Source organism: Pseudoxanthomonas wuyuanensis (assembly GCF_900215535.1).
Lineage (GTDB): Bacteria > Pseudomonadota > Gammaproteobacteria > Xanthomonadales > Xanthomonadaceae > Pseudoxanthomonas_A > Pseudoxanthomonas_A wuyuanensis.
Map to the genome: position 1 here is coordinate 1 of NZ_OCND01000009.1, position 57671 is coordinate 57671.

45 protein-coding genes and 3 pseudogenes (1 of these 48 running past the window's edge) are annotated in these 57671 nt (G+C 66.7%); 29 read left to right on the forward strand and 19 right to left on the reverse strand.

Translation table 11 applies throughout. The features are described from left to right. Positions 1-188 precede the first annotated feature (188 nt). Entirely contained in the window at positions 189-1829 is a 1641-nt protein-coding gene (locus tag CRO39_RS16250) for an electron transfer flavoprotein-ubiquinone oxidoreductase (RefSeq protein WP_097123130.1), read from the reverse strand. Between the two features lie 82 nt (positions 1830-1911). Between CRO39_RS16250 and CRO39_RS16255 the strand changes: the two genes are divergently transcribed. Continuing rightward, the gene (locus CRO39_RS16255) at positions 1912-2568 is read left to right on the forward strand and encodes an alpha-ketoglutarate-dependent dioxygenase AlkB family protein (RefSeq protein WP_097123131.1); all 657 of its coding nucleotides are present in this window, start codon (positions 1912-1914) and stop codon (positions 2566-2568) included. Positions 2569-2642: 74 nt separating this feature from the next. On the opposite strand, the gene CRO39_RS16260 is transcribed toward CRO39_RS16255, so the two are convergent. The 5 genes from CRO39_RS16260 to CRO39_RS16280 form a co-directional block, all read right to left on the reverse strand. Further along, on the reverse strand, positions 2643-3284 hold the full coding sequence (locus tag CRO39_RS16260; RefSeq protein ID WP_097123019.1) for an ABC-type transport auxiliary lipoprotein family protein: 642 nt from the start codon (positions 3282-3284) through the stop codon (positions 2643-2645). Beyond that, positions 3281-4207 (reverse strand): MlaD family protein, encoded by a 927-nt coding sequence (locus CRO39_RS16265; RefSeq protein WP_097123020.1) that lies wholly within the window; start codon positions 4205-4207, stop codon positions 3281-3283. Before CRO39_RS16265 ends, CRO39_RS16260 begins: the two co-directional genes overlap by 4 nt. Before the next feature lie 3 nt (positions 4208-4210). Next, positions 4211-5029: an ABC transporter ATP-binding protein gene (locus tag CRO39_RS16270; RefSeq protein ID WP_097123021.1), complete on the reverse strand. Its 819-nt coding sequence runs from the start codon at positions 5027-5029 to the stop codon at positions 4211-4213. A 164-nt stretch (positions 5030-5193) separates the two neighbouring features. Continuing rightward, positions 5194-6309, reverse strand: coding sequence for an ABC transporter permease (locus CRO39_RS16275; RefSeq protein ID WP_097123022.1), 1116 nt, complete (start codon positions 6307-6309; stop codon positions 5194-5196). Further along, positions 6306-7202: a DMT family transporter gene (locus CRO39_RS16280; protein ID WP_162125965.1), complete on the reverse strand. Its 897-nt coding sequence runs from the start codon at positions 7200-7202 to the stop codon at positions 6306-6308. Before CRO39_RS16280 ends, CRO39_RS16275 begins: the two co-directional genes overlap by 4 nt. A gap of 89 nt (positions 7203-7291) precedes the next feature. Here CRO39_RS16280 and CRO39_RS16285 point away from each other — a divergent pair, with 89 nt between their 5' ends. Continuing rightward, positions 7292-8536, forward strand: coding sequence for a threonine/serine exporter family protein (locus CRO39_RS16285; protein ID WP_097123024.1), 1245 nt, complete (start codon positions 7292-7294; stop codon positions 8534-8536). A gap of 669 nt (positions 8537-9205) precedes the next feature. On the opposite strand, the pseudogene CRO39_RS16290 reads toward CRO39_RS16285, so the two are convergent. The 4 genes and pseudogenes from CRO39_RS16290 to CRO39_RS16305 form a co-directional block, all read right to left on the reverse strand. Next, positions 9206-9574: pseudogene (locus CRO39_RS16290) on the reverse strand (H-NS histone family protein); the annotation flags it as partial. Between the two features lie 156 nt (positions 9575-9730). Then, positions 9731-11425: a proline--tRNA ligase gene (locus CRO39_RS16295; protein ID WP_097123026.1), complete on the reverse strand. Its 1695-nt coding sequence runs from the start codon at positions 11423-11425 to the stop codon at positions 9731-9733. Between the two features lie 90 nt (positions 11426-11515). Then, positions 11516-11701 (reverse strand): DUF4124 domain-containing protein, encoded by a 186-nt coding sequence (locus CRO39_RS21410; protein ID WP_097123027.1) that lies wholly within the window; start codon positions 11699-11701, stop codon positions 11516-11518. A gap of 18 nt (positions 11702-11719) precedes the next feature. Beyond that, complete coding sequence (locus CRO39_RS16305; protein WP_097123028.1) at positions 11720-12124, reverse strand: DUF4124 domain-containing protein; 405 nt, start codon at positions 12122-12124, stop codon at positions 11720-11722. A gap of 98 nt (positions 12125-12222) precedes the next feature. Between CRO39_RS16305 and pssA the strand changes: the two genes are divergently transcribed. The 3 genes from pssA to rimI are packed head-to-tail and all read left to right on the forward strand — an operon-like array spanning position 12223 to position 13912. Beyond that, positions 12223-12999, forward strand: a complete 777-nt coding sequence (gene pssA / locus CRO39_RS16310) for a CDP-diacylglycerol--serine O-phosphatidyltransferase (protein ID WP_097123029.1) — start codon at positions 12223-12225, stop codon at positions 12997-12999. Continuing rightward, complete coding sequence (locus CRO39_RS16315; protein ID WP_162125964.1) at positions 12996-13409, forward strand: alanine acetyltransferase; 414 nt, start codon at positions 12996-12998, stop codon at positions 13407-13409. Before pssA ends, CRO39_RS16315 begins: the two co-directional genes overlap by 4 nt. Positions 13410-13456: 47 nt before the next feature. Further along, positions 13457-13912 (forward strand): ribosomal protein S18-alanine N-acetyltransferase, encoded by a 456-nt coding sequence (gene rimI / locus CRO39_RS16320; protein WP_097123133.1) that lies wholly within the window; start codon positions 13457-13459, stop codon positions 13910-13912. A gap of 139 nt (positions 13913-14051) precedes the next feature. Here the strand turns inward: rimI and CRO39_RS16325 are convergent, their stop codons facing one another. The 3 genes from CRO39_RS16325 to CRO39_RS16335 all read right to left on the reverse strand — a co-directional run bounded on the left by CRO39_RS16325 (position 14052) and on the right by CRO39_RS16335 (position 19157). Further along, positions 14052-17057: a valine--tRNA ligase gene (locus CRO39_RS16325; RefSeq protein ID WP_097123030.1), complete on the reverse strand. Its 3006-nt coding sequence runs from the start codon at positions 17055-17057 to the stop codon at positions 14052-14054. Positions 17058-17175: 118 nt separating this feature from the next. Then, complete coding sequence (locus tag CRO39_RS16330) at positions 17176-17601, reverse strand: DNA polymerase III subunit chi (RefSeq protein ID WP_097123031.1); 426 nt, start codon at positions 17599-17601, stop codon at positions 17176-17178. Positions 17602-17678: 77 nt separating this feature from the next. Continuing rightward, positions 17679-19157 (reverse strand): leucyl aminopeptidase, encoded by a 1479-nt coding sequence (locus CRO39_RS16335; protein WP_097123032.1) that lies wholly within the window; start codon positions 19155-19157, stop codon positions 17679-17681. Between the two features lie 118 nt (positions 19158-19275). Here CRO39_RS16335 and lptF point away from each other — a divergent pair, with 118 nt between their 5' ends. Together lptF and lptG are read left to right on the forward strand one after the other, a co-directional pair. Continuing rightward, positions 19276-20355: an LPS export ABC transporter permease LptF gene (gene lptF, locus CRO39_RS16340; protein WP_097123033.1), complete on the forward strand. Its 1080-nt coding sequence runs from the start codon at positions 19276-19278 to the stop codon at positions 20353-20355. Further along, the gene (lptG, locus tag CRO39_RS16345) at positions 20304-21452 is read left to right on the forward strand and encodes an LPS export ABC transporter permease LptG (RefSeq protein ID WP_425479719.1); all 1149 of its coding nucleotides are present in this window, start codon (positions 20304-20306) and stop codon (positions 21450-21452) included. Before lptF ends, lptG begins: the two co-directional genes overlap by 52 nt. Before the next feature lie 222 nt (positions 21453-21674). Here lptG and CRO39_RS16350 read toward each other — a convergent pair whose 3' ends face one another. Then, on the reverse strand, positions 21675-22148 hold the full coding sequence (locus CRO39_RS16350) for an RDD family protein (protein ID WP_097123035.1): 474 nt from the start codon (positions 22146-22148) through the stop codon (positions 21675-21677). A 79-nt stretch (positions 22149-22227) separates the two neighbouring features. Here CRO39_RS16350 and xerD point away from each other — a divergent pair, with 79 nt between their 5' ends. The 4 genes from xerD to gspE all read left to right on the forward strand — a co-directional run bounded on the left by xerD (position 22228) and on the right by gspE (position 30480). After that, the gene (xerD, locus tag CRO39_RS16355; RefSeq protein WP_097123134.1) at positions 22228-23181 is read left to right on the forward strand and encodes a site-specific tyrosine recombinase XerD; all 954 of its coding nucleotides are present in this window, start codon (positions 22228-22230) and stop codon (positions 23179-23181) included. A 98-nt stretch (positions 23182-23279) separates the two neighbouring features. After that, positions 23280-24101, forward strand: a complete 822-nt coding sequence (locus tag CRO39_RS16360) for a DsbC family protein (protein ID WP_097123135.1) — start codon at positions 23280-23282, stop codon at positions 24099-24101. Between the two features lie 373 nt (positions 24102-24474). Next, positions 24475-28674 carry a phosphoribosylformylglycinamidine synthase gene (gene purL, locus CRO39_RS16370; protein ID WP_097123037.1) on the forward strand — a complete coding sequence of 1400 codons (4200 nt, stop codon included), beginning with the start codon at positions 24475-24477 and terminating at the stop codon, positions 28672-28674. A gap of 87 nt (positions 28675-28761) precedes the next feature. Further along, the gene (gene gspE, locus CRO39_RS16375) at positions 28762-30480 is read left to right on the forward strand and encodes a type II secretion system ATPase GspE (protein ID WP_097123038.1); all 1719 of its coding nucleotides are present in this window, start codon (positions 28762-28764) and stop codon (positions 30478-30480) included. A 121-nt stretch (positions 30481-30601) separates the two neighbouring features. Here the strand turns inward: gspE and CRO39_RS21415 are convergent, their stop codons facing one another. From CRO39_RS21415 to CRO39_RS21425, 3 genes and pseudogenes are all read right to left on the reverse strand, one after another. Further along, complete coding sequence (locus CRO39_RS21415) at positions 30602-32860, reverse strand: YadA family autotransporter adhesin (protein ID WP_425479720.1); 2259 nt, start codon at positions 32858-32860, stop codon at positions 30602-30604. A gap of 102 nt (positions 32861-32962) precedes the next feature. Then, a pseudogene (locus CRO39_RS21420) lies at positions 32963-33631 on the reverse strand (YadA family autotransporter adhesin); the annotation flags it as partial. Between the two features lie 45 nt (positions 33632-33676). Further along, positions 33677-34318 (reverse strand): annotated as a pseudogene (locus CRO39_RS21425) (ESPR-type extended signal peptide-containing protein); the annotation flags it as partial. A 649-nt stretch (positions 34319-34967) separates the two neighbouring features. On the opposite strand from CRO39_RS21425, the gene CRO39_RS16385 reads away from it, so the two are divergent. The 18 genes from CRO39_RS16385 (at position 34968) to CRO39_RS16470 (ending at position 55773) form a co-directional block, all read left to right on the forward strand. Then, positions 34968-36728, forward strand: coding sequence for a S8 family serine peptidase (locus CRO39_RS16385; RefSeq protein ID WP_097123040.1), 1761 nt, complete (start codon positions 34968-34970; stop codon positions 36726-36728). A 139-nt stretch (positions 36729-36867) separates the two neighbouring features. Next, entirely contained in the window at positions 36868-38085 is a 1218-nt protein-coding gene (gene xpsF / locus CRO39_RS16390) for a type II secretion system protein XpsF (protein ID WP_097123041.1), read from the forward strand. A 98-nt stretch (positions 38086-38183) separates the two neighbouring features. Continuing rightward, on the forward strand, positions 38184-38618 hold the full coding sequence (gene gspG / locus CRO39_RS16395; protein ID WP_097123042.1) for a type II secretion system major pseudopilin GspG: 435 nt from the start codon (positions 38184-38186) through the stop codon (positions 38616-38618). Between the two features lie 9 nt (positions 38619-38627). Beyond that, positions 38628-39125, forward strand: a complete 498-nt coding sequence (gene xpsH / locus CRO39_RS16400) for a type II secretion system protein XpsH (protein ID WP_097123043.1) — start codon at positions 38628-38630, stop codon at positions 39123-39125. Beyond that, on the forward strand, positions 39122-39544 hold the full coding sequence (xpsI, locus tag CRO39_RS16405) for a type II secretion system protein XpsI (protein WP_097123044.1): 423 nt from the start codon (positions 39122-39124) through the stop codon (positions 39542-39544). The genes xpsH and xpsI overlap by 4 nt, the downstream gene beginning before the upstream one ends. After that, positions 39541-40188 (forward strand): prepilin-type N-terminal cleavage/methylation domain-containing protein, encoded by a 648-nt coding sequence (locus tag CRO39_RS16410; protein WP_097123045.1) that lies wholly within the window; start codon positions 39541-39543, stop codon positions 40186-40188. Before xpsI ends, CRO39_RS16410 begins: the two co-directional genes overlap by 4 nt. Continuing rightward, positions 40185-41036 carry a type II secretion system minor pseudopilin gene (locus tag CRO39_RS16415; protein ID WP_097123046.1) on the forward strand — a complete coding sequence of 284 codons (852 nt, stop codon included), beginning with the start codon at positions 40185-40187 and terminating at the stop codon, positions 41034-41036. The genes CRO39_RS16410 and CRO39_RS16415 overlap by 4 nt, the downstream gene beginning before the upstream one ends. Continuing rightward, positions 41033-42190: a PilN domain-containing protein gene (locus CRO39_RS16420; protein ID WP_097123047.1), complete on the forward strand. Its 1158-nt coding sequence runs from the start codon at positions 41033-41035 to the stop codon at positions 42188-42190. Before CRO39_RS16415 ends, CRO39_RS16420 begins: the two co-directional genes overlap by 4 nt. Next, positions 42171-42827, forward strand: a complete 657-nt coding sequence (gene gspM, locus CRO39_RS16425) for a type II secretion system protein GspM (RefSeq protein ID WP_097123048.1) — start codon at positions 42171-42173, stop codon at positions 42825-42827. The genes CRO39_RS16420 and gspM overlap by 20 nt, the downstream gene beginning before the upstream one ends. Next, positions 42817-43617 carry a general secretion pathway protein GspN gene (locus CRO39_RS16430; protein ID WP_097123049.1) on the forward strand — a complete coding sequence of 267 codons (801 nt, stop codon included), beginning with the start codon at positions 42817-42819 and terminating at the stop codon, positions 43615-43617. The genes gspM and CRO39_RS16430 overlap by 11 nt, the downstream gene beginning before the upstream one ends. Before the next feature lie 9 nt (positions 43618-43626). Further along, positions 43627-45828 carry a type II secretion system secretin GspD gene (gspD, locus tag CRO39_RS16435; protein ID WP_097123050.1) on the forward strand — a complete coding sequence of 734 codons (2202 nt, stop codon included), beginning with the start codon at positions 43627-43629 and terminating at the stop codon, positions 45826-45828. Further along, positions 45825-46667: a glycosyltransferase family 2 protein gene (locus CRO39_RS16440; protein WP_141400844.1), complete on the forward strand. Its 843-nt coding sequence runs from the start codon at positions 45825-45827 to the stop codon at positions 46665-46667. The genes gspD and CRO39_RS16440 overlap by 4 nt, the downstream gene beginning before the upstream one ends. Beyond that, positions 46654-47508, forward strand: coding sequence for a glycosyltransferase family 2 protein (locus tag CRO39_RS16445; protein ID WP_097123051.1), 855 nt, complete (start codon positions 46654-46656; stop codon positions 47506-47508). The genes CRO39_RS16440 and CRO39_RS16445 overlap by 14 nt, the downstream gene beginning before the upstream one ends. An 842-nt stretch (positions 47509-48350) precedes the next feature. Next, on the forward strand, positions 48351-51536 hold the full coding sequence (locus tag CRO39_RS16450) for a TonB-dependent receptor (RefSeq protein ID WP_097123052.1): 3186 nt from the start codon (positions 48351-48353) through the stop codon (positions 51534-51536). Between the two features lie 149 nt (positions 51537-51685). Then, positions 51686-52447 (forward strand): SapC family protein, encoded by a 762-nt coding sequence (locus CRO39_RS16455; protein WP_097123053.1) that lies wholly within the window; start codon positions 51686-51688, stop codon positions 52445-52447. 5 nt (positions 52448-52452) lie between these two features. Next, positions 52453-53475: a cupin-like domain-containing protein gene (locus CRO39_RS16460; protein WP_097123054.1), complete on the forward strand. Its 1023-nt coding sequence runs from the start codon at positions 52453-52455 to the stop codon at positions 53473-53475. A 13-nt stretch (positions 53476-53488) separates the two neighbouring features. Beyond that, complete coding sequence (locus CRO39_RS16465; protein WP_097123055.1) at positions 53489-55075, forward strand: tryptophan halogenase family protein; 1587 nt, start codon at positions 53489-53491, stop codon at positions 55073-55075. Then, a complete protein-coding gene (locus CRO39_RS16470) occupies positions 55075-55773 on the forward strand; it encodes a DUF6445 family protein (RefSeq protein WP_097123056.1) in 699 nt (232 codons plus the stop codon). Before CRO39_RS16465 ends, CRO39_RS16470 begins: the two co-directional genes overlap by 1 nt. Before the next feature lie 238 nt (positions 55774-56011). Here CRO39_RS16470 and CRO39_RS16475 read toward each other — a convergent pair whose 3' ends face one another. Both CRO39_RS16475 and ettA read right to left on the reverse strand, forming a co-directional pair. After that, a complete protein-coding gene (locus CRO39_RS16475) occupies positions 56012-57094 on the reverse strand; it encodes a methyl-accepting chemotaxis protein (RefSeq protein ID WP_097123057.1) in 1083 nt (360 codons plus the stop codon). Positions 57095-57517: 423 nt separating this feature from the next. Continuing rightward, positions 57518-57671, reverse strand: partial view of an energy-dependent translational throttle protein EttA gene (gene ettA / locus CRO39_RS16480; protein ID WP_097123058.1) — the 3' end only. Its footprint extends 1514 nt past the window's final position; the window shows 154 of its 1668 coding nt (coding positions 1515-1668); the start codon falls outside the window, past its right edge; the stop codon is at positions 57518-57520.

Consider the following 57671-nt stretch of genomic DNA (forward strand, 5'->3'; position numbering starts at 1 on the left):
CGCCTGGGTTCTGGGAACTGCAGTCCGGAGCACTTCACGCCAGCAGTCGATGCAGATCGCAACCGCTGCCTGAAATCGATACTTCAGGGACGACTATCTGGACGCGCGCCGGGTTAGCGTGTCAGATGTATATATCTAAATCAAAATTCTCTAGAGTCGGCACAACTCCAGCCAATCACAAGGGAATATTATAGATTCTGATAATTCGGCCCCGAACCACCCTCTGGGGTCACCCAGGTGATGATTTCGTAGGGGTCCTTGATGTCGCAGGTCTTGCAGTGGACGCAGTTGGCGGCGTTTATCTGCAGGCGTTTGTGGCGGCTGCCATCGGCGGCGGTGTCTTCGACGATTTCGTAGACGCCGGCGGGGCAGAAGCGGGTGCAGGGGTTGCCGTATTCCTCGGTGCAGCGGGTGACGCAGATCGAGGTGTCGGCGACCTTCAGGTGGACCGGCTGGTCCTCGTCGTGTTCGGTGGCAGCGTAGTAGACGCCCTGCAGGCGATCGCGCGGGGCCAGGCTGCGGTCGACATAGTCGCGCTTGGGGCGTTCGTGCTGGCCCAGCTTGTCCAGCGACGACCAGTCGGGGGTGACCTTCAGGGTCCACGGCGACAAGCCGCCGGTGGCGGTTTCCCAGGCGCCGTTGAGCAGGCCGAACCACAGGCCTTTCTTGAACCCGGGCTTGATGTTGCGGACCTTTTTCAGCTCGGCCATGGCGTCGGAAGCGCGCAGTTTGGCGTCGAAGCCGGCCGGCGCCAGCGCATTGGCGGCCAGATGATCGGCGGCCAGCATGCCGCTGCGGATGGCCTGGTGGGTGCCTTTGATCTTGGGCACGTTGAGCAGGCCGGCGGTGTCGCCGATCAGCAAGGCGCCGGGCATCTCGACTTTGGGCAGCGACTGCCAGCCGCCGGTGACGATGGCGCGGGCGCCGGCGGAAAGGATGTTGCCGCCTTCCAGCAGCGGGGCGATCAGCGGATGGTTCTTCCATTGCTGGAAGGCTTCCCACGGTTTGTAGTCCGGGTCCTGATAATCCAGGCCGCTGACATAGCCCAGCGCGATCTGGTTGTTGTCCAGGTGATACAGGAAGCTGCCGCCGTAGATCCTGTTGTCGGCTGGCCAGCCCAGCGTATGCACGATCTTGCCCGGCGATACGCGCCCTTCCGGCACCTGCCACAGTTCCTTGATGCCGATCGAATAGGCCTGCGGGTCGCTGTCCCTGTCCAGCTCGAAGCGCTTGACCAGCCGTTTGGTCAGGTGGCCGCGCGCGCCTTCGGCCAGCACGGTGACCTTGGCGCGGATGTCGATGCCGGCGGTGTAGCCGGGCTTGTGCGAACCATCCTTGGCCACGCCCATGTCACCGATGCGCACGCCGATGACGGTGCCGTCATCGCTGTGCAGGGTTTCGGCGGCGGCGAAGCCGGGATAGATTTCGACGCCCAGCGCTTCGGCCTGCGGCGCCAGCCAGGCGCACATCGCCCCCAGGCTGACGATGAAGTTGCCGTGATTGCGCATGCCGGGCGGCACGATGGGGAACTTGCGTCCGCCGGTCTTGTTGAAGAACCAGAATTCGTCTTCGCGGGCCGGCACGCAGATCGGCGGCGGCGCATCGCGCCAGCCCGGCAACAGCGCGTCCAGCGGGCCGGGTTCGATCACCGCACCGGACAGGATGTGCGCGCCGATGGTGCTGGCCTTTTCGATGACGCAGACCGAAATCTCCGGGTTGAGCTGTTTGAGCCGGATCGCGAATGCCAACCCGGCCGGACCGGCGCCGACGGTGACCACGTCGTACTCCATGACGTCCCGTTCGACAGGGGCTTGCGGGGCATCGGTCATTGCGGGTTCCTTGGCTTGGCTCATGGCTGCGGACATTTTCGGCGTTTGCGTGATGCGGGGCAAATCCGCGAGCATGGCACCGATGACCTTGTCGCCGCCCACCATACTGAATCGACCAGTCACGAACGGTGAGTCGCTGGCGCTACCCGGCGCAGACGTGCGATTGCGGCCGGGATGGCTGGACGCGAACAGCGCAGATGCCTTGCTGGGCGTGCTGTTGGACGGCTTGCCGTGGGAAGTGCATCGCATCCGCCTGTTCGGCCGCCAGGTCGATTCACCGCGACTGAGTTGCTGGATTGGCGATGCGGACGCTGTCTACCGGTATTCCGGAACCCGTTTCGAGCCGCATCCCTGGTCGGCAGCGCTGGCGGAATTGCGCGAGCGGCTGCAGGCCGAGACCGGAGCGCGTTTCAACAGCGTATTGGCCAACCGCTACCGCGACGGCCGCGATGCGATGGGTTGGCACAGCGACGATGAACCCGAACTGGGACCGCAGCCGCTGATTGCATCGATTAGCCTGGGCGCCGAGCGGCGTTTCCTGCTCAAGCACCGGCGCGAAGCGGGATATCGCGCCGGATTGCCGCTACCTCATGGCAGTCTGTTGCTGATGGCCGGCGATACCCAGCGCAACTACCGGCATGCGCTGCCGCGGACAGCGAAACCGGTTGGCGAACGGATCAACCTGACATTTCGCTGGATTGCGCCAGGGCACCATAAAAGCGGCGCTCGAATGGCTTGAGCGCCATTCTTTCCACTGCCTGGCAATGCGGAAGGGAAGATTGATTCGGTCGAGTTCGGCGCACCCGTTCCGAATCAATGGCGCGGCGGTACCGCCGCTGGAACGGCCTGCGACTGCCCGTTGGACAGTACCCAGCCGGCGATTTCCCGGCTCAGGTTCGACAATGCGTCCTCGAACGCATTGACTACCTGCGCGGTGCCGGTGCCGGATGCGGTCTGGCGTTGCAGGAAGGTCCTCGCCACCACTACGCGCTGGTCGCGGTTGTGGACCAGCTTGGCGCTGACCTCGACCACTGCCGACGGTATGTTCTGGCCTGCGTAATCGGACTCGAAGCGGCGGATGTCCATCACCAGTTTGTAGTCGGCGCGGATGCCGGCATCCGCATCGGCGACCGCGCGGATGCGGCCGGAGTCCTCCAGCGTGCGCAACACCGCGTCCTGGACGATATCGGTGGCCGGTTGCGCCCAGGTCACGCCGCGATAGACCTGCATTTCGCCGGGCACAGGGCGGACGTTGATGCGCGGGCTGTCGACCAGGCGCGCGGCGCTGGGCTTGGCGATTACCAGCGACCAGTCGACGCTGGGCCAGGCAGGGTCGGCTTCGACGCGTATTTCAGGCGAATAGATGGTGACCGGATCGCGCTGGCCGCTGCCCAGGATCGAGCAGCCGGCAAGCGTCAGCAACGAAAGCAGCAGCAGGCATTTCAACGCATTCATTTGGGTTCGAACTCCTTGGGTGCATCGCGGCCGAGCAGATAGCGCGCGGGATTGCCCTCCAACCGGTCGCTGACCCGGCGCAGGTCGCGGACCAGTCCGCGCAGCTCGGTCAGCGTGGGCGCCAGCTGGGCCAGGCCGTCGTTGGCGAAGCTGTTGATGGCCGCGCGGTTCTCGCCGAGGATGGCGTCGGCATTGTCGGCGGCCGAATCCAGCTTCGCCAGCGTAGCGTCGAGCTTGTTGAGGATGGCCGGCAGTTCGCGGACCAAGTTCTGATCCAGCCGCTCGATGGTGCCGTTGGTGGTGGTCAGCGTGCGGTCCAGGTTCTGCGCGGCGTCGCGTGCGCTGACCAGCAACGACTGCAGGCCTTCGTCGCGATTGGCCAGCGAAGCGCTGATGGTTTCCAGGTTTTCCAGCGTGCCGGCGATGCTGGCGACGTTCTTGTCGCTGAGCACCTGATCCAGCCGTTCGACGATGCGGTTGGCGGTATCGGTGATGTTCTGTAATGCCGAAGGCGCGGTCTGGATGATCGGCGCATCGCGCTTGTCCACCGAGGTCAGCGCCGGCGCCTGCGGGGTGCCGCCGCTGAGCTGGATGATGGTGGGGCCGGTCAGGCTGGTGATCGCCAGCTTGGCGCGGGTATCGGTCTTGACCGGCGTGCGCGATTCCAGCCGGAGACGGGCGATGACCTGGCGCGGATCGTTCGGCGCCAGCGTCAGCTTGGTGATCGAACCCACCGAAATGCCGTTGTACTGGACCGGGCTGCCGACCGACAAGCCGGTCACGGCCTCGCGGAAGACCACCTGGTACTCCTGCCAGGTGCGCTCGGACGAATACTTGGCTGCCCACAGGCCGAACATCAGCAGGGACGCGATGATGATGATGGTGAAAGCGCCGATGAGGACGTAATTGGCTTTGGTTTCCATGGCTCAGACCGCCGTTTGTGGGGTGCGCTGCTGATAGCCCTGCCGGCCATCGCGCGCAGCGCGCGCGCGCGGACCGTGGAAGTATTCCTGCACCCAAGGGTGATCGAACTGCTCGACCTCCTGCAACGGCGCAGTGGCGATCACCTTGCGGTCGGCCAGCACCGCCACGCGGTCGCAGATAGCGTACAAGGTGTCCAGGTCGTGGGTGATCAGAAAAACGGTCAGGCCCAGCGCTTCCTGCAAGGTCTTGATCAACCGGTCGAAGGCGGCTGCGCCTATCGGGTCCAGCCCGGCGGTGGGTTCGTCGAGGAACAGCAGCGGCGGATCCAGCGCCAGCGCCCGCGCCAGTCCCGCGCGTTTGCGCATGCCGCCGGACAACTGCGAAGGCAGCTTGTTGATGGCATCGGCCGGCAGGCCCGCCAGCTTGACCTTCAGCAGCGCCAGTTCGTAGCGCCAGCTGTCGGGGAGTTCGGGATGGTGCTCCTTCAGCGGTACCTGCACGTTCTCGCCGACGGTCAGCGACGAGAACAGCGCGCCATCCTGGAACAGCACGCCGGTATTGCGTTCGATGTGCTGGCGCGCCCGGGCGCTGTCCGAGCGCGCGTCCATTCCCAGCACCGAAATCTGCCCGGCGTTGGGAATGCGCAGGCCCAGGATGGAACGCATCAGCACCGATTTGCCGGTACCCGAGCCCCCGACCACGCCGAGGATTTCGCCGCGCCGGACGTCCAGGTCCAGATCTTCGTGCACGGTCTGCTCACCGAAGCGATTGACCAGGCCGCGGATGGAGATGACGGCGCCGTCGTCTGCTTCGGAAATCATTCGGGCGCCGCCTTGCCGCCGCGCCGGTGGCGGTGCGGGCAAACGGCCAAGCCGGCCGCTGTGCGGCCTGCCAATGGCGAAACGGGGCCAAGCGCCGGCGAAGCTTGCATTTCCGTTTCGCAGCCCGCGCAGCGGGCGAATTTGCTGTTCACCATTCCCTGCTCCTACCAATCCATATGCATGAACCACAGCGCGGCCAACGCGTCGATGACGATCACCAGCGAGATGGTCTGCACCACGCTGGAGGTGGTGCGTTCGCCCACCGATTGCGCGGTGCCTTGCACCTGCAGGCCTTCCAGGCAGCCGATCAGGCCAATCACCAGCGCAAAGATCGGCGCCTTGGACAGGCCGACCAGGAAATGCCGTATTTCGATGGTCTCGTGCATGCGCGAGATGTACATCTGCGGCGGTATGCCCAGATCGAAGGCGCCAACGGTGACGCCGCCGGCCAGGCCGGCCATCATCGCAATGAAGGTCAGCAGCGGCAGCATCAGCAGCAGGGCCAGCAGGCGCGGAATGACCAGCAGATCGATCGGGTCCAGGCCCAGCGTGCGGATCGCGTCGATCTCCTCGCGGCTTTTCATCGTGCCGATCTGCGCGGTGAAGGCGCTGGCGGTACGGCCGGCCAGCACGATGGCGGTCAGCAGCACGGCGAACTCGCGCAGGAACGCGATGCTGACCAGCTCCACCACGTAGATTTCGGCGCCGAAGTCGCGCAGGACCGTGGACCCCAGAAAGGCGATGACGGTGCCGACCAGGTAGGACAGCAGGATCACCAGCGGCACCGCGTCCAGGCCCACCTGCTCCATGTGCGACACGGTGGCGGTCATGCGGAAGCGGCGCGGCTCGCGCACCATCCGCAGCAGCTTGACGATGTTTTCGCCGGTGAAACTGAGCAGGGCGACGACCTCCTTGCCGTTTTCCTCCATTCGGAACCCCAGCCGCGCCAGCGCGGCCAGGAAACCGTAATCGCGCTTGCGCGGCGGACGGTCGTCGGCCACGTCCTCGATGGTGCAGACCAGGGCGCGGTGGTCCTGGCGGAAATCGATGTCGTCCAGCGACAAGCCGCGCCGGCTGGCAAAGCGCAACAACTGCAGCACCCCGGCCGAATCGATGCGGTCGATGCCGGTGGCGTCGATGACCCGGGCGCTATCGGGAATTTCGCGTAGACGCTCGGCGACCTGCAGCGCGTCGTTGAGCGTCCACTGGCCCGCCAGCCGCACCCGTGTGGGGTCGGCCTGGTCGAGCTGGAATTGCGGGCGGAGGGCGTGATCGGTCATGGCGTCGCTCGACCAAGGAGCATACAGGCAATGCCGCTGAACGTGAGCAGCACACCGAAAAAGGCCCGCCGGCCCAGGGGCTCGCGCAGCCACAGCGCAGCCAGGACGACCAGGAACACCGAAGCGCTTTCATTGAGGATGGCCGCGACCGAGGCAGAGGTGTACTTGTAGCCGCCCAGCCACAGCACCATCGACAGGCCCTGGCCGACCAGCGCCGCGACGACCAGCCGTCCCCACGGCACCCGGTGGCGATCGAAGGCGACCCGGTGGCGCATTGCCGGCAACGCCGCCAGCAGCGCCAGGCCGCCCACCGCCCCGCCCAGGCGCAGCGCGGTAATCCACAGCAGCGGCTGGGTTTCCAGTATCCGCTTGACCATCACAATCGCCACCGCCATCAGGGCGATGGCCAGCATGCCGAACAGCACGCCGCGCAAGGTATGCGCCGGCTGGGTCTTCCATTCCCGGCGCGGCTTGCTGACCAGCAGCACGCCCATTCCGACCAGGCCGAATCCCAGCCACTGCTGCAGGCCCAGCCGTTCGTCCAGAAACAGAAAGCCCAGCACCAATACCAGCGGGCTGTAGAGATTGCCGATGATGCCCATGCGGCCGGCACCCAGTTCGTTGAGCGCGCGGAAATACAGGGTATCGGCCACGGCGATGCCGATGACGCCGCTCAGCAGCACCCAGGCCAGCTCGCTGGCGCTCAGCTGCGGCCACGGACCGGCCGAAAACAACATCGCCAATGGCACCAGGACCAGCAGCACCAGGCCATTCTTGAGCAGGTTCAACGCCAACGGCGGAAGGGTGGCGCCAAGCTGGCGGGCCAGGATCATGCCCACCGCCCAGGTTGCCGCGCTGCCCAGCGCAAGCGCTTCGCCGATTCCTGCCGTCATCATTTCCCCGCGCCGCATTCCCGACGGAGCATGGTAGCGAGTCGAACCGGACGCAGCGATCCGGGACCGACTCGGGCGATACTGTTGCGATGACCGACACCGCCATCAATGCCACCTACGCCCAGCGCATCGCCTTTGTCTGCGAGATGGCCAGCCGCCTGCACACCTACGGCACCACCGCGCAGCGGCTGGAAGGGGCGCTGGTCGCGTTGGCGCAGCAGTTGGGGCTGGATTGCGAACCCTGGTCCAACCCCACCGGCGTGATCCTCAGCTTCAGCGACCCGACCCGGCCGCTGGGCGCCAGCGATACCACCCGGGTGATCCGGTTGGCGCCGGGCGAGAACGATCTGCACAAGCTCAGCGAGGCCGACCGCATTGCCGAGGCGGTGGCGGCGGGCCGGATGAGCATCGCGCAAGGGCACACCGCCCTACGCAGGCTGGATCGCGCGCCAAGCCGGCGCTGGCAGGCCATGCAGGTGTTCGCCTCGGGCCTGGCTTCGGCGGCGGTGGCGGGGCTGTGGCGGTTGCCGTGGCTGGACATCGCCACGGCGGGATTGATCGGCCTGCTGATTGGGCTGCTGGCGCTGCTGATCAACCGCAAGCCGAAGATGAAGGAAGCCAGCGATGCGATCTCCGCGTTCGTCGCCGGTTCGGTGGCGATCCTGGTGGCCAACTTCATTGCCCCGTTGAATCTCAACACCGTCATCATCGCTTCGCTGATCGTGTTGCTGCCGGGCATGACGCTGACCAACGCGGTCAACGAACTGACCAGCCAGCATCTGGTGTCGGGTACCGCGCGCTTCGCCGGTGCGATGGCGACCATCCTCAAACTGACCGTCGGCAGCCTGATCGCGGTGACGCTGGCGCAGTTGCTGGGGCTGTACCCGGAAGTGCGCGCGTTGCGGCCGCAGCCGGACTGGGTGGAGTGGGGCGCGCTGGTGCTGGCGGCCTATGCGTTTGCGGTGCTGTTTCGCGCGCATCGGCGCGATTATCCGTGGGTAATGGCGGCGGCCATCACCGGTTATCTGATTTCGCGTTTTGCCGGGCTGGCCTGGGGCAGCCCGGTCGGCATTTTCCTGTCGGCGCTGGTGCTGACCGCCTGCGGCAATGCGTTCGCGCGCTGGGCCAATCGGCCTGGTGCCTTGATCCGGGTTCCGGGCATCATCATGCTGGTGCCCGGCAGCGCCAGCCTGCGCGGATTGATGACGCTGGTGCAGCAGCAGGATGTCGGCGTGGGGCAGTCGGCGTTGCTGGGTGTGACCAATATCGTCATGGCGCTGATTGCCGGCCTGCTGTTCGGCAATCTGCTGATATCGGCACGCAAGAATTTGTAAGAAGTGGGATGCCGCAAAAAAGATTCTTCTCCTGTTCCCGGGGATGTCGGCTTCGGCAGGCTCGGCTTCGGTAGGAGCCGCCGCCCGTCAGGCTGGGGGTGCTCCGCCCTCCTGACGACGTCGTGTCTTTACGTCGGGCCGCAGTCTCGTTCCGCTTCGCGGCCCGAACCGGCCCGGCGCAGCGCGCCGGGCGTTCGCCAAGGCGCGCGGCAGTGCCGCGCCAACCGCCTTGACTCACCCCTGGCCTGCTCTCCGCACCCCCAGCCCGCCGGCCGTCGTCTTTCGTGAGATGGCAGGTCGCGACTTCGGACGGCCTTTCTTCGAGCGCCGACCAGGTGTCCAGAAGCCGGTGGCCAGGGGCAGTGCGGGACCGTCCGCGGCATGGATGCCGCGGAAGAGCCTGCATGGGTGAGGCAAGCGTTTGCGAAGCACCGCTTCGCGCGCCGCCGAACGCCCGCCATCTGCGATGGCGGGCCGGGCCCGCGCAGCGGGCATTTACGGCGTGTCCGGCACTGCCCCTGGCTACCGGATTCCACATAGATGTTCCCCGCACTTGGGAGAAGAACCAAAAAAGCGACGGGCGGCCCGTTGCCAGGCCGCCCGCTGCGATGATTCAAGCGATTATCCGGTAGCAATGAGATTTCCAGGCTACCGGCGGGCTTACTTGCCTTTCTTGATCAGGAAATCTTCCGGCTTCTTGCCCTTGGCGGTCAGCGCGGCCATCCAGCGCGGCTGCTTGCCGCGGCCGGTCCAGGTTTCCTTGGGATTGGCCGGGTTGCGGTACTTGGGCGCGACTTTGCCGAGTTTGCGGCCTGCCCGCGAACCCGGCTTGGCCACAGCCTTGCGGCCGCGTCCGGAACCGTTGCTGGCGCCGAACAGTTCCTCGAGCGTATAACCCTCGGCCTTTGCGAACTTGGTGATCTTGCTGCGGATGGTCGCAATGGGCGTGCGCTTGGCGAGTTTGTTCTGTTGCTGTTTCGCCTGGGTAATCAGCGTGCTGAGCTCTTTGGCGGAAAGGCCACGCAAGTCAATCGACATCAATCTCTCCAAATCGGAAGGGATGGAACCTGTTCAACACCGAACGTGTTCGACTCAGGAACGTGATGATAGTCGACGAAAATAAAACCGTCACAGGACAATGGCCATTAATGCGGGAAAACGTGAGGTTACTCACGCTTCTCCGCATTATCCGGTTCAGCCCGCCAGACGCGCCAACAATTGCTCGCGGCTCAGATTCTCCGCATTTTCTGCCCGGCGCGCGCGATATTCGAATGCGCCTGCGGCCAGCCCGCGCTCGGAGACCACGATGCGGTGGGGAATGCCGATCAATTCGATATCGGCAAACATCGGGCCCGGACGCAATCCGCGATCGTCCATTACCGCGTCGATGCCGGCGGCCTGCAGCTCGTCGAACAACTGCTGCGCGGCGTCGTTGACGGCGGCATCGCCCTTGGGGTTGATCGTGCAGATCGCCACCGTCCACGGCGCCATCGGTTCGGGCCAGATAATGCCGTTGTCGTCGTGATTCTGTTCGATGGCCGCCGCGACGATGCGCGAGATGCCAATGCCGTAACAGCCCATCGCAGGCACTGCCGCCTTGCCGTTCTCGTCCAGCACGGTGAATTGCATCGATTCGCTGTATTTACGGCCGAGCTGGAACACATGGCCTACCTCGATGCCGCGGACGATGCGGATCTGGCCGCCGTCCTGCGCGCGTTCGCCTTCGACCACATTGCGGATGTCGGCCACCCGATCCGGTTCGGGCAGATCGCGCGCCCAATTGACGCCGGCGATATGAAAACCGCGCTCGTTGGCGCCGACCACAAAATCGGCCATCGCCGCGACATCGCGATCGGCAACCACACGGATGGGCTTTATGGCGTTCAACGGGCCCAGGAAGCCGGGCTCGCTGCCCAGGTATTCGGCGATTTCCGCCTCGCTGGCGAGCCGGTAATCGGCCAGTCCCGGCACCTTGGCCAGCTTGATTTCGTTGACCATATGATCGCCGCGCACCAGCGCCAGCACGAAGCCGTCGTCGGTCATCAGCGCCACCGACTTGACCGTGCGCTGCAGCGCGATGCCCAGCAGCGCGGCAACCTCTTCGCAGGTCTTCTGCGTGGGCGTGGCCACCTTGCGCATGTCTTCGCCGGCCGCCGGGCGCGGGCCGGGTGCGGCCGCCTGTGCGGTTTCGACGTTGGCGGCGTAATCCGAGCCGGTGGAGAAGGCGATGGCGTCTTCGCCGGAATCGGCCAGCACATGGAACTCCTGCGACGCGTCGCCGCCGATGGCGCCGGAATCGGCCTGCACCGCGCGGAAATCCAGGCCAAGACGGCTGAACACGCGGCTGTAGGCGGCGTGCATGTTGCGGTACTCGCGAACCAGATCTTCGTTGGTGATGTGGAAGGAGTACGCATCCTTCATCAGGAACTCGCGCGCGCGCATCACGCCGAAGCGCGGCCGGATTTCATCGCGGAACTTGGTCTGGATCTGGTAGAAATTGACCGGCAGCTGCTTGTAGCTGCTCAGTTCCTGGCGCGCGAAATCGGTGACCGCTTCCTCGGCGGTGGGGCTGTAGCAGTATTCGGCTTCCTTGCGGTCCTTGATCTTCAACAGCTGGTCGCCGAATTTCTCCCAGCGCCCGCTCTCCTGCCACAGCTCGCGCGGCTGGATGGTGGGCATCTGCATTTCGACGGCGCCGGCGCGGTCCATCTCTTCGCGGACGATCGCCTCCACCTTGCGCAGCACCCGCAGGCCCAGCGGCGACCACGTATACAGGCCCGAGGCGAGCTTGCGGATCATGCCGGCGCGCAGCATCAGCCGGTGGCTGACCAGTTCGGCATCGGCCGGGGTTTCCTTGGTGGTGCGGAGGTGGAAGCGCGAAAGACGCATGCGGGAGGATTCGCCAGGTAGAAAACCGCTATTTTGCCAGCGTTGGCGCGCGAATGTGGCGGTGGAGCCAGGTTTGGCGCCCGCGCGTGCCTATCCGGCAGGACTTGAGCCCGCGTGGCCCTGTACGAAGACGGCCGGCGTCGGCTCACGCTCGATGCGCTGGTAGGGACGGTCCGGCGGCGGTTGTTCGGTGATGTGCAGGGCGCCGGCGGCGTTGCGCCAGCGGAGCAGCGAAGGGCGGGCTTCTTTTGCCGGCACCGCCCAGAACGCTCGCATGGCCGGCCGGGTGGCGCATCAGTTGCTGCAGTATGCCTTGACCGCCGCTTCGGCAAGCCCGCGCTGGTTTTCGCGCTGGGCGTTGTCCAGCGCCTGCCCGCTGGTCTTGCCGTCTTCGCCCAGCTGGTGCACCGGGGCGCTGCCCTGCAGTACTTCCAGGTTGCGGCGGGCGGTGGTGCATTGCGGGTTCTCGACCGACTTGCCGGTCGGTTCGGCGGCCTGGACAGGGCCGCCCTGATTGTCGATGCGGCGGTCCTTGTATTGCTCGTTGCCGGGTGGCTTGTCCGAGTAATGGGTGACGCCCTGGGCGTCCTTCCACTGGTAGACCTGGCCGGCGCTGGCCAGCGTGGCGGTGCCGGCGAGAGCAAGGAAGGCGCAGGTGCCCAGCCAGTGACGGGGCCGGGAAGCGGGCAGGTCGCGCATGGCGATATCCGGGGGTAACCAGGGTGGGCTGCGATTGCAGCATCCTGCGGCGGGGCTGGCAAGTCGGGACCGGCACCGGTTGGGCTAAACTGCGACCTATGGACGAAATCAAGCCGCCTCCGCGTTCGCGCGGCATCTACCTGCTGCCCAATCTGTTTACCACTGCGGGCCTGTTTGCCGGCTTTTACGCGATTATCGCCGCGGCCAACGGACAGTTCGTCACTGCCGCGGTGGCGGTATTCATCGCCGGACTGATGGACGGCATCGACGGCCGGGTGGCCCGGCTGACCGGCACCAGCAGCGATTTCGGCGTGCAGTACGACTCGCTGGCCGACCTGGTCAGTTTCGGCCTGGCGCCGGCGTTGGTGATGTACCACTGGTCGCTGTCGGCGCTGAAGTTCGACGGCAGCGTGATGGGTCGGGTCGGCTGGGTGGTGGCGTTTCTGTATGCGGCCTGCGCGGCATTGCGGCTGGCGCGCTTCAACACCCAGGTCGGTACGGTGGACAAGCGCTGGTTCGTCGGTCTGGCCAGCCCGGCGGCAGCCGGTCTGATGATGTCGTTCGTGTGGGCGTTCGCCGATGGCGCGCTGGGCTGGAGCGGCGAGGAACTGCGCTACGTGGCGCTGACGGTGACCCTGGTGGCGGCGTTGCTGATGGTCAGCCGGATCCGTTTCTGGAGCTTCAAGGGCACCGGCGAAGGCGGCGCCAAGGCGGACAAGGTGCCGTTCGTGGTGCTGATTCTGGCAGCGGTGGGCATAGCGGTGTTGTTCATCGATCTGCCGCGGGTGCTGTTTGCGATAGGCGTGCTGTATGCGCTGTCCGGCCCGCTGGGCTGGCTGTGGCAGCGGAGCCGTCGCAGCGAGGCGGTGCGGTGAGCGCGGTTGCGCCGCAGGCGCTGTGGTCGGCGCAGCAGCAGGTCTGGCTGTCGGCACTGGGCCATACCCTGTACCTGCAGGGGGCATTGCCGGAGATGCCGCTCGAGGCGGCCGCACCGGCTCCTCGACCGACCTCTCCCGCACCGGCATCGCGGGCCGCGGCGCCTACGGCGTCGGCAGCATCGACGGCCGTCCGGCAGCCAGCCGCGCCGCGGCGCGGCGGCTCGCGCTTGCCGGATCGGCTGCATTTCGCGTTGATCCGCGCCTCCGGCTGCAATCCCAATGCGCCGGGGGCGGCGGAGCTGTTCGCCAGTTGGCCGCCGTCGTCGCAACTGCGCGGCAATCCTGCGGCCAAGCGGGCATTGTGGCCGCGCCTGCGCGCATTGCGTAAATCATCCGCGCAGACGTGAGCGCGCTGAGTTCCGACGCTGCGCAAACCGCCATCGCGTTGCGGCCGATGCGCGAGTCGGACCTGGACGACGTGATGGCGATCGAGCAACGCGCCTATCCGTTCCCATGGACGCGCGGCATCTTCCGCGATTGCCTGAAGGCGCAATACCCGTCCTGGGTGATGACCGAACACGGTTGCGTGATCGGCTACGGCATCATCAGTCTGGCTGCGGGCGAAGCGCATGTGCTGAACATCTGCACCGCGCCCGAACGCCAGGGCCGCGGGCATGGCCGCCGTCTGCTGCGCGCGCTGGTCGGCATGGCGCGCGATCAGCACGCCGAACGCATCTTCCTGGAAGTGCGCCCGTCCAATCCTCCCGCCATTGCGCTGTACCACAGCGAAGGCTTCAACGAGATCGGCCGGCGCCCGCGCTACTACCCCGCCCGCGACGGACGCGAGGATGCGCTGGTGATGGCGATGGAACTGGTATCCGACGACATCACCCGGATGCCGCCGCTGTAGGGCCGGGCTTGGCCTGCCATTGCGACAGCTGCGCAAACGCTGATTGATGCCGGGTGCGGAAGCGTTTGCATCCGCCGGGCATTGCAACCGTTACGCGATGTCGCTGGCATGAGAGGGCAATGGCGGGCCGGGGCCCGCCCTACAGCTTGCCGCGTTGCTCGCGCAGAGCGGTGAGCTGGGTGTTCCAGTCGGCCAGGCGCGCGCGTTCCTGTTCGACCACAGCCGGCGGCGCGTTCTGCACGAAGGTGGCGTTGCCCAGTTTGCCGTTGCACTTGCCGATCTCGGCTTCCACGCGCTTGATTTCCTTGTCCAGGCGCACACGTTCGGCATCCAGGTCGACCAGGCCTTCCAGCGGCACCAGCAACTGCAGGGCGGGGCCAGGCCCACCGCCAGCGATGACCGCGGTGGCGGAAGCCGGCGCGGTCTCGGCGGCGCCCAGCCAACGAATGCTTTCCAGCTTCAGCAGGAACGACAGCGACGGTGCGAACCGTTCGACGCGCGCACGATCCTTCTCGTCGCCATCCTGCAGCAGCAGGGGCACCGTCCTGGAGGGCGACACATTCAGTTCGCTGCGCACGCGGCGCAGCGCGGACACCATGCTCTTGAGCCATTCCACGTCGGTTTCGGCGCGGGCGTAATCCTGGCCGGTGAAATCGGCGGCGGTCGGATAGGCCTGCAATGAGATGGTCGGAGCGGCAATACCCAGCCGTGGCGCAATCTGCTGCCACAGTTCCTCGGTAACGAAGGGGATCAGCGGGTGCAGCAGGCGCAGCAGCGATTCCAGCACATGCAGCAGGGTGTGGCGCGTGCTGTTGGCGGCAGCCGGGTCGTCGCCGTTGAGCGCCGGCTTGGCCAGTTCGACGAACCAGTCGCAGAACTCGTTCCAGGCGAACTCGTACAGCGACTGCGCCAGCAGATCGAAGCGGTATTGCGCAAAGTGGGCTTCGGCTTCGACGCTGACCTTGGCCAGGCGCGCGAGGATCCACTTTTCGGCGTCGGTGACGGGCAGGTGCTTGCCCGAGTCCCGGGTCCCGGGTCCCGGATCCCGGGCTTCGGTGTTCATCAGCACGAAGCGGGTGGCGTTCCACAGCTTGTTGCAGAAGTTCTTGTAGCCCTCGGCGCGGCCCAGGTCGAACTTGATGTCGCGGCCATGCGTGGCCAGCGCGGCGATGGTGAAGCGCAGCGCATCGGCGCCGTGGGCGATGATGCCGTCGGGGAATTCCTTGCGCGTGGCCTTGGCGATCTTCTCGGCCATCTTCGGCTGCATCAGACCGCTGGTGCGCTTGGCGACCAGGTCCTCCAGCGCAATGCCGTCGATGATGTCCAGCGGGTCCAGCACATTGCCCTTGGACTTTGACATCTTCTGCCCGTCCTTGTCGCGGATCAGGCCGGTGATGTAGACGTCCTTGAACGGGATTTTCCCGGTGAAGTGATCGGTCGCCATGATCATCCGCGCGACCCAGAAGAAGATGATGTCGAAGCCGGTGACCAGCACCGAAGACGGCAGGTAGCGGTCGAAGCCGCGCTCGGCCATCGCCTGCTCATTGGGCCAGCCCAGCGTGCTGAACGGCCACAGCTGGGAGGAGAACCAGGTCTCCAGCACGTCGTTGTCCTGGTGCAGGGCGGGTCTGGACCCGCCGCTCTTTGCGGCCGCCTGTGCGTAGGCTTCCTCCTCGCTGCGCGCGACATAGCAGTTGCCCGCCTCATCGAACCACGCCGGAATCCGGTGCCCCCACCACAGCTGGCGGCTGATGCACCAGTCCTGGATGTTTTCCATCCAGTGGCGGTAGGTGTTGATCCAGTTCGGCGGGACGAACTTCACCGCTCCTGGCTTGCCGTCAACGCCTTCAACCAGTTCCATGCCCCGCTTGGCCAGCGCGTCCATCTTCACGAACCACTGATCGGTCAGGTACGGCTCGATCACCTGGCCGGTGCGGTCGCCCTTGGGCACCTGCAGCTTGTGCGGCTTGGTTTCGACCAGCAGGCCGAGATCTTCCAGATCGGCCAGTACCGCCTTGCGGGCTTCGTAGCGGTCGAGGCCTCGATACTTGGCAGGAATGGATTCGATGACGCTGCCGTCCCGGATGCCCGCGTCGAGGGCCTCCATCGCGCTAGAAGTCACCGATCCATAGCTGGTCGTACCTTCATCGCCGATGATTTTTGCTTCCGGTGTAAAGATGTTGATCAAACCGCCGCTGAGCAGGCCTTTCAGTTCTTCATCCTTATGGCGTGTCCAGACTTCGTAATCGTTGAAATCATGCGCCGGGGTGATTTTCACTACGCCGGTGCCGAAATCGCGCTCGACATAGGTGTCGGCGATGATCGGAATCTCGCGACCGGCCAGCGGCAGCTTGACGGTCTTGCCGATCAGGCGCGCGTAGCGCTCGTCCTCCGGATGCACGGCCACGGCCGCGTCGCCCAGCATCGTTTCTGGCCGCGTAGTCGCCACCACCAGATAATCGCGTATCTCACGCAACACTTCGTTGCCGTCGGCGTCGCGCTCGACGTGTTCATAGGTCAGGTCATCGGCCAGCGGATAGCGGATAGACCACAGGAAACCGTCTTCCTCGACGTTCTCCACTTCCAGGTCGGAGATGGCTGTCTTCAGCACCGGATCCCAGTTGACCAGCCGTTGGCCGCGATAGATCAGGCCTTCCTCGTACAGCCGGACGAAGGCTTCGATCACCGCTTGCGACGGCTGCGGGTCCATCGTGAAGGTGCTGCGCGACCAGTCGCCCGACGCGCCCAGCCGACGCATCTGCCGCTCGATGATGTCGCCGGACTGCGCCTTCCATTCCCAGACCTTGCCGATGAAGCCCTCGCGCCCTAACGAATCGCGGGTTTCACCATTGCCTTCCTGCGCCAGATTGCGGCTGACCACCATTTCGGTGGCGATGCCGGCATGGTCGGAGCCCATCTGCCACAGCGTGTCGTAGCCGCGCATGCGGTGGTAGCGCACCAGCGCGTCCATCAGCGTGTGCTGGAACGCATGGCCCATGTGCAGGGTGCCGGTGACATTCGGCGGCGGCAGCAGGATCGAATACGACTCGCCCTTGCCGGTTGGCTTGAAATGGCCGGCGTTCTCCCACTGCGCATACAGGCGGGATTCGAAGGATTTGGGATCGTAGCTGGGGGCCAGGGACATAGGGCGAGTAGGGAGTGAGTAGGAACGAGAAACGAGAGGGTGCTGCGGATGGACGGAGAACTAAAGGGGGCGACGAGGCGAAGGAATCGAAGCGGCCGCTTCCACTCGTTCCTGGCTTTTACATATCGTACTTGTTCACGGCAAAGCCGCGCGCCTTGTACTGCTTCCAGCGTTCGCGCAGCGGTTCGCGCGCCGCTGGATCTGCGGGGACCACTTCCAGCACGCGTTCGCAGGCACCTTCGAAGGCGGCGTCGCGCAGGTTGATCACCAGCGCGCGCGCCGGGGCGTCGAACTCCGGCGCGGCGATCAGCACCGGAGTCAGATCGTCTTCCTCATCGGTGCCGGCGATCTGGTGCGGGATGTAGGCCTCGTCGTCGAAGGCCCACAGCAGCTCGTCCAGCGCCTCGGCCTGCTCCGCGTCGCGCGCCAGGATCAGCGTCCACAGGTTGGCGTCGTAGGCCTTGCGAGCCAGCTCGCAGACCAGCTTCAGCGGCTCGGTCAGGAACCGCGGCTTGGCGATCAGGTAGAAGTCGGCTCGGGGCATAAGGGCAGGAGTGAGTGGAGAGGAGTGAGAAGTGAGTGGGTGGCGGGAGCTTTTGCTCGCTTCTCACTTCTCTGCGCTCACTTCTCGCTTCGATCCAGCAGCCACTGCGTCAGCAGCCCCACCGGCCGGCCGGTCGCCATGCCGCGCTTGCCCTCGTCGTTGGCGACGCCGGCGATGTCCAGGTGCGCCCAGCGCTGGCCTTCGGTAAAGCGGGCCAGGAAGCAGCCGGCGGTGATGGCGCCGGCCCAGCGGCCGCCGATGTTGTAGACGTCGGCGAAGGTGGAATCGAGCATGCCCTGGTATTCGTCCCACAGCGGCAGGCGCCAGGCGCGGTCGAACACCTGTTCGCCGGCGGCCAGCAGCTCGTTGGACAGATCGTCGTGCTTGCTCATCAGGCCCGAGGCGTAGCGCCCCAGCGCCACCATGCAGGCGCCGGTCAGCGTGGCCACGTCGATCAGCGCCTCGGGCTTGAAGCGTTCGGCGTAGGTCAGCGCATCGCACAGGATCAGGCGGCCTTCGGCGTCGGTATTGCCGACCTCGATGGTCTTGCCGGACATGCTGGTGATGACATCGGAAGGACGGTAGGCGTTGCCGTCGATGGCGTTCTCCACCGCCGGTACCACCACCACCAGGTTGACCGGCAGTCGCATCGTGACGGTGGCAACGAAGGTACCGATGACGTTGGCGGCACCGCACATGTCGTACTTCATTTCCTCGATGCCGCCCTGCGTCTTCAGGTTGACGCCGCCGGTGTCGAAGGTGATGCCCTTGCCGACCAGCACGTAGGGCTTGGCGTCTGCCTGGCCCCCGGTCCATTTCAGCACCACCAGCCGCGGCCGGTTGGCCGAGCCGCGGGCCACCGCCAGCAGCGAGCCCATGCCCAGTTCCTCCATCTGCGCTTCGTCCAGGATTTCGGCTTCGGCGCCGGCATGCTCGGCGGCGAACGCCTGGGCCCGGTCGGCGACATAGGCCGGGTTGCAGATGTTGGGCGGCAGGTTGCCCAACTCGCGGGCGAACTTGACGCCGGCGGCGATGGCCTGGCCCTGCTGCAGCGCCTGCGCGTCGTCGCCGCTGACCGCCAGCTGCTTCAGGCCGGGGTCGTCGTTCTTCTTCTTGCCCAGCGTGGCGGTATAGCGGTAGCAGGCGTGATCGCTGGCGATCACCGCCTGGCGGATCTTCCACGCGCTGTCGCGGTCCTTGACCTCGACCTCGCTCAGCGTGAACAGCGCGCTGGCGACCGGACCGAGCTTCAGCGCGCGGGCGGCATCGCCGACCGCCTTCAGGTACTGGGCGACCCCGAACTTGCCCGTATCGCCCAGGCCCACCACCAGCACGCGCGCCGCGGTCACCCCGGGCAGGTCGTGCAGCAGGGCGGTCTTGCCGGTCTTGCCGCTGATGTCGCCGCGCTCGGCCAGGGCCTTCAGCCTGCCGCCGCTGGCCGCGTCGATGGCCTCGGCGGCAGGGGTCAGGGTCTTGTCGGCGTAGGCGCCGACCACGATGCAATCGAAAGCGGCCGCGGCCGGCGCATCGTGGTTCAGGGTGAATTCCAGGGTCATTGAGCAGATTCCATGGTCAGTTCCGTACAATCGCGGGTTACCGGCGGAAGTCGGCGCGCGTTTGCGCTACCGCCGCCCGATCGCCAGCGAACGAACCCTGGATTGTAAATCAAGCACGATGCCGAAGCTGGACCGCTACCTTTTCCGTGAATTCACCCAGAGCTTCCTGGCGACGCTGATCATCCTGTTGATGGTCAGCGTGGGCGGGGTCATGGCCGATCTGCTGGGCAAGGTGGCCGATGGCAGGGTGCCGGCGCGGCTGCTGCTGTCGCAACTGGGCCTGCAGTTCCTCGGCTACATGCCTTATATCGTGCCGTTGGCGCTGATGCTGGGACTGCTGCTGTCGTTCTCGCGGCTGTACCGGGACTCGGAAATGGCGGTGCTGACCGGCATCGGGGTGGGGCCGGCGCGGCTGCTGAAACCGTTGCTGCTGCTGGTGGTGCCGGTGGTGCTGCTGGTCGGCGCGTGCTCGCTGTGGCTGGGGCCGTGGGCGCTGCGCACTGCCGATTCGATGCTGGAGCAGGCCAACCGCAGCCTGGTGGTGTCGGGCCTGGATGCAGGCAAGTTCACCGTGCTGTCCAGCGGTGCGGTGGTCTACATCGGCGGTCTTTCCGATGACGGCACCCGGTTGCAGCGGGTGTTCATGCATCGGCAGAAAGACGACCGCATCGATGTGGTCACCGCCAAGTCCGGGCAGATGTTCTTCGAAGGCGAGCGCAGCCGCTATCTGCGGCTGGAGGACGGCTTCCGGGTCGAGGGGCCGGCCGATCAGGGGCTGGATTACCGGCTGATGCGCTATGCCAGCAACGAAGTGGCGCTGCCGGAGCGGGCCGACACCATGGAGCAGGACGACCCGCAGCGGTCGACCACGCTGGCGCTGCTGGGCGATGAACGCCCCGCGGCCAATGCGCAGCTGCACGCCCGCCTGACGCCGCCGTTGCTGGCGCTGGCATTCGCGCTGCTGACCCTGCCGTTGTCGCGCAGCGCGCCGCGGCAGACCCGCTATGGCCGGGTCATGCTGGGTTTCCTGGCCTACCTGGTCGGCGTCAGCCTGATGTTCAACGGCACCCAGCTGCTGGCCGACGGCAAGCTGCCCGGCGTGCTGGGCCTGTGGTGGCTGACCCTGCCGCTGCTGGCCGCCGCCGCCTGGTTCTACTGGCGCGACGGGCAGGTTTCCCGGCCGAGGCTGCGCGCATGAGGCTGCGCCCGAACCTGCACGATCTGTACGTGGGCCGCGTGGTCCTGGTCACGGTGCTGCTGACCTGGGCGGTGCTGGTCGGCCTGGATGCGGTGATGGCGCTGTCCGGCGAGATAGGCGACCTGGGCAAGGGCAACTACACCTTCGGCCATGCCGTGGCTGGGGTGCTGTATACGCTGCCGCGGCGGGCCTATGTGATGTTTCCGACCGCTGCGGTGATCGGTTCGCTGATGGGCCTGGGCCAGCTGGCGGCCAGTTCGGAATTGACCGCGCTGCGCGCGCTGGGACTGTCGCGGCGCCGGCTCAGCATTTCGGTGGCGGTGGCGTTGGGGCTGCTGACCGGACTGATGGTGTTCAGCGGCGAGACGTTGGGACCGTGGGGCCAACAACAGTCGGACCGGCTCAAGACCAGCGCCCGTTTCGGCGATGTGGCGCTGGACCGCTACTACGGGCTGTGGGCGCGCGAAGGCAACACCTTCCTGTACGCGCAGAGCGGCGAGGAGCGCGACGACGGCGGCAAGAAGTGGCTGCAACTGCGCGACGTGAAATTGTACGAGCTTGCCGAAGATGGCCGCCTGGCATCCATCGCCCATGTGATGACCGCCGATCACATGGAAGGCTATTGGCTGCTGAAGAATGTGCGCCGGACGACTTTCCACGAGCGTTCGGTGACCCAGCAGCAGATAGCCGGCGAGCGCTGGGAATCGGACCTGGACACGGCGGTGCTGTCTTCCAGCATGACCCGTGCGCGCAACCTGCCGACCAGCGAACTGGGCCAGAACATCGAATACCGCAAGCGCAATGGCCTGGATGCGCGCGAGTACGAGGATCTGTACTGGGGCCGCTGGTTCTATCCGCTCAATGTGCTGGCGCTGTGCCTGGCGGCCATCCCATTCGCATTCGGCAGCCTGCGCAGCGGCGGCATGGGCAAGCGGCTGTTTATGGGCATCGTGTTCGCGGTGGGCTTCTGGGCGCTGCAGACGATGTTCGTGCGCCTGGCCAGCGCTTTCCATCTGGATTTCCGCATCGCCTACGCGTTGCCGTCGATCGTGCTGTTGTTGACCTCCGGGCTGATGTTCCGGCGGCGAAGCAGTTGAACCAGACGCGGGGTTTTTGAGTTCTTCTCCCGTTTCCGGGGATGTCGGCTTCGGCAGGAGTCGCCGGTCGTCAGGCTTGGGGGTGCTCCGCCCTCCTGACGACCTCGTGTCTTTAAATCGGACCGCAGACCATCCATGGGCGGCTCTCCGCACCCCCCAGCCCGCCGGCTTCTACATAATGACGTGCCTGTTCTGATGAGCGCTGTGTCGTTTGCCGGAAGCCTACCGCGCATTCTTCGGCAACCGAATCATCCGTGTGCCGCTGGCGCGGTCGTGCAGTGTCAGGCATCGACGATCCACCCACGCCCACCAGAAGCCCAGCCCGCCCAGCAGCACCGACAACGTGGCCACGGCAAAGCGTATCCACAGCGCCCGCACGCCCGGTGCCCCGCCGCCCGCGGCCACGACCTTCAGCCGCCACGGGCGCATGCCCAGCGTCTGCCCGCCGCGGCGCCAGCTGAGCACCGCGTAGAGGCCGGTGGCCCCCCAGCAGGCCAGCCACAGGGCGATTTGCAGCGGGCTGAACGGCGGGATGTTCTCGCGCGCACCGTGGCCGGTCAGGTAGTAGCCCAGGGTGAAGCCTGCCGAGATCAGCATCCACACCGCCAGCGCCGGCCAGAGGTCATACAGCAGCGCCAGCAGGCGCCAGCCGATCAGCGCGCGCGGTTTTTCTTGGGTCGGGGCGGGGGAACTCATCGCAACAGGATAACGGCTGGCCCGGATTTCACGCCGCACTGGCGTGCTGAAAGTCCGCAACACGCTCTATGCTTTGCCGATGCCTGCCCGCACTCCCGCCGAACGCCGTCTCCAAGCCAACGCGCTGCCGCCGGTACCGGAACCGGACCGGCAGGCCATCGAGGCCTTCATCGACACCATCTGGGCCGAGAACGGACTGGCGCAGCAGTCGTTGGATGGGTACCGCCGGGATCTGGAAGGGTTTGCGCGCTGGCGCAACGGTGCCGACGGCGGGTTGGCCGGGGCGGACCGCTCGGCGTTGTTCGACTACTTCGCCTGGCGCACCCGCCAGGGCTATTCGTCGCGCAGCAACGCGCGGCTGCTGTCGTCGCTGCGGGCCTTCTTTGCGCTGTTGCTGCGCCGCGACCAGCGCCGGGACGACCCTACCGCGCTGATGGACCCGCCGAAGCTGCCACGCTCGCTACCCAAGGCATTGGCCGAATCGGAAATCGACGCGCTGCTGGCGGCACCGGATGCCGAATCGCCGCTGGGCCTGCGCGACCGCGCGATGCTGGAGTTGATGTACGCCGCCGGCTTGCGGGTCAGCGAATTGGTGGAACTGCCATCCAACGCGGTGAACCTGAGGCAGGGGGTACTGCGGGTCACCGGCAAGGGCAGCAAGGAGCGGCTGGTGCCGCTGGGCGAGGAAGCCCAGCATTGGCTGGAAACCTACCTGGCCGGCGCACGGCCGGCGCTGGCAGGCAAGCGCAGCCTGCCGGCGCTGTTCATCGAGGCCAGCGGGCGGCCGCTGAGCCGGCAGAAGTTCTGGGGACTGGTCAAGCGCTATGCCGCCGGCGCCGGCATCGACCCGGTCCGCATCAGCCCGCACGGGCTGCGCCACAGTTTCGCCACGCACCTGCTCAACCGCGGCGCCGATCTGCGCGCGCTGCAGTTGCTGCTGGGGCACAGCTCGCTGTCGACCACCCAGATCTACACGCTGGTGGCGCGCGAGCATCTCAAGCAACTGCATGGCAAGCATCACCCGCGCGCGTGATTGTGAGCGCGGTTAACCCGGGGGACGGGGCGGCTGTGCGAAGATTCCGTTCCATTTCGAGCTGCCGCAGCCCAAGCGCCACCACAGGAACCATGTTGATGACCCGATTCGCCGTTGCCGCCATGCTGGGCGCGCTCAGCCTTTCCGCCTGCGCCCAGGCCCCGCAGGCACCGGGTGCGGCGCAGGCGCCTGCGGCAGCAAAACCTGCCCCGGCTACCGCTGCCAAGGCCGGTTCGGCGGACGAGCGTGCGCGCCAGGCCATCGGCAGGTTGAATCCGCAGATCAGCGTCGACTATGTCGGCGCCGCGCCGATGCCGGGCTTTCGCGAAGTCATCGCCGGCGGCCAGCTGATCTACGTCAGCGACGACGGCCGCTACCTGATGCAGGGCACGGTGCTGGATCTGCAGGATCAGAAGGATCTGACCCAGAGCAGCCCGGCGCTGTCGACCTACCGCAAGGATCTGCTGAAGACCATTCCGGTCGGCGACCGCATCGTGTTCGCCCCGCCCAATCCCAAGTACACCATCAGCGTCTTCACCGACATCGAATGCGGCTATTGCCGCAAGCTGCACAGCGAAATCGCCGAGCTGCACAAGCTGGGCATTGCGGTGGAGTACATGGCGTTCCCGCGCATGGGTCTGGGCAGCAAGGACCACAAGGACATGATTTCGGTCTGGTGCGCGAGCGATCGCAAGCGCGCGCTGACCGACGCCAAGAACGGCAAGCCGGTGCCGACGCGCGACTGCAAGAACCCGGTCAACATGGAATTCGATGTCGGCCAGCGCATCGGCGTGTCCGGCACCCCGGCCATCTACGCCGAGGACGGTACCCAACTGGGCGGCTACCTGCCGCCGCAGGCCTTGCGCGCCGCGCTGGACAAGCTGGCCGCGCCTGCCGGCTCGGCCGCCGGCGGCAAGTAGGAAGAAGCGGGGACCAGGGACCGGGAAGAACCATGTGGCTTTCGCTCCCTTGACCAGCCATTCGGCTGTTGAAAGCGGAGTGCTTTACAACAGCCGAATGGCTGGTCAAAAGGGAGTTACCGGGGGGCTTTTGCTGTTGCTTTTAAAGAGCAAGCAAATCCCCCTTTGTTAAAGCGGGAGGTAAAGCGGAAGCTTTTCCCGGTCCCCGGTCCCCGGTCCCCGGTCCCCGGTCCCCGGTCCCCGGTCCCCAGTCCCCAGTCCCCAGTCCCCAGTCCCCAGTCCCCAGTCCCCAGTCCCCAGTCCCCAGTCCCCAGTCCCCGCCTTGCTACAATAGCCGGCCCCGTCCTGACGGCACGCACCCACGGTTCCGGACATGATCGTCCTCGAAGGCCAGCCGGCCTTGTCGCAATTCCGCCTCGCGCGGCTCCAAAGCAAACTGCAGTCCTTCGTCCCCGCCGTCGGCATCGCCGGCGCCTGGCATGTCTATTTCGTCGAGCCCGAAGCGGGTGCCGAAATCGACAAGGGGCGCCTGCTGCGCATCCTGCAGGCCAACCCGGACGATGCGCCGCTTGCCGCTGGCGCCGTGTCGCGTTTCGTCGTTCCGCGGCTGGGCACGCTGTCGCCATGGGCCAGCAAGGCCACCGAGCTGCTGCACGGCGCCGGGCTGCCGATCAGGCGGGTGGAGCGCGGCCTGCGCATCGACCTGACCGGTTGGGAGGACAACCCCGCGCTGGCCAAGGCGCTGCATGACCCGATGACGCAGTCGCTGCTGGACGCGCGCGGCCAGGCGGCGGCGCTGTTCACCGCGCCGGCGCGGGGCGAGCTGGAGCGGATTCCGCTGGCGGAGCTGGAAGCGGCCAACCGCCGCCTGGGCTTGGCCCTGGCCGACGACGAGATCGACTATCTGCGTACGCGCTACGGCGAGCTGGGCCGGGACCCGTCCGATGTCGAGCTGATGATGTTCGCGCAGGCCAATTCCGAGCATTGCCGGCACAAGATCTTCAACGCTTCCTGGAGCATCGACGGCAAGGACCAGCCGCATTCGCTGTTCCGGATGATCAAGCACACCCACGCGCAGACGCCGCAGCACACGCTGTCGGCCTATAGCGACAATGCGGCAGTGCTGGAGGGCTACCCGAGCGCGCGCTTCCGCCCCGATGCTTCCGGCCATTACCGCGCCGAAACGGTCACCGACTCGGCGTTCTGCATCAAGGTCGAAACCCATAACCATCCCACCGCCATCGCGCCGTTCCCGGGCGCCAGCACCGGAGCCGGCGGCGAGATCCGCGACGAAGGCGCCACCGGCCGCGGCGGCAAGCCCAAGGCCGGGTTGACCGGTTTTTCCGTCTCGCATCTGCGCATCCCGACCTTGCCGCAGCCGTGGGAGGCTGCGCGCACGCTGAATCCGCGGATGGCCCCGGCGCTGGACATCATGCTGGAAGGGCCGCTGGGCGGTGCCGCGTTCAACAACGAATTCGGCCGTCCCAACCTGCTTGGTTATTTCCGCAGTTTCGAACTGGCCGAGAACCATGCGGCCGATGGAAGCCAGCTGACCCGCGCCTACGACAAGCCGATCATGCTGGCCGGCGGCCTGGGCGCCATCGATCGCATCCAGGTGACCAAGAAGACGCTGTCGCCTGGCGATGCGGTGATCGTGCTGGGCGGCCCGGCCATGCTGATCGGCCTGGGCGGCGGCGCCGCCAGTTCGGTGGCCTCCGGCGACAGCGCAGAGGATCTGGATTTCGCCAGCGTGCAGCGCGACAACCCGGAAATGGAACGGCGCTGCCAGGAAGTCATCGACCGCTGCGTGGCGATGGGCGAGAACAATCCGATCCTGTGGTTCCACGACGTGGGCGCCGGCGGCCTGTCCAATGCCATTCCCGAGCTGCTGCACGACAGCGGCGTCGGCGGCGTCATCGATCTGGACAAGGTGCCCAGCGACGATCCGTCGCTGTCGCCGATGCAGCTGTGGTGCAACGAATCGCAGGAGCGCTACGTACTGGGCGTGCCGCAGCAGCGGCTGGCCGAGTTCGCCGCCATCTGCGAACGCGAGCGCTGCCCGTTTGCCGCCGTCGGCGTGGCGACGGCTGAGGAAAGACTGGTCGTGGGGTACGGCGTACTCGGGACCGGGGACCGGGGATCGGGGACCGGGGAAGCGCAACAGCAGGATCTGGGTTCCACCGCCGCTGCATCCACTCCCGCCGACTCCGCTTCTTCCGGGCCCCGGCAGCACCCCATCGACCTCCCCATGGACGTGCTGTTCGGCAAGCCGCCGAAGATGCATCGCGACACCCGCCGTCCCGCCGCGCCGCAGTGGCCCTCGCTGCAGACCGCGCAGCTGGATCTGCACCAGGCTGGCCTGCGCGTGCTGGCGCACCCGTCGGTGGCCTCCAAGCAGTTCCTCATCACCATCGGCGACCGCAGCGTCGGCGGACTGACCGCGCGCGATCAGCTGATCGGGCCCTGGCAGATGCCGGTGGCCGACTGCGCGATCACGTTGTCCGGATTCGACGGTTTTGTCGGCGAAGCGATGGCCATCGGCGAACGCACGCCGCTGGCGCTGCTGGATGCCGCAGCCGCCGCGCGCATGGCCGTGGGCGAGGCCATCACCAACCTGTGCGCCGCCCCGGTCGAATCGCTGGAGCGGGTCAAGTTGTCGGCCAACTGGATGGCAGCGGCCAACCACAACGGCGAGGACGCGTTGCTGTTCGATGCGGTCAAGGCGATCGGAATGGAATTGTGTCCGGCCATCGACATCAGTATTCCGGTCGGCAAGGATTCGCTGTCGATGCAGGCGCAGTGGGTGGAGAGCGGGACTCGGGACTCGGGACTTGGGACTCGGAAAGAGCTTGAGGCCGAGGCCTTGGCATCCGCAGAATTCTCTGTTTCCACCGAGTCCCGAGTCCCGAGTCCCGAGTCCCGGCTCCAAAAATCGGTTTCCCCCGTCTCCCTCATCATCACCGCGTTCGCGCCGGTTACCGATGCGCGTCAGCAACTGACCCCGCTGCTGGCGCGCGAAGAGGACAGCGAGCTGTGGCTGATTGGCCTGGGGGCCGGCAAGAAGCGGCTGGGCGGTTCGGTGCTGGCGCAGTGCTATCCGGAAGCCAACGGCAGTGGCGTCCTGCCGGCGTTCGCGGGCGAAGATGCCGACGATGGCGTGCCGGACCTGGACGATCCGCAGCGGTTGCGCGATTTCTTCGCGCTGATCCGCGATGCGCGCGAAAGCGGCCTTCTGCTGGCCTATCACGACCGTAGCGATGGCGGCGCTTTCGCCACCTTGTGCGAGATGGCCTTCGCCGCGCACCGCGGCCTGGAGATCAATCTCGATGGCTGGGGCGATGATCCGTTCCGGACGCTGTTCGCCGAAGAACTGGGCGCGGTGGTACAGGTGGCTGCCGAGGATCGCGCTGCATTCGCCGACTTGGTCGAGCGGCATGCGCTGACCGAATGCGCACAGCGCATCGCGCGACCGACCTCGGCCGCGGCCATCCGTGTGCAGCAGGACGGCGAAGTGCTAGCGCAATGGCGCTGGGACGAACTGTTCGATGCCTGGTGGTCGGTCACCCATGCCATGCAGAAGCTGCGCGACAATCCGGAAACGGCGGACGAGGAATTCAAGGCCGCGCGCGATTTCGCCGCCCATGGCCTCAAGCCCAAGCTGACGTTCGATCCGGCTGAGGATATCGCGCTGCCGTACATGGATGTACAAATGCCGCGAGCGCAGGACGCGCAGGAGCGGCGACCGTACATGGATGTACAAATGCCGCGAGCGCAGGATGCGCAAGAACGGCCGTTCACCGCCACCGGCCGCCGGCCGCGGGTTGCGGTGTTGCGCGAGCAGGGCGTCAACAGCCATATCGAAATGGCGGCGGGATTCACCCGCGCCGGTTTCGATGCCTTCGATGTGCATATGAGCGATCTGATCGCCGGCCGGGTGTCGCTGCAGGACTTCAACGGCCTGGCCGCCTGTGGCGGCTTCAGCTATGGCGATGTGCTGGGCGCTGGTCGCGGCTGGGCGACGTCCATCCTGGAGCGCAGCCAACTGCGCGATGCCTTCGCTGCATTCTTCGCCCGCGACAACACGTTCTCGCTGGGCGTCTGCAACGGCTGCCAGATGTTCAGCCAGTTGAAGGAGATCATTCCCGGCGCTGGCCATTGGCCGCGTTTCCTGCGCAACCGCAGCGAACAGTTCGAAGCCCGGACGGCGTTGCTGGAAGTGGTGGAATCGCCATCGGTGCTGCTGCGCGGCATGGTCGGCTCGCGGATACCGGTGGCGGTGGCGCATGGCGAGGGCCGCGCCGAATTCGACAGCGCCGTCGACCAGGCCGCGGCCCGCGTCGCGCTGCGCTATATCGATGGTGACGGCAGCGTGGCCGACAGCTACCCGTTGAATCCCAATGGTTCGCCGGAGGGCATCACCGGCCTGACCAGCGAAGACGGCCGCGCCACCATCCTGATGCCGCACCCCGAGCGCACGCTGCGCAGCGTCAACCTGAGCTGGCATCCGGCTGACTGGCCGGAAGATTCGCCGTGGCTGCGGATGTTCCGCAACGCGCGGGTGTGGGTGGGCTAGCCATGCCGGGAAAGGCGACCGCTGCGGCTGGTGCCGCGGCGGCCGCCCCTTGCTGCTAAAGTTGCCGCATCGCCCTGGGAGCAGACCGTGAGCGCTGTCGCCACCGAACAAACGCCGCCGGCCACTGCCGACGAACGCATCGTCCAGGCGCTGCTGGCCAAAGGCCGGTTGAAAGAGTCGGATCTGGTGCGCGCGCGCCGCCTGCATGAGGAAACCGGCGGCAGCCTGTTGTCGCTGCTGGCCCGGCTGGGGCTGGTGTCCGAACGCGACCATGCCGAGACCGCGGCAGAAGTGCTGTCGCTGCCGCTGGTCAGCGCCCGCGACGTGGCCGAGGTCGCTCCCGAGTCGGTGACGCTGTCGCCACGCTTCCTGAAACAGTTCCATGTCTGCCCGGTCAGCGAGGATGAGCGGTTCATCGACCTGCTGATGGCCGACCCGCAGGACGGCTACGCCATCGATGCGGTGCAGCTGGCGACCTCGCGCCAGGTGCGTCCGCAGGTGGCGTTGCGTTCGGAAATCGACGATCTGATCGAACGCTATTACGGCCAGGGCCGCAGCGCGATGGGCACCATCGTCGAGAACGCCGATGGCGAGGCAACCGGCGATCTCGACGATGTCGAGCACCTGCGCGATCTGGCTTCCGAAGCGCCGGTGATCCGGCTGGTCAATCTGGTCATCCAGCGTGCGGTGGAACTGCGCGCCTCCGACGTGCATATCGAACCGTTCGAGAACCGCCTGAAAGTGCGCTATCGGGTCGATGGCGTGCTGGAGGAGGGCGAGAGCCCGCCGGCCAATCTGACCGCGGCGGTCATCAGCCGCATCAAGATCATGGCCAAGTTGAACATCGCCGAGCGCCGCTTGCCGCAGGATGGTCGCATCATGCTGCGGGTGCAGGGCAAGGAACTGGATCTGCGCGTGTCCAGCGTGCCCACCGCGCATGGCGAATCGGTGGTGATGCGCCTGCTGGATCGGGAAACGGTGGTGTTCGATTTCCACCGGCTCGGCTTTACCGACAGTTTCCTGCCGCAGTTCCAGAAAGTGCTGGAGCAGCCGCACGGCATCCTGCTGGTGACCGGCCCGACCGGGTCGGGCAAGACCACCACGCTGTACACCGCGCTGAGCAAGCTCAACACCAGCGACGTCAAGATCATCACCGTCGAGGACCCGGTCGAATACCAGATCGAAGGCATCAACCAGATCCAGGTCAAGCCGCAGATCGGACTGGATTTCGCCAACGCGCTGCGCAGCATCGTGCGCCAGGATCCGGACATCATCATGATCGGCGAAATGCGCGATCTGGAGACCGCACGCATCGCCATCCAGTCGGCGTTGACCGGCCACCTGGTGCTGTCCACGCTGCATACCAACAATGCGGCCGGTGGCATCACCCGTATGCTCGACATGGGCGTGGAGGACTATCTGCTGACCTCCACCGTCAACGGCATCCTGGCCCAGCGCCTGGTGCGCCGGCTGGAGTCGTCGCATGCCGAGCGTTATCCAGCATCGCCGGAGGAAATCGAAAAGTTCGGCTTGCGCCGCTTCCAGCCCGACGGCGAGATTTTCCTGTACCGTCCGCGCGCATCGGCCATCGCGCCGACCGGTTATCTGGGCCGTACCACGATCATCGAGTTCCTGGTGATGAACGATGAACTGCGCCGCGCGGTGATGCGCCACGCCGGCATGGGCGAACTGGAGCAACTCGCCCGCCAGTCCGGCATGCGCACCATGTACGAAGACGGCATCATCAAGGCGTTGGCCGGGCAGACGACGATAGAGGAAGTGTTACGGGTCACCGAGGACGCTTGAGAACCTGCCCAAATCTTGCTGCGCTACCAACTGGCCGGTTTCGCGATAGACGTTGAACAGATCCTGAGAAGAAAAACCCGGCCGGAGCCGGGCTTTTCTTTTCGAGGCTACGCGAACCGAGTTACAGGTCGATACCGAAACCCACGCCGGCGGATTTCTCGTCGCCGCTGAACGCGCCGCCGATGCTGAAGGAGGCGCGTTCGCCGATTGGTTTGGCATAGCCCACCGACAACGCATTCTCGCCGTTCTGCCAGCCGGCACCCACCGCGACGCGGCCGCGCGGACTGCGGCTGCCGGCGGCATTGATGGCCATGTTCAACATCGCCGAACTCATCGCCCCCATCTTGTCCAGCCGCTGGTCCTGTTGCGAGAAGCGGCGGTCGACATCGCTGCGGAACGCGTTGAAGTCGTCTTCCAGCGCCATCACCCTGAAATCGGTGTAGGCGTTGGCGCTGGTCAGCGTCTGCGTGGCGGTATTGTCGGCATAGGCCTGTGCGCTGCTCAGCGTGGCCGCGTCGCCGGCGTCGGCGTAGCCCGCGGCAGCGACCGGCACCTCCTCGCTGGCGTTGGCCGCTACCGCCTGCTGGCCATCGTTGGCCGACTGCGGGGACGCTCCGGTCGTTGCCGGACCTGCACCGCCTGCGCTTTGCACGTTCTGGGAAGCGGTGCCGCCGGCGGCGACCTTGGCCTGGCCGCTTTGCGCAGGCGGTGTCGCGGTCGCGCCAGGATTCGCATTTTCGAACTTGCCGAACAACTCTGTCAGCTTGGCATCGACGGCGGTAAACGCTGCGCCGACATTGTTGTAGACACTGCCCTGGATCGAATAGCTCGGCGCGATGAAGACTCCGCCGGAGAAGCCTGCTCCGCCGCCCAATGCACTGGCCATGAAGCTGACCTGCGACAGGTTGACCGCATCGGTAGCTTCGGTTGCGGCGGCGACGTTGACGATCTGGCGTTCGCTGCCGGTATCGCCGACCGAGACGGTGTTGTCGCGGTCGTTCCAGGAGTTGGCGCCGATCGCCACGCTGTTGTTTGCGGCGGCCACCGAGTTGACGCCCACCGCCACGCTGTCGTCGCCATCGGCATAGCTGTTGTGGCCCAGTGCGGTGCTGTAGTCGCCGGTCGCCCAGGCGCCGTTGCCGAAAGCCGATCCTCCCAGTCCGCTGGCGCGCGTATTGATCAAGCCAAAGAACGTGGTGCCGCCCACGGCGGTGCTCTCTTCGCCACCGGCCGACGCGCCTTCGCCCACGGCGGTGGATCCGCTGCCGCCGGCATCGGCGCCGTAGCCGAACGCGGAAGAAAAATCGCCGCCCGCGCTGCTGTAACCGCCCATCGTGGTGGACGCCAGTCCGGACGCGTCGCTGCGGAAGCCCACCGCAGTGGCCTGGGTATTCGAAGCCGCGGCTTCGGTGCCTAGCGCGTTGGCATAGGCGCCGGAAGCGTTGGCACCCGCGCCGACGGCAGTGGCGCCGGCTTCACTGGCAGTGGCGCTGGCGCCCAAAGCAGTGGCGTCTTCGCCCGTAGCCTGGGCTTCGGCACCGGTAGCGGTGCTGTTCTCCCCGCTGGCCAGGGCATTGAAGCCGGTGGCGGAGCTGAACTCGCCCAGGGCGAAGGCGCCGGAGCCGGTGGCGGTGGCGCCGGTGCCGTCGGCCAGTGCGGATGAACCGGAGGCGGTGGCGTAGTCGCCGTTGGCGGTGGCGTCATCGCTGCCGTCGCCCAGGCCATTGGCCTTGAAGTAGCGGGTGGCATTCTCGGAGGCTTCGGCCACGGCGGTGAGCTGGTCCAGGTTGACCGCGTCGGTGCCTTCGGTGCCGGCGGCGACGTTGGCGATTTGCCGTTCGTTGCCGGCGCTGCCGACCGAGACGGTGTCTTCGCGGTCGGCGACCGAGTCGCCGCCGATGGCCACACTGTTGTCGGCGGTGGCCGAGGCCAGGTTGCCCAGGGCCACGCTGTTGAAGCCCGGACTCCAGGCGCCGCCGCCCACCGCTACCGAGTAGTCGCCGGAAGCTTCGGTCGGCAGCAAGCCGAAGAACGCGCCGCCGACGGCGACCGAGTTGTCGCCGCTGGCAATCGAGTTGGCGCCCAGGGCGGTGGCGTCGTAGTTGCTGGCCACGGCGCCAAAACCCAGCGCGGTGGCACTGTCCAGACTCGCTTCAGCGCCATAGCCGAAGGCCGAGGCGCCGAAGGCCGAGGCGCTACTGTAGCCGCCGACGGCAGTGCCGGCGATGCCGGAGGCCTCGCTGCGGAAGCCGGTGGCGGTGGCCTGGAGGCCGGAAGCGGCCGCTTCGGTGCCCGTTGCGGTCGAGTAGGCACCGGAAGCAGCAGCCCCCGCACCGGTGGCGGTGGCACCGACTTCGCCAGCAACCGCGCCTGCGCCCACCGCAGTCGCATCATCGGCCGAGGCTTCGGTGCTGGCATAGACCGGATTGCCGTCTTCATCGAGCAGCGGATTGCCGTCGGCATCGAACAACTGGCGCTGACCGCCCAGTGCGGTGGCGCTGGCGCCGGTGGCTTGCGCTCCGGCGCCGTTGGCCACGCTGTTCTCCCCACTGGCCAGGGCATTGAAGCCGGTGGCGGAGCTGAACTCGCCTAGGGCGAAGGCGCCGGAGCCGGTGGCGGTGGCGCCGGTGCCGTCGGCCAGTGCGGATGAACCGGAGGCGGTGGCGTAGTCGCCGTTGGCGGTGGCGTCATCGCTGCCGTCGCCCAGGCCATTGGCCTTGAAGTAGCGGGTGGCGTTCTCGGAGGCTTCGGCCACGGCGGTGAGCTGGTCCAGGTTGACCGCGTCGGTGCCTTCGGTGCCGGCGGCGACGTTGGCGATTTGCCGTTCGTTGCCGGCGCTGCCGACCGAGACGGTGTCTTCGCGGTCGGCAACCGAGTCGCCGCCGATGGCCACACTGTTGTCGGCGGTGGCCGAGGCCAGGTTGCCCAGGGCCACGCTGTTGAAGCCCGGACTCCAGGCGCCGCCGCCCACCGCTACCGAGTAGTCGCCGGAAGCTTCGGTCGGCAGCAAGCCGAAGAACGCGCCGCCGACGGCGACCGAGTTGTAACCGCTCGAAAGCGATCCCGATCCTACGGCGGTACTATCGCCGCCGCTCGCTTCGGCGCCATAACCGAAAGCCGAGTCCAGCGTGCCCGCGGCAATGCTGTAGCTGCCGAAAGAAGCGGAACCTGCACCGGCGGCGGTGCTGTTGTAGCCGGCTGCGAGCGACTGCAATCCGCTTGCGGCAGACCCGTTGCCGAACGCGGAGGAATAACCGCCGGTGGCCGAGGCCTGCGCGCCTACCGCAGTGGACGCGGTGCCCGCAGCGATCGCCTGGCTGCCGGTGGCGGTGCTGTTGCCGCCGCTGGCCTGGCTGTAGCTGCCCACCGCGGTCGCGCCTTCCTGCGCGGCCCGGCTCTGGTAGCCCAATGCGGTGGCATGAACCGCGGTGGCGCTGGCGTACCCGCCAATGGCGGTTGCGCCTTTCCGGTTGGCGACGCTGCGGTAACCGACGGCAACCGCATCTTCGCCGGAAGCGTCGACTTCGCGTCCGCAGGAGACGGCATTCTTGCCGGCGTTGGCGCTGGGCACTGGCTTGCCCCTGGCGTCCACGCAGAACACGGCAGAGCTGGAATTGGGTTGCGCCTGCGGCGGCTTCTGGATCTTGTCCTTATCGCGTGCGGCGGCGGAAGCCGTCAGAAACAGACTGCCGATAGCCAGCGCCAGCGCGGTAACGCCAGCACCGGTGCGGGTGCGCATCGCGCTGCCGAGCGTGCCTTGGGGGCGTTTTGCGAATTCGGATGCGACGACCAGCATGCCGAGCGACCGGTTCCAAACTTTGCTGTAAATCCTGTTCATGAGTACGTCCTTGGCTTGGGGTTTTACGGGGGAATGCGATGGCGCCGGACTCCCTGCGGGAGCCGGTTGGTTGCGTAGCTGACTTCAGGAGGTAATGCGGCGATCTACGCGCAGCGGGAATACAAGAGTGAAGATCGCAGGCACGGAGCCGCGTGGCGCAAGACGCGCCGGCGGAAAAGAAACGGATGGGGAATCGTGCGAAGCGTGCGGCAGGCGCGCAGGGAATGTTGCGGTGCGCAAGCAGGCACCGACAGCGAATTCCATATCAGGCAACCGGCGAAACGTCGCGGTGCCAACCCATTCCCGCATGCCCCTTTCCCCTTTCCCGAGGTGAAACAGAATCTCCATGCGGTCCAACAGTACATGCGCGCAGTGGCAAACGCGAGAGGATTTGCTACGTTAGGCGAATCGACATTCGCAGATGAATTCAAGTGTTAACGCTGCGTCATTGCCGCGTGTAGACGGCGTGAAGAATGCTCGATGGCAGGTGGTGGGGATGCCTGCCGATGTTGCTTGAAGTGGCAAGGGCAAGCGTTTGATCGATCGCGTTGTCGCGTTCGATCGGACGAGCTCTTTCTTTCCTGTCAGACACGGAGCAAGTCAAGTGAAACTTCAGAATCGCAGCAATCGTAAACACCGCAACGCCTTGATGTCGGCCATGTTGCTGGCATTGGCATGCAGCGCCTCAGGCGCTTTCGCCGCCGACGCTTCCAGGATCGGCACGTCCGGTCTGGAGGACGGCGGCAACTACGACCGTTTTATCGTCAAGTATCGCGACGGCAGCATCGCCTCCGGCAATTCCGCCGGGTTGCAGCAATCGCTCAACTCGGCCCTGAGCGGCGCCGGACTGGGCGCGGCCGCGAAAGGGCGCTCTGCCGTTGCCGCCGCCAAGCTGCGGCGCATGGCCACCGGCGCGGATGTGATCAGAACCTCGCGCAAGCTGGATCGGGTGGAGGCGGAAAACCTGATGCGCCAACTGGCTGTGGACCCGGACGTACTGTACGTGGAAGTCGATGCGATGCGTACGCGCAATCTGGTCCCCAACGATACCTACTACGCTCAGTATCAATGGCACTTCAAGGATCCGGTTGGCGGCATCAATCTGCCGGCGGCCTGGGACAACGCCACCGGCGCCGGCGTGGTGGTGGCGGTGCTGGATACCGGCATCACTCCGCACAGCGACATGGATGCCAATATTTTGCCGGGCTACGACTTCATCAGCGATACCTTCGTTTCCCGCGACGGCGATCTGCGCGATCCCAATCCGCTGGATGAAGGCGACTGGAATCCGGTTGCGGGCGAATGCTATGCCGGTTCGCCGGTGCAGGACAGCAGTTGGCATGGCACTCACGTCGCCGGCACGATTGCCGAAGTCACCAACAACGCCAAGGGCATGGCCGGCGGCGCGTTCGACGCCAAGGTAGTGCCGGTACGCGTGCTCGGCCGTTGCGGCGGCTATACCTCGGATATCGCCGATGCGGTGATCTGGGCTTCCGGTGGAACGGTGGCCGGAGTGCCGGCCAATGCCAATCCCGCCGAAGTGATCAACCTGAGCCTCGGCGGTTCCGGCGCATGCAGCCAGACCGAACAGGCCGCGTTCGATACCGCCATTGCCAATGGTTCCACCGTGGTCGTTGCGGCCGGCAATTCCGCGGCCAACGCCGCCAACTATTCGCCGGCCAGTTGCAACGGCGTGATCACGGTGGCCGCCACCCGCATCACCGGCGGCATCGCTTCGTATTCCAACTATGGCGACGTGGTCGAGATCTCGGCGCCGGGCGGCGGCGGCAGCGTCGACGGCAATCCTGGCGGTTATGTGTGGTCGGCCGGCAACGCCGGCACCACGGTGCCGACCACCGAGACCTATTTCGGCATGGGCGGCACTTCGATGGCGGCGCCGCATGTGGCCGCGGTGGTAGCGCTGATGCAGAGCGTGGCCGAGACGCCGTTGACGCCGTCGGAAGTGGCGGCGACGCTGCAGGCCACCGCGCGTCCGTTCCCGGTAGCGCCTCCGGCCAACCGGCCCATCGGCGCCGGTATCGTCGATGCGGCCGCGGCGGTGGAGGCGGTCATCGGCGGCGGCGAACCGCCGACCGCCACCCCGCTGACCAACAACGTTGCCGTTGGCGGCAATTCGGGCGCCGCGAATGCGTCGATCAAGTATGCGCTGGAGGTGCCGGCCGGCGCCACCAAACTGTCGTTCGTCAGTTTCGGAGGCAGCGGCAACGCCGACCTGTACGTCAAGTTCGGCAGCGAGGCCGATGCGTCCAGCTACGACTTCCGCTCGGTCCGCCCCGGCAATACCGAAACGGTCAACATCGCCAAGCCGAAGGCCGGTACCTACTACGTCACCCTGGTCGGCAAGACCGCGTTCAGCAACGTCAGCATCCGCGGCAGCTTCAAGCCGTAAACCGCAAGCGTATCGACTGTGCAAGCCTTGGCGGCACCCCCGGCAGTCCGGGGTGCCGCGTTTGCGATGTGCCGCCCCCGATTGGCGCACAAGTGCCCTAGTGCGGTAACTTGACGACCCCTTGCCGCGACCCGCGCAGATGCCGCTATACCGCTACAAAGCCCTGAATTCGCGCGGCGAAGTGATGGATGGCCAGATGGAGGCCGGCAGCGATGCCGAGGTGGTGACGCGGCTGCAGGAACAGGGCCATCTGCCGATGGAAGCGCGGCTGGCCTCCGAATCCGGCGCCGGCCCGTCATGGCGCAGCCTGCTGTCGCCGAAGGCTTTCTCCGGCGAGCGGCTGGTGCAGTTCACCCAGCAACTGGCCACCCTGCTGGGCGCCGGGCAGCCGCTGGACCGGTCGTTGTCGATCCTGTTGGACCTGCCGGAAGACGACAAGGCGCGCGGGATCATCTCCGACATCCGCGACGCCGTGCGCAGCGGCGCGCCGCTGTCGACGGCGCTGGAGCGGCAGCACGGCCTGTTCACCCGGCTCTACATCAACATGGTGCGCGCCGGCGAGGCCGGCGGCAGCCTGCACGACACCCTGCAACGGCTGGCCGACTACCTGGAACGCAGCCGCGCATTGCGCGGCCGGGTCATCAACGCGCTGATCTATCCGGCCATCCTGTTGGTGGTGGTATCGCTGGCGCTGCTGTTCCTGATGGGCTACGTGGTACCGCAGTTCGCGGCGATGTACGAAAGCCTGGACGTGGCCCTGCCCTGGTTCACCCGCGGCGTGCTGTGGCTGGGTCTGCTGGTGCGCGACTGGTGGCCGCTGCTGGTGGCGGTGCCGGCGCTGCTGCCGTGGTGGCTGGATCGCAAGCGCCGGGATCCGGCATTCCGCGATCGCCTGGACGCCTGGCTGCTGCGGCAGAAGCTGGTGGGACCGCTGATCGCCAAGCTGGAAACCTCAAGGCTGGCGCGGACGCTGGGCACGCTGTTGCGCAATGGCGTGCCGTTGCTGGGCGCGTTGGGTATCGCCCGCAATGTGCTGGGCAACCGTGCGTTGTCGGCCGATGTCGAAAAGGCTGCCGAGGACGTCAAGAACGGTCACGGCCTGTCGGTATCGTTGGGCAAGGGCAAGCGTTTCCCGCGGCTGGCGCTGCAGATGATCCAGGTCGGCGAGGAGTCCGGTGCGCTGGACAGCATGCTGCTGAAGACCGCCGACACCTTCGAACAGGAGACCAGCCAGGCCATGGACAGGTTGCTGGCCGCCCTGGTGCCCGTCATCACCCTGGTGTTGGCGGCGGTGGTGGGAATGGTGATCATCGCCGTGCTGGTGCCGCTGTACGACCTGACCAACGCCATCGGATAGCCGTACGTCCCGGCCGGGGGATGCCCCGCCCCACACCCAACAACCCATTCAGAAACGACGGTACACACTCTATGGATATGACTACCAGGACCCCCGCGATGCGCCGCTCCCGTTCACTGACCCGTTCTCCATCGCCGGCCGCGCAAAGCGGCATGAGTCTGCTGGAGATCATCATCGTCATCGTGCTGATCGGCGCGGTGCTGACCCTGGTCGGCAGCCGGGTGCTGGGCGGAGCCGACCGTGGCCGCGCCAACCTGGCCAAATCGCAGATCCAGACCCTGGCCGGCAAGATCGAGAACTACCAGCTGGACACTGGCCGGCTGCCGTCGCGGCTGGAGGATCTGGTGAGCCAGCCCGGCGATGCCGGCGGCTGGCTGGGTCCGTACGCGAAGGCGGCGGAGTTGAACGACCCCTGGGGCCATCCCATCGAATACCGGGTGCCCGGTGAAAACCAGCGTTTCGATCTGATCAGCCTGGGCGCCGATGGCAAGACCGGCGGCGACAGCTACGACGCCGATATCCGATACGAGTAAGCCTTTGCCATGAGTCGCCGTAGTCCTGGCGCTTTCCGAACCGGCGGCCATCGCCACGCGGCCGGCGTCTCGCTGCTGGAGATGCTGCTGGTCGTGGGCCTGATGGCGATTGCCGGACTGCTGGCGGCGATGGTGCTGACCGGCGGTTTCGATGGCATGCGGCTGCGCTCGGAAGCCAGGGAACTGGCCGCACAGTTGCGCTACACGCGTGCGCAGGCGATAGCCACCGGCCGGCCGCAACGCTTTGTGATAGACCCGCGTTCGCACCGCTGGCAGGCGCCCGACAACCGCCGCGGCACCATCCCGGCCTCGCTGGGCGTCAGCTTTACCGGAGCACGGCAGGCGCAGGCCCGCGCCGGCGAGGGCGGCATTCTGTTCTTCCATGATGGCGGCTCCACCGGTGGCCGCGTGCGGTTGCAGGCCAGGCGCGCGGCCTGGGTGATCGATGTCGGCTGGCTGACCGGCGAGGTCAAGCTCTCGCGCGCCAGCGTGGACGACGGCGCATGAAGCGCCAGCGCGGTTTCACCCTGCTGGAAGTCATCGTCGCGTTCGCATTGCTGGCGTTGGCGCTGACCCTGCTGCTGGGTTCGCTGTCCGGCGCCGCGCGGCAGGTGCGCGCGGCCGAAGACGCCAGCTGCGCCACCTTGCACGCGCAATCGCTGTTCGCCCGGATTGGCGTGGGCCAGGCCTTGCAGCCGGGTCTGCAGGAAGGGCAGTTCGAACAAGGGCGCTACCGCTGGCGCCTGTCGATTGCGCCTTATCTGGATCCGCTGAAGGCGCAGGCCACGATGATCGACCCTGGCGCGCCGCAATTGCTGCAACTGGATCTGGCGGTGCAGTGGGGCGATGCGCCGGGGCAGCGGTTGCGCTGGCAGACGCTGCGGCTGGCGCCGACGGATCCCAACCGCGGGCAGGCGCTGCCATGAAACGGTCCGCCCGCGGTTTCACCCTGATCGAAGTGCTGCTGGCGACGATGCTGCTGGCCACCGGCCTGGCGCTGGCGTTCGCCACGCTGCGCGCGTCCACCGCCATGGTTGGCCGCGGCGAAGTCATCGCCCAGCGCAACGAGCGCATCCGCGCGGTGCAGCATTTCCTGCGCATCCACCTGGCCTCGGCGCTGCCGGTCGCCTTCGCCACCGATACGGGTACGCTGCAGCAATCCAGTTTCATCGGCGAGCCGCAACGGATGCGCTTTGTCGCCGATCTGCCCGATTACCTGGGCCGCGGCGGGCCGTATCTGTACGACGTCGGCATGGATGAGCGCTCCGGAAAACTGCAGATCGCCTTTGCCATGGTGCAGGCGGGCAACACCGTCGAGGAACGGGTGACGCCGCAGCCGGAATTGCTGGCCGCGGATCTGCGCAGCGTGCGCTTCCGCTATCGCGGACTGGACGACAACAACGCGCTGGGGCCCTGGCAGACGCAATGGCAGGCCGCCGGCATCCTGCCGTTGCAGGTGGCGGTGGACATGCAGTCGGACGACGGCACGCAGTGGCCGGAACTGGTGGTCACGCTGGCGCGCAGCGAAGGCGGCAGGGGAGGCGGCGCATTGGCGCCGGGTCTGCAATGACGCGTTCTCGGGGAGCGGCATTGTTGCTGGTGCTTTGGCTGGTGGCGCTGCTGACCGCGCTGATCGGCGCATTCGCGCTGACCGCGCGGGTCGAATACCTGCAGGGCCGGGTGATCCGCGATGGCGCCCAGGCCCAGCAGGTGGCGCGCGCGGGCATCGAATACGCGCTGGCGCGGGTGGCCGACCCGCAGCCGCAGACGCGTTGGCTGCCCGATGGCCGCCGCTACCACTGGGCCTTTGCCGGCAGCCAGGTCGAGGTACGCATCGTCGACGAGAGCGGCAAGGTCGATCTGAACCAGGCCGATGCGCCACTGCTGGCTTCGCTGATGATGGCGCTGGGGCACGAGCGGCCGTTGGCCGAGGCGCTGGCCGCGGCCATCCTGGACTGGCGCGATGCCGATGCGCTGAGCCAGCCGAGCTTCAGCGCCGAGGACCCGGACTACGCCGCGGCCGGCCTGCCGTATGGGGCCAAGGATGCGCCGTTCGACACCGTGGCCGAACTGGGGCAGGTACTGGGGATGACCCCGGAAATCTTTGCCACGCTGGCGCCGTACCTGACCATCCACTCCGGCCGCGCGATGCCCGATGCCACCTATGCGCCGGGGCCGGTGCTGGTGGCCATGGGCGTGGACGCCCAGGCGTGGCTGGCGCAGCGCGAGCTGCCGCTGGCGCCGGAGGCTTCGCAACTCGTCGGTGCGGGCAGCGGCACGTATAGTATCGACAGCCGCGCGAAGCTTCCGGAGGGTCGCGAAGCGGTGCTACGGACGGTGGTGCGTGCGGGCGGGGGCCCGGTACCGGGTTCGGTATACACGGTACTTTGGTGGGAGGAGGGAGCATCGCCGCAATGACGACAATGCGTGACAGCATGCAGCGCCTTGGCCTGCGGCTGAAGCCGGGGCCGGGCGGTTTTTTCGCTTGGTGGGGACAGGCGCTGGCCAGTTGGTTGCCGCTGCGCTGGCGGGTGCTGCTGGGCCTGGCGCGCGAACGGCTGCTGCTGTCGGCCCACGGCGATGAATTGCAACTGCAATGGCAGCACGCCGACGGCGTGCGCGAGGTCGCGCGCGTGCCGTTGCCGCTGAGCGCGGACGAACTGGAAGCGTTGCTCGATACCCGCCTGGCCGGATTGCCGCGCTGGTGGCTGCTGCCGGCCGCCGGTGCGTTGCGCCGGCCGCTGCTGCTGCCGGCCGCGGCGGCCGATCGCCTGCGCGATGTGGTCGGTTTCGAAATCGACCGGCAGACGCCGTTCTCGGCCGATACCGCGCGCTTCGACGCGCGCATCCTGCGCCGGCGCGAAGATGGCCAGTTGGAAACCGAACTGGTCGCGGTGCCGCGCGTGCGTTTCGATGCCGACCTGCAGGCGCTGGGCGCGCTGGCCGAAAGCCTGGCGGGAGTCGATGTGGCCGACGCCGACGGCCTGCCGCTGGGAGTGAACCTGCTGCCGCCCCAATCGCGCCGGCAGCGCCAGGCACCGCAGCGTCAATGGCAGCTGTTGCTGGCGGCGGTGGCGCTGCTGGCGGTGATGGCCGCGGGCTGGCAGTTGCTGGACAATCGCCGCAACGCGGCCGACGCCTTTGCCGCCAGCATCGAATCCCGCTCCGCCGCCGCCCGTCAGGCCGCGGCGCAACGCCAGCAACTGGTAAGCCTGGTCGAGGGCGCGATAGCGCTGGATCGCGCCCGCGCCAACCGGCCGACGACGGTCGAGGTGCTGGACGAAGTCACCCGCCGCCTGCCCGATACGACCTATCTGGAAAAACTTTCCATCGAAGGCGACCGGCTGACGCTGATCGGCCTCAGCCCGGAGGCGTCGGGACTGGTCGGCAAGTTGCAGGGGTCGCGCTTCTGGCGTTCGCCCGCGCTGAGCGGCGCGCTGCAGCCGGACGCGCGCAGCCGTGTCGACCGCTTCACCTTGACCGCCGAACTGGTGGCGCCGTCGGTGCAGGCGGCGGCCGCGCCGCCCGCAACCCCCAACCCGGGAGACGCCAATGGCGCCGCTGCCCGCTGACCGCCAGCGCTGGCTGGCGCTGGGACTGCTGCTGGCGGCGCTGGCGGCCGGGTATCTGCTGCTGGTGCATCCGTGGTGGACCGTGCCGTTGCTGGAAGCCAACCGCCGTATTGCCGATCTGCGCGAACGCGACCTGCGCATCCGTACCCAGTTGGAGCAGGCGCCGGAGGTAGCGCGGCAGTGGCAGGCCGCCGTTGCCCAGCAGGCGCAGCGCCCGGGTTTCCTGCCCGAGGCCACGGTCGAGCTGGCCACCGCCGGCCTGGTGCAACGGCTGGAAGCGGTGGTTCGCGAAGCCAGCCCGGGCAACCGCAGTTGCGCCATCAGCAACCAGTCGCCGCTGAACATCCCGGGCAAGGAGCAGTTCGCACGGGTCGCAGTGCAGGTGCGTATCCGCTGCGGCGTGCCGGAAACCGCGGCAGTGCTGTACGCGCTGGAAACCGGCCGGCCGCGGCTGTTCATCGAGAACCTCAACATCCTGTCGCAGCGCTACGCCTACATGGCGCAGGAAACCGGCGCCGGCGGGCTGGACGTCAGTTTCGATCTGTACGGCTACCTGCAGCCGGCGCCGGTCCAGGAAGGCGCCGCGCCCATGCCGGCCCAGCAGGCCATGGCCAGCGGAGGCGACGATGCGCGCTGACACGATCAATCCCCGCACCTGGCTGCTGGCGGCACTGGCCGGGTGGGCGCTGCTGGTCCTGCTGCTGGCGCTGTTCGGCCTCGGCGGCCGCATCGAACCCCTGCCGGCCGACCCGGCTTTGACCCAGCCGCTGCCGCGGCTGCCGGCAGCGGCGCCGGAACGGCTGGGGCCGCTTGCGCAGTATGCGGATATCGGCGCGCGCCCGCTGTTTTCCGAAAACCGCCAACCGCAACCGTTTTTCCTGTCCGGCGAAGGCGAAGCGGCGCCGCAGGCGTTCGACTTCGTCCTCAGCAGCGTGCTGATCACCCCGCAACTGCGCCTGGCGATTCTGCAGCCCAGCGCAGGCGGCGAAGGCGTGCGGGTCAAGCTGGGGGACGCGCCGCCGGCCATGCCGGGCTGGCGATTGCTGGAACTGGAGCCGCGCTCGGCCGTCTTCGAGGGCCCGGAAGGGCGGCGGACGCTGGAACTGCGGGTATTCGACGGCAGCGGCGGTGCGCCGCCGACGGTATTGACGGCAGCCCCCCCCGCGCCCATTCCCGGCGCGCCCGGCCGGGTCACCGGCGGCACCGCACCGCCCATCCCGGTGCCGGTTCCCACCCCGCAGGCCGTTGAGAATCCAGGAGCACCGGCCGACGCCGACGGCATGCCGGCGGCGGCCAGCGCGCCGCCAGCGACGACCGAAGAACAGATGGACGCCATCCGCAAGCGCATCGAGGCCCGCCGCGAACAGATGCGCCGGCAGAACCAATCCCCGACCACCCCTCCGGCAGTGCCGGGGAAGACACAGTAGAGTGCAGGCATGACGTTACGTTCCCTTTCGCTGTTCATTTGCCTGGGTATGCTGGCCGCCTGCGCCAGCGCCCCGACGCCTGAGATGCGCCGCGGCAGCCAGGCCGGTCCTGGCGAGGTCGCGCCGGGCAGCGCCCAGACTTCGCCGCTGCAGGACGAGGAGCCGCCACAGGCCGGACCGCAGGCGCAGATCCGCCGCGGCAGCGGGCAGATGATCAATCGCAGCGCGGCCGCGGCGCCGTTGCCGTCGCTGGGCGGCGCCAGCAGCGGCGCGGCCACCTTCAATTTCGAAGGCGAGTCGGTACACGCGGTGGTCAAGGCCATCCTGGGCGACATGCTGGGGCAGAACTACGTGATCGCGCCGGGCGTGCAAGGCACGGTGACCCTGGGCACGCCCAAGCCGGTGTCGCCGGCCGAAGCGCTGAACCTGCTGGAGATGGTGCTGGGCTGGAACAACGCGCGGCTGGTCTACAGCGGCGGCCGCTACAACATCGTGCCGGCGGACCAGGCATTGGCCGGCTCGGTCGCACCGCGCACCGGCACGGCGGCCAGCGCGCGCGGCTACGAGGTGCGGGTGGTGCCGCTGCGCTTCATTTCCGCCAGCGAAATGAAGAAGGTGCTGGAACCGTATGCGCGGCCCAACGCCATCGTCAGCACCGATGCCGCGCGCAACGTGATTACGCTGGCCGGGTCGCGCAGCGAGCTGGAAAACTACCTGCGTACGGTGGAGATTTTCGACGTCGACTGGCTGTCGGGCATGTCGGTGGGGGTGTACCCGCTGCGCTCCGGCCGCGCCACCAAGGTGGTTGCGGATCTGGAAAAAGTGTTCGGCCAGGAAAGCAAGACGCCCAGTGCCGGCATGTTCCGCTTCCTGCCGCTGGAAGGCGCCAACGCGGTGCTGGTGATCACGCCGCAGCCGGCCTATCTGGATCAGATCCAGCAATGGCTGGAGCGTATCGACGGCGCCGGCGAAGGCAGCCGGCTGTTTTCCTACGAACTCAAATACATCAAGGCCAAGGAACTGGCGCAGCGGCTGGCCGAAGTGTTCGGCGCCGGCAGCGGCAGCAGCGGCGATCGTTCCACCGGCGGCCCCGGCAATGTCTCGCTGATGCCGGGCACCGACCCGGTGCAGATCAACGATGGCGGCATCGACAGCCGCGGCGGTAGTGTCGGCTTCGGCGATTCGGGCGGTACCGGCGGCGGCCTGGGCAGCGGTTCGCTGTCGCTGAACCAGCGCGATGACGGCAACGCCGCGGTCACGCTGGAAGTGGAAGGCGGCCGGGTCGGCGTGTCGGCGGTGGAAGAAACCAACACCCTGCTGGTGCGTTCCAGCGCCAGCGCCTGGCAGTCGATCCGCGAGGTCATCGACAAGCTCGATGTGATGCCGATGCAGGTGCATATCGAGGCGCAGATTGCCGAAGTGTCGCTGACCGGGGACTTGAGCTATGGCGTGAACTGGTTCCTGGAACGGGCTATCACCGACAACGGCCTTTCCGAGTTCGCTCCGCCAGGCAGCATTCCCGGCGTGAGCGGACCCAGCAAATGGAGCACGCTGGCTGGCAGCATCGGCGGCGTCAGCGGACCGGGGGCGGTATGGACGCTGGTCAAGAACGATGCCGCTGCCGTTATCAGCGCGCTTGACGAGGTGACCGATGTACGTCTGCTGCAGACGCCGTCGGTATTCGTGCGCAACAACGCCGAGGCCACCTTGAACGTCGGCAGCCGGATTCCGATTTCGTCGGTGACGGTCAACCCGGGCTTGGGCGGCGACAGCACCTACAGCCAGGTGCAGTACCTGGACACCGGCGTCATCCTGAAGGTGCGTCCGCGGGTGACCCGCGACGGCATGGTGTTCCTGGATATCGTGCAGGAAGTCAGTTCGCCGGGTAGCGAACCCGACGACAACGGTAATGTCCGCATCAATACCCGGCGGATGAAGACCGAGGCGGCCGTGCAGGCCGGCGATACGGTGATGCTGGCCGGTTTGATCAGCGATGGCGCGACCAAGGGCTCCAGGGGCATTCCCGGGCTGAGCCGGCTGCCGATCATCGGCGCGCTGTTCGGCCAGCAGACTTCCAACACCGAACGCAGCGAAGTGATCGTGCTGCTGACGCCCACCATCGTCCGCAACCCGCAGGAGGCGCGCGATCTGACCGACGAGTACGGCCAGCGCTTCCGCGCGCTCGAGCCGCTTTACGCCCCGAAGAAGTGAGCCCATCGGCGAATCCGCTGCCGGTCGTGCTGCTGCCGGTCGGCGCCGACGACGATGCGCTCGACGCCTGCCTGGGCGCACTGGAAGCCGGCACGCCCGCCGGCACCCGGGTGTGGCTGGCCGACGATGCCCAGGCCGGTCCGCGCGGGTTGGCCATCGTCGAACGTTGGCGCCAGCGCACGCGCTTGCAGGCCGACTACACCCGCCGCCCGCGGATGATCGGCCAGGTCGCGCACCTGGATCAGATGCTGGCCGCCTGCGGCGATGCCGATGCGGTGGTGCTGGCGCCGGATGCGCAGCCGCTGCCCGGCTGGCTGCAGCAACTGGCTGCCTGCCTGGCGCGCGATGCGGCCATCGCCACCGCCACGCCCTGGTGCAATGCCGGCGAATCGGCGGCCTGGCCGCGGCTGGGCGAGATCGCGCCGCCGCCGGCGGATTTCGAGCGCACTGCCCAGGCCTGCGCACAAATGCCGCCGCTGCACCCCGAGCTACCCGCGGCGGTTGGCCATGCGGTCGCGCTGCGCGGCAGCGCCCGCCAGCGCGTCGGCGGGCTGGATGCCAGCAGCTATGCCTCCTGGTATGCGGCGCTGATCGATCTGTCGTTGCGCTTGTCCGGCCTGGGCTGGCGCAACGTGCTGTGCGAAACCGCGTTCGTCGCCCGCGGCGGCGAGGGCGGGCCCGCCGACGGCGACATGGATGCGATCAACGCGCGCTGGCCGGCCTGGCACCCGCGGCTGGCCGATTTCCTGATGCACGATCCATTGCGACAGCCGCGCGAACAACTGGCCGCCCTGTACGACCAGGTCGGCATGCCGGAGCCCCAGCGTGAGCTGTTCTGAGCGCGGTTCCATCGCTGCGGTCGTGGTCAGCCACGAAAGCGGATCGACGCTCGATACCTGCCTGACGCGCCTGCGCGCGGCCGCGGAGGTGTCCGAAATCCGCGTGGTCGACAACGCCTCGCAGGACGACACGCTGGAAATCGTGCAGCGGCACGCCCTGGCCGATGCGCGGGTACGCTTCATCGCCAACCCCGACAATCCCGGTTTCGCGGTCGGCTGCAACCAGGGCGCGGCCGACTCCCGTGCGCCGTGGCTGGCCTTCGTCAATCCGGATCTGATGGTCGAGGCCGACACCCTGTCGCGGCTGCGAAGCCATGCCGAAGAACTGGGCGGCAACGCGCTGCTGGGCGTGGATCTGGTGGACGAGGCGGGCCTGCGCGATGCGGCTGCGCGCCGCCGCGATCCCGAGTTTGCCGCGATGCTTTTCTCGCCCGGCGCGGCAGCGCGGCTGGGGGTGGCGGTGGACGACAGCCAGGTGCTGCAGGCGGTGGATGCGGTGTCCGGCGCGCTGATGCTGATGCCGCGCGAGCTGTTCGCAAACCTGCGCGGTTTCGACGAAGGCTACCGCCTGCACGCCGAGGATCTGGACCTGTGCCGGCGCGCGCGCCAGGCCGGCGCGCGGGTGGCGGTCGCCAACGAACTGCGCGTGATGCATGTGCGCGGCGTTTCCAGCCGTGCCCGCCCGCTGTTCGTCGAGTGGCACAAGCACCGCGGCCTGTGGCGCTACTTCCGCAAGTTCGAGGCCGGGCAGCGCCATGCGCTGACGCGCGTGGCGGTCTGGGGCGTCATCTGGTTGCATTTTGGCGCAGTCTCGCTGACGCGATGGTTCGGCCGCCGCTGATGCCGCCCTGTCGGCAGGCGGGGAGCTTCGGAAAACCCGAGCGGATTTCGAAGCCAGGCGCACCGTATGGCTTCCGGTGCTTCAAAACTGCGTAGAAGCCCGCCGCGTCGAACCTTCGCACCGGAAGGCAGGGCCGCTTTCATCAATGTGAAGCCGCCATCGCGACGCTGCGGTGCAGGCACCGGCGTGGTGCCGGCAACCGCCGCTGTTTTTCATCGCTCCGCTTGCGCTGCCGCCAGGCCGCTTGGCTTGAATTGGTATCATCGAATCGTTGCGCAAACGGACGAAAAAAGCCGGATTTTCAGGCTGTAGCCGGCTCGGACGATTCGTCTTCGGATATTCGGCAAAACAGCGTGATTACGCGGCCGGAGTCTTCAGAATTGCCGTTCGCGGCAGCGGCGAAAAGCTTCCCTGTTGCACTGCACGGTGACACGCCCAATTGACCGTGATATCGATGTCGGCGTTCCTTCTGGTAGCGCTAACATCCGCGCCGTGCCGACACTGGACCGTCCGCTGCTTCGGTAGCGGTGAAGTCTTTGGAAGGTTGCTGTCGTGCGAGCTTTGGATTCGCTGGTTGGTCGGAATCGGCGTGGTTGGAACGGGCGCTTCATGCGCCCGGTTAGTGAGTGGCGCGGGCAGCAGCCTGCGGATGCCCTGGGAGGGGCGATGACATCCATCGATAAGAGGGGAGGGTAGCCAGATGAGAGATTGCAGGTGCCGGTGCTTCACGTTGACGACGATCGCGACGATGGCGGTGTTTGGCCGAGTGGTTGGTCAAGCCGCTTCGCATGTCGGGAATGACATGCCGTTCGCCATCCAACTCCAGTGCTGAGGGCGCATTCATGAATCGCAAGCTGAAGAAGTTCAAGTCAAAAGCCATGTTCACCTTCGTCGGTGGCATGCTGATCATCAATCCCGCGTTCGCACAGGATCCGCAGGCGCAGACGGCACAGGAGACCTCGGATCAAGCGACCACGCTCGATACCGTGGTCGTCACCGGCATACGTTCCAGCCTCGATCATGCAATGAACATCAAGCGCGATTCCGCTGGCGTGGTCGATGCGATCAGCGCAGAGGACATCGGCAAGTTCCCGGATACCAACCTGGCCGAATCGCTGCAGCGCATTACCGGCATCTCGATCGAGCGCCGCGACGGCGAAGGCGCGCAGGTCACCGCCCGCGGCTTCGGCCCCGGCTACAACCTGATAACGCTCAATGGCCGCCAGATTCCCGGCGCGGACGGCTTCGGCGCCGGCGGGCTGGAGACCGGCGGCGTCGGTTCGGGTACCCGCGGCTTCAACTTCGCGCAGTTGGCCTCCGAGGCGGTCAACGGCGTCACTGTGTACAAGACCGGCCGCGCCAATACGCCCAGCGGCGGCATCGGCGCCACGGTCGACATCCTGACCGCGCGCCCGTTCAACTTCCCTGGCGGCGAGGTGGTGGCCAACGGCGGCGTCAAGGCTGTCTCCGACGACTCCCAGATCTTCGGCAACAGCATCACGCCCGAGATATCCGGCATCTTCAGCTACGCCAACCCGGACAAGACCTGGGGCGTCGGCGTCAACGCCAGCTACCAGAAGCGCCGCGGCGGCTCGGTGCAGGCGACGGAGAATACCTGGAACGTCGCGCGCTGGACCGGCACCGACTCGCGCCTGCGCCCGGGTGGCGTGGTCGAGAACGCGCCGCAGATCGGGCAGCTCTACAGCATGCCCAACGACCTGCGCTACGCCTTCCAGGATTTCGAGCGCGAGCGCGTGAATGGCCAGGCGGTGTTGCAGTTCGCGCCGACCGATGCGTTCACCTTCACCCTGGACTACACCCACTCGACCAACGAGATCTCGCAGAACCGTGGCGAGCAGACGATGTGGCTGCAGAACAGCCTCTCGCACGTGACCTTCGACGGAAACACCGACGTGGCCACGCCGATCTACATCCGCGATATCGCCGGCAGCGCCAAGGACTTCGGCTTCGAGCAGCAGCGCGACGAGCAGAAGTACACCTTGGGATCGCTGGGCCTGAACGCCCGCTGGGACGTCAACGACCGCTTCTCGCTGACCTTCGACGCGCACAACACCAAGGTGCGCAGCCGCCCGAACGACCCGATCACCGGCGGCAGCTCGACGGCGTTCAGCCTGGCCGGCCTCGCGCCGGACAGGGTGAACAACAACTGGGCGCAGGAGTACTGGTTCAACGGCGGCCTGCCGATCATGGCGCGTACGCTGTATCCGACCACCGCCGACGCGCTGGCCAATACCAACGGCGTGGTCAATCCGGACTTCGCGCCTGAACAGCTGGGCTCGCAGATCCTGCGCATCTGGTCGACCCGCCAGGACAGCGAGGTCAAGGAAGGCCGCATCGACGGCGAGTTCAATTTCGACAACGGCCGCTTCCAGTTCGGCATCGATTCGGCGAAGTCGTCGATGCGGCGGCTGAACGTGGACGGGCATGCCCACCTGATGACCCTGGGCAACTGGGGAGTGGACGATGCCGGGCAGGTACCGGGCATGACCGCGCTGTTGCGGCAGATGAGCATCACCGACAAGTTCAACGACTTCAGCACCTCCGGGGCCAACAGCAACGCCTGGTACGGCAACGCCAGCGAGCTGGCCAAGTGGGCCGAATCGGCCTGCGCCGACGGCAGCGCGCCGGCGGTCTGGCCGGATTGCGACGCTATCAGTTCCAGGGTGCGCTCGACCTACGACGACAACAACCTGGTCGAGGAGAAGACCAACGCGGTGTACGTCCAGTGGGAACAGGACGGCATGCTCGGCAACTTCCCCACCAACACCGTCATCGGTGTGCGCTACGAAAAGACCGATGTGGAATCGACCTCGGTCATCCAGGTGCCGGGCGCCATTCGCTGGATGTCCAACAACGACTTCGTCATCGAACGTACGGCTGAAGCGATGCCGTTCAGCGAGAAGGCCAGCTACAGCTACGTGTTGCCCAACCTGGACTTCAGCATCGACTTCACCTCCGACATCAAGGGGCGTGCGTCGTACAGCAAGACCATCGCCCGCGCGCCCTACGGCAATCTGTACGCCGGCCCGACCGCAGGCGCTCCCAGCGGCTCGATCCTGTTCGGCGAATCCTTCCGGGCGACCGGTTCAGCGCAGAACCCGAGCCTGCTGCCGCTGGAATCGGACAACCTGGACCTGGGCGTGGAGTGGTATTTCGCACCGTCCAGCTACGTATCGGTGACCTACTGGAACAAGCGGGTCAAGAACTTCATCGGCAATACGGTGGTGCGCGAGAACCTGTACGGGATCACCGACCCGACCTCCGGGCCGGATGCGCAGGAGGCGCTGGCGTTCCTCAACAGCCAGGCCTGCGCGGACCAGGTGAGCGCGGCGGGCAACGACGTGGCCGAGGGTTGCGCGGGCAACTACACGACGCTGTTCACCGCCCTGGCGATGCTGCGCAATGCCGGCGCGACCGGCGGACTGGCGGCCTACGACGGCAGCAATACGCAGGTCATCGACATGGAGTCGCGCTTCGACATCCTCGGCGAAGCCGACGACCCGCTGTACATGTTCGATGTGAACCGGCCGTTCAACCAGCGTGCCGCCAAGCTGCATGGCTGGGAAATCGGAGGCCAGTACTTCTTCGGCGATACCGGCTTCGGCGTTCTGGCCAACTACACCATCGTCCAGGGCGACGTGGGCATCAACCGGGCGGGCGATCCGGGTTCGGACCAGTTCGCGCTGCTGGGCCTGAGCGACACCGCCAACCTCGTGCTGATGTACGAGAAGTACGGCTGGTCGGCCCGACTGGCGTGGAACTGGCGCGACGAGTACCTGCTGGCGGCCAACCAGAACGGCAACAACCGCAACCCGTACTTCGTCGAGGCGTACTACCAGTACGACCTGAGCGTCGGATACCGGTTCAACGACAACTTCGCGGTGTCGTTCGAGGCCATCAACATCACCGGGGAGGACACGCGCTGGCATGCCCGCACCGAGAACCAGATGGTCCGCCTGGTCGACAACTCGCCGCGCTACATGCTGGGTCTGCGCTACACCTTCTGAGCCCAGCCGCGCCGGTTCCTCGGACCGGCGCCGCATCGGGGCCGCTGCGCAAGCAGCGGTCCCGTTTTCTTTCGGGCGTGCCGGCGGGGTCTTCGCCTTTGCCCCGAAAGCGCTAACATCCATGCGAACGCCACGCGCCCAGAGCCGACATGCCACGCTACGAACTGCTGAACAATGTGACGCACAGGGACCTGCGCGTCGTTACCCGCTTCGGCCGCGAATACGGCGACGAGGTCGGCCTGGTGCCGGCGTTCCCGACCGAGTTCGCCGAGTTGCAGCGCGAATACCCGATCTTCCTGCGCAAGGACCGCGACAGCGGCCACTGGCAGGCCGTCGCGCTGCTGGGGTTCGAGTCGAACGAGAACCTGTTCCTGCAAGACGGGCGCTGGAATGCCAACTACCTGCCCGGCTACGTCGCGCGCGGGCCGTTCCTGATCGGTTTCCAGCAACAGGACATCGACGGCGAACTGCGCAACGAACCGGTGATCCATGTCGACATGGACCACCCGCGTATCTGTGTCGGGGAAAGCGGGTCCGAGGCGGCTCAAGCGGTGTTCCTGCCGCAGGGCGGCAACAGCGCCTACCTGGAACACATCATGGCGGTGTTGCGCGGTATCCGCGACGGTGACGACGCCGGCAAGGCGATATTCGCCGCATTCGACGAACTGGGCCTGATCCAGCCGGTCAACATCGAGCTGAAGTTCGACGAAGAGCACGGCGCCAACCTGACCGGGCTGCATGGCATCGACCGCGATCGCCTGGCCGCGCTCGACGCCGAAGCGCTGCACCGCTTGCACCTCAACGGCTACCTCGAAGGCGCGTACCTGATGCTCGCATCGACGCACAACCTGCGCCGGCTCATGGCGGAAAAGCAGCGCCGCCTGCGCCTGCAGGACGCCGCGGCGGCCTGATCGCGATGATCGGCGCGATCGCCAGCGTGCGCGAGTTGCCGGATTGCCAGCCGGGCGCATTGCCTTTGGACGAACTGCTCGCCGCCGGCCAGCCGGTCGTACTGCGCGGCATTGCTCGCGACTGGGGCCTGGTCCAGGCAGGCCGGCGCGGCATGCTCGAGGCAATGGACTATCTGCGTGGCCACTACAACGGCCAGCCGGTGACCTATTCGTACGGCAGCCCGGAAATCGCCGGGCGGCCGTTCTACAACGACGATTTCACCGCGCTCAACATCGAGGTGCGGCGCAGCCCGCTGGGCGAAGTGCTCGAGGCCATCGCCGCGCACGCCAGCGATGCACAACCGCCCACGTACTACGTGGCTTCGCTGCTGGTCGATACGCGCTTCCCGGAATTCCGTACGCAGAACGATTTCGATCTTGCCGCGCACGGCATCCACGCGCCGCCAAGCATCTGGATCGGCAACCGCGTTACCGCTTCGTGCCATTACGACGCGATGGAGAACATCGCCTGTTGCGCGGTCGGCCGCCGCCGCTTCACCGTGTTTCCGCCGGAGCAGGTCGCAAACCTGTATCCGGGGCCACTGGAGCCGACGCCGGGCGGACAGGTGGTCAGCGTGGTCGATTTCGCCAATCCGGATTTCGAACGTTACCCGCGTTTCCGCGACGCTCTGGCTGCGGCGCAGACCGCGGTGTTGGAACCAGGCGATGCGATTTTCATTCCCAACCTGTGGTGGCACCACGTGCAGGCGCTGCAGCCGTTCAACGTGCTGGTCAACTACTGGTGGAATGCCGCGCCGGCATACATCCCGGCGCCGCCGCAGGCGCTATACCATGCGCTTTGGTCGCTGCGCGACCGGCCTGAACGCGAAAAACAAGCTTGGCGAGCGCTATTCGACTACTACGTGTTCGGCGATGCGCAGCGCGCCGGAGAACACCTGCCGCCGCAGGCGCGCAAGACGCTGGGACCGATCGACGAAACGCTGGCGCGGCAACTGCGCGCGATGCTGATAAACAAGCTGAACCGCTGAGGGAAGGGGAACCATGAGCGAAAAGAGAATCCGCAAAGTTGTGATTGCCGGTGGCGGCACCGCGGGCTGGGTGGCCGCGTGCGCGTTGACCCATCAGTTCCGCGACTTGCTCGACATCACCTTGGTGGAGTCCGAGCAGATCGGCACGGTCGGCGTGGGCGAATCGACCATTCCGACCATCCGCACCTTCCACCGCCTGCTGCAGATCGACGAGCGCGAGTTCCTCAGTTCCGTGGCCGGCAGCTTCAAGCTCGCTATCTCGTTCGAGAACTGGAAGCATCCGGGCGATCACTACTTCCATCCGTTCGGCACGACCGGCATGAACACCTGGTCGTGCGACTTCCACCAGTTCTGGCTGGAAAGCCTGCGCCGCGGCGGCAAGTCCGAACTGGGCGACTACTGCCTGGAGACCGTCGCCGCGCGGGCGAAGCGCTTCGCGCTGTTCGACCAGGCCGGCGCCAGCGCCCAGCAGTGGTCGATGCGCTGGGTCCAGTCGCCGACCTCGCTTGAACGCGCCGACGTCAGCTACGCGTACCATTTCGACGCCGCGTTGTACGCCGCCTTCCTGCGCCGCAAGTGCGAAGGCCGCGGCCTGACCCGCGTCGAGGGCAAGATCCGCGAGGTGCGGCAGGATCCGGAGAGCGGCTACATCCAGGCGCTGGTGCTGGAGGATGGGCAGGTGGTGGAAGGCGACCTGTTCATCGACTGCACCGGCTTCCGTGGCCTGCTGATCGAGCAGACCCTCAAAACCGGCTACGAGGACTGGAACAACTGGCTGCCGTGCAACCGCGCCGTGGCGATGCAGATCGAATCGGTCGAGCCGCCGGTGCCCTATACCCGGGCGATCGCCCATGAGGCCGGCTGGCGCTGGCATATCGCCTTGCAGCACCGGGTCGGTTGCGGCTGGGTGTTTTCCAGCGCGCACATGTCCGACGACGAGGCCGCGGCCAAGCTCAAGGCCGCCAACGACAACGCACCGATGGTGCGCGAGCCGTGGCTGGTGTCGTTCCGTACGGGGCGCAGGCTCAAGGCCTGGAACAAGAACGTGGTTTCGCTGGGGTTGGCAAGCAGCTTCATCGAACCGCTGGAATCGACCAGCATCCATCTGACCCTGAGCGCGGTGACGCGGCTGGTGCAGATGTTCCCCTTCGCCGGCATCGACGATTCGATCGTCGACCGCTACAACGATGTGAGCCGCGACGAACTGGAGCATGTGCGCGACTTCATCATCCTGCACTACCACCTCAACCAGCGCGACGAGCCGCTGTGGCGCGACTGCCGCGAAATGAAGCTGCCCGACGCCTTGGCCCAGCGCATCGCCGTGTTCCGCGACACCGCCTATGCCTGGCAGGGCGAGGACGAGCTGTTCCGGCTGGACTCGTGGACCCATGTGATGCTGGGGCAGGGCGTGGTGCCGCGTGAGCACCATCCCCTGACGCGAGGCCTGGGCGATACGGACATGGCACGCCTGTTCCAGGGCATCCGCGCTCCGATCAACCGGATGGTGGAGGCGATGCCGTCGCACGGGGAGTTCCTCAAGCACTACTGCCCTGCCGATCCTGCGGTCTGGAACCTGCGCCGATCGATGCCGGTGGGCTAATGCTGCTGGAACCGCATCCCGGGTTGCGCATCAGCAAGTTCGCCATCGGTGCGGAAGGCGCGCCGCTGCTGGTCATCGACAATGCGGTGGCCGCACCGGAGAAGCTGGTGAACAAGGCCGCGCGCAGCCATTTCTCGGCGCAGGGTGCCTATTTCCCGGGCATTCGGACGCGCGCGCCGGCCTCGTACGAGTACTTCCTCGAAGCGCTGCTCAGGCCGCTGGTACGCGAACACTTCGGCATGGAGCCGGGTCGCTTGCAGTTCCCGATGTGCCACTACTCGCTGGTGACGACGCCCACGCAAAAGCTGGACTTCCTGCAGCGGATACCGCATATCGATTCGACCGCGGCCAATGGGCTGGCGACCGTGCATTACCTGTTCCGCGGCGACTGGGGCGGCACGGCCTTCTACCGCCACCGCAGCACCGGCTACGAATGCATCGACGAGGCGCGGCGTGACATCTACTACCAGCGGCTGCAGCAGGAAAGCCAGGGCGCCGATGCGCCCGGCCCCGGCTATATCGGCGGCGACACCGCGCTGTTCGAACGGATCGCCCAGGTGGACGGCGTGTTCAACCGGATCGCGATCTACCGGCGCAATTCGCTGCATTCGGGCATCATCGACAACGCGCGGGTGCCGCCGCCGGATCCGCTGAACGGGCGGCTGTCGATCAACAGCTTTGTCGACGTACTGGACTGAGGCGCGGCCTGCCCGGGAAACGGCAACCGCCCCTGGGGCATTCGGGCAACGGACTTTCGTCGCTCCCGCGTAGGCGAGGGTCCGATGGCCCCTTCCTTCTCCGAAGGAATCCGCCCAAGCAAGGCAATGTTCTGCCGGCGCTTGAAGCAAAGGCTCGTGAGCGGTTTCGCAATGGCCGCATTGCCGGCGAAAGCGGCAGCCTGGCATTGCTGCGCGGCTTCGCTTCAATAAAGCGCCATCATTCGATGGCCTGCAGGATCACGCTGTGCCAGCCGGTGCGGTAGGTCTCGTAACCGGGCGAGGCGGCCTGGGCGATGCAGTGCGCACGTCCTTCGAACGGGGTTTCCAACGCGCCGCGCGGCTGCGCGAACAACGCGGCCCGGCCGGGGAAGTCCAGGAGCGGCTGGCTGTCCTGGCCCGCGGAATCGGCCAGCACCCGGCCCTGCGAATCGACGATGCAAACCCGGCTGCGGCGCCATTCGGCATCCGACAGCGGCGTACGTTCGACGATGGTCTGCGCCAGCGCATCCCAGCGGAATACGATGCCCAGCACACCCAGCGGCCGGCCGTTGACGCGCCCGCCTTCGCGCACCGTGCACGAGTAGATCAGTGCGCGCTGCCCACCGGCCAATGCGCTGGCATGCATCGGGTGGAAACCGAATTCCTCGCCCGAGCGGGTGCGCACCGCGCTCTGGAACCATTCCTGCTGCGCCACCGGCTGGCCCACCGAGTCGTACTGGCGCGGGCGGCCATTGGCGATGACCCGGCCATCCAGGTCCGCCAGCACCAGGTCGAAATAGACCGTATAGGAATCCAGGATCTGCGCCAGCCGGCCACTGGCGTGGGCCAGGGTGTCGGTATCCGGTCTCTGCGCGGCATCGACCACGGCGGTGTCGGTGGCCCACCAGCGCACATCGCAGCTGCGCTCGTACAGGTTGCGGTCGATCAGGTCGATATTGCACAGCGCCAGTTCGGTCAGCCGGGTGCGGCGGACATCGCTCTGCAGGCGTTCCAGTTGCTCACGCAGTTCGCTGCCGGTCTGCCCGGCCATCCGGCCGATGTCCTGCGAGGTGTCGCTGACATTGCGCGACAGGCTGTCCATTTCCTGTGCGATGACGCCGAAGCTGCGGCCGGCGGCACCGATGCGCACGGCCTCGATGCGCGCATTCATCGAGATGATGCGGGTGACCCGGTTGATTTCGTCGATGCGCTGCAGCGACTGGCGCAACTGCTTGAGCAGTGCCTCGGAAATGCCGGCCACCGAGCGGATGTGGTCGTCGACGCTGGCGTCGGTTGCCGCGGATGCAACACGTTCGTTCATGGCGTTCCTGAGCGGGAGAGGGCGGACTGCACCGCGGCCATGCCACGGAGGCGCGATGCGTTGTTGCCGTTGAGGCGCTATCGGCGCTGGTGTTCAGGACTTTAATCGGCACCGGAATGGTGCGTCTTGGCGGTAAAACGATGGCACGGCCCGCATGTAATGGAGCGGCATGAGCCGCGACCGTACCGTCCGCGCGCAAAGCCGGAAGGTGCGAATGCAGAATTGGCGGCGCAAGAAAAACGCCGGCGTGAGCCGGCGTTTTCTATTCGGGGTGGGGAAAGACAAAAAAAGCGAAGGCGCTGGACCCCGGCCAAGGGCAGGCCGGGGTGACGTGGCTTCAAAGCAAAGGCGCTGGACCCCGGCTAAAAGCATGCCGGGGTGACGTGATGGCAAAGCCGTGCGCGTAGCGCACGGGCCATCACGTCACTTGAGTGCCTTGAAGCGCAGGCGGTGCGGCTGCGCGCCTTCGGCGCCCAGGCGGCGCTTCTTGTCTTCTTCATATTCACGGTAGTTGCCCTGGAAGAACTCCACATGCGAGTCGCCTTCGAAGGCCAGGATGTGGGTGGCGATGCGGTCC

Bases quoted from the DNA above. Each gene is read 5' to 3' on its own strand.
- rimI (WP_097123133.1), top strand. From the start codon at position 13,457: ATGCGCGAGTCGGACCTGGACGACGTGATGGCGATCGAGCAACGCGCC.
- purL (WP_097123037.1), top strand. From the start codon at position 24,475: ATGATCGTCCTCGAAGGCCAGCCGGCCTTGTCGCAATTCCGCCTCGCG.
- gspM (WP_097123048.1), top strand. From the start codon at position 42,171: ATGGCGCCGCTGCCCGCTGACCGCCAGCGCTGGCTGGCGCTGGGACTG.
- xpsI (WP_097123044.1), top strand. From the start codon at position 39,122: ATGAAGCGCCAGCGCGGTTTCACCCTGCTGGAAGTCATCGTCGCGTTC.
- CRO39_RS16330 (WP_097123031.1), bottom strand. From the start codon at position 17,601: ATGCCCCGAGCCGACTTCTACCTGATCGCCAAGCCGCGGTTCCTGACC.
- gspD (WP_097123050.1), top strand. From the start codon at position 43,627: ATGACGTTACGTTCCCTTTCGCTGTTCATTTGCCTGGGTATGCTGGCC.
- CRO39_RS16420 (WP_097123047.1), top strand. From the start codon at position 41,033: ATGACGACAATGCGTGACAGCATGCAGCGCCTTGGCCTGCGGCTGAAG.
- CRO39_RS16255 (WP_097123131.1), top strand. From the start codon at position 1,912: ATGACCTTGTCGCCGCCCACCATACTGAATCGACCAGTCACGAACGGT.
- CRO39_RS16285 (WP_097123024.1), top strand. From the start codon at position 7,292: ATGACCGACACCGCCATCAATGCCACCTACGCCCAGCGCATCGCCTTT.
- gspG (WP_097123042.1), top strand. From the start codon at position 38,184: ATGCGCCGCTCCCGTTCACTGACCCGTTCTCCATCGCCGGCCGCGCAA.
- CRO39_RS16295 (WP_097123026.1), bottom strand. From the start codon at position 11,425: ATGCGTCTTTCGCGCTTCCACCTCCGCACCACCAAGGAAACCCCGGCC.
- CRO39_RS16385 (WP_097123040.1), top strand. From the start codon at position 34,968: ATGTCGGCCATGTTGCTGGCATTGGCATGCAGCGCCTCAGGCGCTTTC.
- pssA (WP_097123029.1), top strand. From the start codon at position 12,223: ATGGACGAAATCAAGCCGCCTCCGCGTTCGCGCGGCATCTACCTGCTG.
- lptF (WP_097123033.1), top strand. From the start codon at position 19,276: ATGCCGAAGCTGGACCGCTACCTTTTCCGTGAATTCACCCAGAGCTTC.
- CRO39_RS16280 (WP_162125965.1), bottom strand. From the start codon at position 7,202: ATGACGGCAGGAATCGGCGAAGCGCTTGCGCTGGGCAGCGCGGCAACC.
- CRO39_RS16450 (WP_097123052.1), top strand. From the start codon at position 48,351: ATGAATCGCAAGCTGAAGAAGTTCAAGTCAAAAGCCATGTTCACCTTC.
- CRO39_RS16465 (WP_097123055.1), top strand. From the start codon at position 53,489: ATGAGCGAAAAGAGAATCCGCAAAGTTGTGATTGCCGGTGGCGGCACC.
- xpsH (WP_097123043.1), top strand. From the start codon at position 38,628: ATGAGTCGCCGTAGTCCTGGCGCTTTCCGAACCGGCGGCCATCGCCAC.
- xerD (WP_097123134.1), top strand. From the start codon at position 22,228: ATGCCTGCCCGCACTCCCGCCGAACGCCGTCTCCAAGCCAACGCGCTG.
- CRO39_RS16410 (WP_097123045.1), top strand. From the start codon at position 39,541: ATGAAACGGTCCGCCCGCGGTTTCACCCTGATCGAAGTGCTGCTGGCG.
- CRO39_RS16325 (WP_097123030.1), bottom strand. From the start codon at position 17,057: ATGTCCCTGGCCCCCAGCTACGATCCCAAATCCTTCGAATCCCGCCTG.
- CRO39_RS16275 (WP_097123022.1), bottom strand. From the start codon at position 6,309: ATGACCGATCACGCCCTCCGCCCGCAATTCCAGCTCGACCAGGCCGAC.
- CRO39_RS16430 (WP_097123049.1), top strand. From the start codon at position 42,817: ATGCGCGCTGACACGATCAATCCCCGCACCTGGCTGCTGGCGGCACTG.
- CRO39_RS16455 (WP_097123053.1), top strand. From the start codon at position 51,686: ATGCCACGCTACGAACTGCTGAACAATGTGACGCACAGGGACCTGCGC.
- CRO39_RS16305 (WP_097123028.1), bottom strand. From the start codon at position 12,124: ATGCGCGACCTGCCCGCTTCCCGGCCCCGTCACTGGCTGGGCACCTGC.
- CRO39_RS21410 (WP_097123027.1), bottom strand. From the start codon at position 11,701: ATGCGAGCGTTCTGGGCGGTGCCGGCAAAAGAAGCCCGCCCTTCGCTG.
- xpsF (WP_097123041.1), top strand. From the start codon at position 36,868: ATGCCGCTATACCGCTACAAAGCCCTGAATTCGCGCGGCGAAGTGATG.
- CRO39_RS16270 (WP_097123021.1), bottom strand. From the start codon at position 5,029: ATGATTTCCGAAGCAGACGACGGCGCCGTCATCTCCATCCGCGGCCTG.
- CRO39_RS16415 (WP_097123046.1), top strand. From the start codon at position 40,185: ATGACGCGTTCTCGGGGAGCGGCATTGTTGCTGGTGCTTTGGCTGGTG.
- CRO39_RS16335 (WP_097123032.1), bottom strand. From the start codon at position 19,157: ATGACCCTGGAATTCACCCTGAACCACGATGCGCCGGCCGCGGCCGCT.
- CRO39_RS16460 (WP_097123054.1), top strand. From the start codon at position 52,453: ATGATCGGCGCGATCGCCAGCGTGCGCGAGTTGCCGGATTGCCAGCCG.
- CRO39_RS16250 (WP_097123130.1), bottom strand. From the start codon at position 1,829: ATGACCGATGCCCCGCAAGCCCCTGTCGAACGGGACGTCATGGAGTAC.
- CRO39_RS16475 (WP_097123057.1), bottom strand. From the start codon at position 57,094: ATGAACGAACGTGTTGCATCCGCGGCAACCGACGCCAGCGTCGACGAC.
- CRO39_RS16470 (WP_097123056.1), top strand. From the start codon at position 55,075: ATGCTGCTGGAACCGCATCCCGGGTTGCGCATCAGCAAGTTCGCCATC.
- CRO39_RS16260 (WP_097123019.1), bottom strand. From the start codon at position 3,284: ATGAATGCGTTGAAATGCCTGCTGCTGCTTTCGTTGCTGACGCTTGCC.
- CRO39_RS16265 (WP_097123020.1), bottom strand. From the start codon at position 4,207: ATGGAAACCAAAGCCAATTACGTCCTCATCGGCGCTTTCACCATCATC.
- CRO39_RS16350 (WP_097123035.1), bottom strand. From the start codon at position 22,148: ATGAGTTCCCCCGCCCCGACCCAAGAAAAACCGCGCGCGCTGATCGGC.
- CRO39_RS16360 (WP_097123135.1), top strand. From the start codon at position 23,280: ATGACCCGATTCGCCGTTGCCGCCATGCTGGGCGCGCTCAGCCTTTCC.